At 58.2% G+C, this 57,557-nt stretch carries 51 protein-coding genes and 6 pseudogenes; 25 read left to right on the top strand and 32 right to left on the bottom strand.

Annotated elements, in window-relative coordinates:
* Nucleotides 1-147: 147 nt before the first annotated feature.
* The 4 genes from EV561_RS32010 to EV561_RS38130 all read left to right on the top strand — a co-directional run bounded on the left by EV561_RS32010 (nt 148) and on the right by EV561_RS38130 (nt 2,015).
* Nucleotides 148-528 (top strand): DUF6481 family protein, encoded by a 381-nt coding sequence (locus EV561_RS32010; protein ID WP_132527941.1) that lies wholly within the window; start codon nt 148-150, stop codon nt 526-528.
* Between the two features lie 122 nt (nt 529-650).
* Nucleotides 651-926 carry a hypothetical protein gene (locus EV561_RS32005; protein WP_132527940.1) on the top strand — a complete coding sequence of 92 codons (276 nt, stop codon included), beginning with the start codon at nt 651-653 and terminating at the stop codon, nt 924-926.
* A 228-nt stretch (nt 927-1,154) separates the two neighbouring features.
* Nucleotides 1,155-1,697 carry a DUF433 domain-containing protein gene (locus EV561_RS32000; protein WP_132527939.1) on the top strand — a complete coding sequence of 181 codons (543 nt, stop codon included), beginning with the start codon at nt 1,155-1,157 and terminating at the stop codon, nt 1,695-1,697.
* Nucleotides 1,698-1,754: 57 nt separating this feature from the next.
* Nucleotides 1,755-2,015, top strand: a complete 261-nt coding sequence (locus EV561_RS38130) for a hypothetical protein (RefSeq protein WP_245513126.1) — start codon at nt 1,755-1,757, stop codon at nt 2,013-2,015.
* A 488-nt stretch (nt 2,016-2,503) separates the two neighbouring features.
* Here EV561_RS38130 and EV561_RS31990 read toward each other — a convergent pair whose 3' ends face one another.
* The 3 genes from EV561_RS31990 to EV561_RS31980 form a co-directional block, all read right to left on the bottom strand.
* Entirely contained in the window at nt 2,504-3,214 is a 711-nt protein-coding gene (locus EV561_RS31990; protein ID WP_207910629.1) for a TetR/AcrR family transcriptional regulator, read from the bottom strand.
* Nucleotides 3,215-3,246: 32 nt separating this feature from the next.
* Nucleotides 3,247-4,146, bottom strand: a complete 900-nt coding sequence (locus EV561_RS31985; protein WP_132527938.1) for an SMP-30/gluconolactonase/LRE family protein — start codon at nt 4,144-4,146, stop codon at nt 3,247-3,249.
* Nucleotides 4,147-4,935: 789 nt separating this feature from the next.
* Nucleotides 4,936-5,988, bottom strand: a complete 1,053-nt coding sequence (locus tag EV561_RS31980; protein WP_132527937.1) for an aldo/keto reductase — start codon at nt 5,986-5,988, stop codon at nt 4,936-4,938.
* Nucleotides 5,989-6,123: 135 nt separating this feature from the next.
* Between EV561_RS31980 and EV561_RS31975 the strand changes: the two genes are divergently transcribed.
* Nucleotides 6,124-7,017 carry a LysR family transcriptional regulator gene (locus EV561_RS31975; RefSeq protein WP_165927993.1) on the top strand — a complete coding sequence of 298 codons (894 nt, stop codon included), beginning with the start codon at nt 6,124-6,126 and terminating at the stop codon, nt 7,015-7,017.
* A 15-nt stretch (nt 7,018-7,032) separates the two neighbouring features.
* Here the strand turns inward: EV561_RS31975 and EV561_RS31970 are convergent.
* Nucleotides 7,033-7,763: pseudogene (locus EV561_RS31970) on the bottom strand (SDR family oxidoreductase).
* A 182-nt stretch (nt 7,764-7,945) separates the two neighbouring features.
* Here EV561_RS31970 and EV561_RS31965 point away from each other — a divergent pair.
* Nucleotides 7,946-8,851: a LysR family transcriptional regulator gene (locus tag EV561_RS31965; protein WP_132527935.1), complete on the top strand. Its 906-nt coding sequence runs from the start codon at nt 7,946-7,948 to the stop codon at nt 8,849-8,851.
* A gap of 285 nt (nt 8,852-9,136) precedes the next feature.
* Here EV561_RS31965 and EV561_RS31960 read toward each other — a convergent pair whose 3' ends face one another.
* Entirely contained in the window at nt 9,137-10,057 is a 921-nt protein-coding gene (locus tag EV561_RS31960; RefSeq protein ID WP_132527934.1) for a LysR family transcriptional regulator, read from the bottom strand.
* A 93-nt stretch (nt 10,058-10,150) separates the two neighbouring features.
* On the opposite strand from EV561_RS31960, the gene EV561_RS31955 reads away from it, so the two are divergent.
* Nucleotides 10,151-11,158: a zinc-binding dehydrogenase gene (locus EV561_RS31955; protein WP_132527933.1), complete on the top strand. Its 1,008-nt coding sequence runs from the start codon at nt 10,151-10,153 to the stop codon at nt 11,156-11,158.
* Between the two features lie 153 nt (nt 11,159-11,311).
* Here EV561_RS31955 and EV561_RS37670 read toward each other — a convergent pair.
* The 3 genes and pseudogenes from EV561_RS37670 to EV561_RS31940 form a co-directional block, all read right to left on the bottom strand.
* Nucleotides 11,312-11,711, bottom strand: a pseudogene (locus EV561_RS37670) (type II toxin-antitoxin system VapC family toxin).
* A pseudogene (locus EV561_RS31945) lies at nt 11,708-11,827 on the bottom strand (type II toxin-antitoxin system VapB family antitoxin); the annotation flags it as partial. The pseudogenes EV561_RS37670 and EV561_RS31945, both read right to left, overlap by 4 nt.
* Nucleotides 11,828-11,839: 12 nt before the next feature.
* Nucleotides 11,840-12,844 (bottom strand): LacI family DNA-binding transcriptional regulator, encoded by a 1,005-nt coding sequence (locus EV561_RS31940; RefSeq protein WP_132527932.1) that lies wholly within the window; start codon nt 12,842-12,844, stop codon nt 11,840-11,842.
* A 226-nt stretch (nt 12,845-13,070) separates the two neighbouring features.
* On the opposite strand from EV561_RS31940, the gene EV561_RS31935 reads away from it, so the two are divergent.
* From EV561_RS31935 to EV561_RS31920, 4 genes are all read left to right on the top strand, one after another.
* Complete coding sequence (locus EV561_RS31935) at nt 13,071-14,210, top strand: sugar ABC transporter substrate-binding protein (RefSeq protein WP_132527931.1); 1,140 nt, start codon at nt 13,071-13,073, stop codon at nt 14,208-14,210.
* Nucleotides 14,211-14,287: 77 nt separating this feature from the next.
* Nucleotides 14,288-15,826 (top strand): sugar ABC transporter ATP-binding protein, encoded by a 1,539-nt coding sequence (locus EV561_RS31930; protein ID WP_132527930.1) that lies wholly within the window; start codon nt 14,288-14,290, stop codon nt 15,824-15,826.
* Nucleotides 15,823-16,818 carry an ABC transporter permease gene (locus EV561_RS31925; RefSeq protein WP_132527929.1) on the top strand — a complete coding sequence of 332 codons (996 nt, stop codon included), beginning with the start codon at nt 15,823-15,825 and terminating at the stop codon, nt 16,816-16,818. The genes EV561_RS31930 and EV561_RS31925 overlap by 4 nt, the downstream gene beginning before the upstream one ends.
* On the top strand, nt 16,815-17,798 hold the full coding sequence (locus EV561_RS31920; RefSeq protein ID WP_132527928.1) for an ABC transporter permease: 984 nt from the start codon (nt 16,815-16,817) through the stop codon (nt 17,796-17,798). Before EV561_RS31925 ends, EV561_RS31920 begins: the two co-directional genes overlap by 4 nt.
* Before the next feature lie 423 nt (nt 17,799-18,221).
* Here EV561_RS31920 and EV561_RS31910 read toward each other — a convergent pair whose 3' ends face one another.
* Nucleotides 18,222-18,689, bottom strand: coding sequence for an ATP-dependent Clp protease proteolytic subunit (locus EV561_RS31910; RefSeq protein WP_132527927.1), 468 nt, complete (start codon nt 18,687-18,689; stop codon nt 18,222-18,224).
* A 10-nt stretch (nt 18,690-18,699) separates the two neighbouring features.
* Between EV561_RS31910 and EV561_RS37410 the strand changes: the two genes are divergently transcribed.
* Nucleotides 18,700-18,882: a hypothetical protein gene (locus tag EV561_RS37410; RefSeq protein ID WP_165927991.1), complete on the top strand. Its 183-nt coding sequence runs from the start codon at nt 18,700-18,702 to the stop codon at nt 18,880-18,882.
* A gap of 28 nt (nt 18,883-18,910) precedes the next feature.
* A pseudogene (locus EV561_RS31905) lies at nt 18,911-19,030 on the top strand (IS5/IS1182 family transposase); the annotation flags it as partial.
* Nucleotides 19,031-19,127: 97 nt separating this feature from the next.
* Here the strand turns inward: EV561_RS31905 and EV561_RS31900 are convergent.
* The 11 genes from EV561_RS31900 to EV561_RS31850 form a co-directional block, all read right to left on the bottom strand.
* A complete protein-coding gene (locus tag EV561_RS31900) occupies nt 19,128-20,054 on the bottom strand; it encodes a M14 family metallopeptidase (RefSeq protein ID WP_132527926.1) in 927 nt (308 codons plus the stop codon).
* 35 nt (nt 20,055-20,089) lie between these two features.
* Nucleotides 20,090-21,103 (bottom strand): dipeptide ABC transporter ATP-binding protein, encoded by a 1,014-nt coding sequence (locus tag EV561_RS31895; RefSeq protein ID WP_132527925.1) that lies wholly within the window; start codon nt 21,101-21,103, stop codon nt 20,090-20,092.
* Nucleotides 21,104-21,125: 22 nt separating this feature from the next.
* Nucleotides 21,126-22,115, bottom strand: coding sequence for an ABC transporter ATP-binding protein (locus EV561_RS31890; RefSeq protein WP_132527924.1), 990 nt, complete (start codon nt 22,113-22,115; stop codon nt 21,126-21,128).
* Nucleotides 22,116-22,207: 92 nt separating this feature from the next.
* A complete protein-coding gene (locus EV561_RS31885; RefSeq protein WP_132527923.1) occupies nt 22,208-23,443 on the bottom strand; it encodes an amidohydrolase family protein in 1,236 nt (411 codons plus the stop codon).
* Between the two features lie 33 nt (nt 23,444-23,476).
* Nucleotides 23,477-25,054, bottom strand: a complete 1,578-nt coding sequence (locus EV561_RS31880; RefSeq protein ID WP_132527922.1) for an ABC transporter substrate-binding protein — start codon at nt 25,052-25,054, stop codon at nt 23,477-23,479.
* 65 nt (nt 25,055-25,119) lie between these two features.
* A complete protein-coding gene (locus tag EV561_RS31875) occupies nt 25,120-26,037 on the bottom strand; it encodes an ABC transporter permease (RefSeq protein ID WP_132527921.1) in 918 nt (305 codons plus the stop codon).
* A gap of 14 nt (nt 26,038-26,051) precedes the next feature.
* Nucleotides 26,052-26,975, bottom strand: coding sequence for an ABC transporter permease (locus EV561_RS31870; RefSeq protein ID WP_132527920.1), 924 nt, complete (start codon nt 26,973-26,975; stop codon nt 26,052-26,054).
* On the bottom strand, nt 26,972-28,432 hold the full coding sequence (locus EV561_RS31865) for an amidase (protein ID WP_132527919.1): 1,461 nt from the start codon (nt 28,430-28,432) through the stop codon (nt 26,972-26,974). The genes EV561_RS31870 and EV561_RS31865 overlap by 4 nt, the downstream gene beginning before the upstream one ends.
* A complete protein-coding gene (locus EV561_RS31860) occupies nt 28,422-28,697 on the bottom strand; it encodes a hypothetical protein (protein WP_132527918.1) in 276 nt (91 codons plus the stop codon). Before EV561_RS31860 ends, EV561_RS31865 begins: the two co-directional genes overlap by 11 nt.
* A 589-nt stretch (nt 28,698-29,286) precedes the next feature.
* On the bottom strand, nt 29,287-29,505 hold the full coding sequence (locus tag EV561_RS31855; RefSeq protein ID WP_132527917.1) for a hypothetical protein: 219 nt from the start codon (nt 29,503-29,505) through the stop codon (nt 29,287-29,289).
* A gap of 99 nt (nt 29,506-29,604) precedes the next feature.
* Nucleotides 29,605-29,844, bottom strand: coding sequence for a hypothetical protein (locus EV561_RS31850; protein WP_165927992.1), 240 nt, complete (start codon nt 29,842-29,844; stop codon nt 29,605-29,607).
* A 966-nt stretch (nt 29,845-30,810) separates the two neighbouring features.
* On the opposite strand from EV561_RS31850, the gene EV561_RS31845 reads away from it, so the two are divergent.
* Nucleotides 30,811-32,304 carry an ABC transporter substrate-binding protein gene (locus tag EV561_RS31845; protein ID WP_132527915.1) on the top strand — a complete coding sequence of 498 codons (1,494 nt, stop codon included), beginning with the start codon at nt 30,811-30,813 and terminating at the stop codon, nt 32,302-32,304.
* 53 nt (nt 32,305-32,357) lie between these two features.
* Here EV561_RS31845 and EV561_RS31840 read toward each other — a convergent pair whose 3' ends face one another.
* Nucleotides 32,358-33,299, bottom strand: a complete 942-nt coding sequence (locus EV561_RS31840) for an acetamidase/formamidase family protein (protein WP_165927994.1) — start codon at nt 33,297-33,299, stop codon at nt 32,358-32,360.
* Between the two features lie 563 nt (nt 33,300-33,862).
* On the opposite strand from EV561_RS31840, the gene EV561_RS31835 reads away from it, so the two are divergent.
* The 3 genes and pseudogenes from EV561_RS31835 to EV561_RS31825 form a co-directional block, all read left to right on the top strand.
* Nucleotides 33,863-34,273, top strand: coding sequence for a hypothetical protein (locus EV561_RS31835; RefSeq protein WP_245513124.1), 411 nt, complete (start codon nt 33,863-33,865; stop codon nt 34,271-34,273).
* Nucleotides 34,274-34,346: 73 nt separating this feature from the next.
* Nucleotides 34,347-34,955, top strand: a pseudogene (locus tag EV561_RS31830) (substrate-binding domain-containing protein).
* A gap of 72 nt (nt 34,956-35,027) precedes the next feature.
* Nucleotides 35,028-35,694, top strand: a pseudogene (locus tag EV561_RS31825) (sugar phosphate isomerase/epimerase); the annotation flags it as partial.
* 203 nt (nt 35,695-35,897) lie between these two features.
* Here the strand turns inward: EV561_RS31825 and EV561_RS31815 are convergent.
* Entirely contained in the window at nt 35,898-36,632 is a 735-nt protein-coding gene (locus EV561_RS31815; protein ID WP_132527913.1) for a GntR family transcriptional regulator, read from the bottom strand.
* A 128-nt stretch (nt 36,633-36,760) separates the two neighbouring features.
* Here EV561_RS31815 and EV561_RS31810 point away from each other — a divergent pair, with 128 nt between their 5' ends.
* The 4 genes from EV561_RS31810 (at nt 36,761) to EV561_RS31795 (ending at nt 42,017) form a co-directional block, all read left to right on the top strand.
* Nucleotides 36,761-37,948, top strand: coding sequence for a mandelate racemase/muconate lactonizing enzyme family protein (locus EV561_RS31810; protein WP_132527912.1), 1,188 nt, complete (start codon nt 36,761-36,763; stop codon nt 37,946-37,948).
* Nucleotides 37,949-38,130: 182 nt separating this feature from the next.
* A complete protein-coding gene (locus EV561_RS31805) occupies nt 38,131-39,411 on the top strand; it encodes an MFS transporter (RefSeq protein ID WP_132527911.1) in 1,281 nt (426 codons plus the stop codon).
* A 122-nt stretch (nt 39,412-39,533) separates the two neighbouring features.
* Nucleotides 39,534-40,685 carry a mandelate racemase/muconate lactonizing enzyme family protein gene (locus EV561_RS31800; protein ID WP_132527910.1) on the top strand — a complete coding sequence of 384 codons (1,152 nt, stop codon included), beginning with the start codon at nt 39,534-39,536 and terminating at the stop codon, nt 40,683-40,685.
* Between the two features lie 27 nt (nt 40,686-40,712).
* Entirely contained in the window at nt 40,713-42,017 is a 1,305-nt protein-coding gene (locus tag EV561_RS31795) for an MFS transporter (RefSeq protein ID WP_132527909.1), read from the top strand.
* 617 nt (nt 42,018-42,634) lie between these two features.
* Here EV561_RS31795 and EV561_RS31790 read toward each other — a convergent pair.
* From EV561_RS31790 to EV561_RS31760, 7 genes are all read right to left on the bottom strand, one after another.
* The gene (locus tag EV561_RS31790; protein WP_132527908.1) at nt 42,635-43,798 is read right to left on the bottom strand and encodes a M20 aminoacylase family protein; all 1,164 of its coding nucleotides are present in this window, start codon (nt 43,796-43,798) and stop codon (nt 42,635-42,637) included.
* Nucleotides 43,799-43,913: 115 nt separating this feature from the next.
* Nucleotides 43,914-45,287 (bottom strand): serine hydrolase domain-containing protein, encoded by a 1,374-nt coding sequence (locus EV561_RS31785; protein ID WP_132527907.1) that lies wholly within the window; start codon nt 45,285-45,287, stop codon nt 43,914-43,916.
* A gap of 26 nt (nt 45,288-45,313) precedes the next feature.
* Complete coding sequence (locus EV561_RS31780) at nt 45,314-46,333, bottom strand: oligopeptide/dipeptide ABC transporter ATP-binding protein (RefSeq protein ID WP_132527906.1); 1,020 nt, start codon at nt 46,331-46,333, stop codon at nt 45,314-45,316.
* Nucleotides 46,330-47,382 carry an ABC transporter ATP-binding protein gene (locus tag EV561_RS31775; protein ID WP_132527905.1) on the bottom strand — a complete coding sequence of 351 codons (1,053 nt, stop codon included), beginning with the start codon at nt 47,380-47,382 and terminating at the stop codon, nt 46,330-46,332. The genes EV561_RS31780 and EV561_RS31775 overlap by 4 nt, the downstream gene beginning before the upstream one ends.
* Before the next feature lie 3 nt (nt 47,383-47,385).
* Nucleotides 47,386-48,258 carry an ABC transporter permease gene (locus EV561_RS31770; protein WP_132527904.1) on the bottom strand — a complete coding sequence of 291 codons (873 nt, stop codon included), beginning with the start codon at nt 48,256-48,258 and terminating at the stop codon, nt 47,386-47,388.
* A complete protein-coding gene (locus EV561_RS31765; protein ID WP_132527903.1) occupies nt 48,255-49,187 on the bottom strand; it encodes an ABC transporter permease in 933 nt (310 codons plus the stop codon). The genes EV561_RS31770 and EV561_RS31765 overlap by 4 nt, the downstream gene beginning before the upstream one ends.
* Nucleotides 49,188-49,193: 6 nt before the next feature.
* On the bottom strand, nt 49,194-50,771 hold the full coding sequence (locus EV561_RS31760; RefSeq protein WP_132527902.1) for an ABC transporter substrate-binding protein: 1,578 nt from the start codon (nt 50,769-50,771) through the stop codon (nt 49,194-49,196).
* Between the two features lie 46 nt (nt 50,772-50,817).
* On the opposite strand from EV561_RS31760, the gene EV561_RS31755 reads away from it, so the two are divergent.
* On the top strand, nt 50,818-51,570 hold the full coding sequence (locus EV561_RS31755; RefSeq protein WP_245513123.1) for a TetR/AcrR family transcriptional regulator: 753 nt from the start codon (nt 50,818-50,820) through the stop codon (nt 51,568-51,570).
* Nucleotides 51,571-51,630: 60 nt separating this feature from the next.
* Here the strand turns inward: EV561_RS31755 and EV561_RS31750 are convergent, their stop codons facing one another.
* On the bottom strand, nt 51,631-52,053 hold the full coding sequence (locus EV561_RS31750; protein ID WP_132527901.1) for a pyridoxamine 5'-phosphate oxidase family protein: 423 nt from the start codon (nt 52,051-52,053) through the stop codon (nt 51,631-51,633).
* Between the two features lie 435 nt (nt 52,054-52,488).
* On the bottom strand, nt 52,489-52,716 hold the full coding sequence (locus tag EV561_RS31745; RefSeq protein WP_132527900.1) for a hypothetical protein: 228 nt from the start codon (nt 52,714-52,716) through the stop codon (nt 52,489-52,491).
* Between the two features lie 472 nt (nt 52,717-53,188).
* Here EV561_RS31745 and EV561_RS31740 point away from each other — a divergent pair, with 472 nt between their 5' ends.
* Nucleotides 53,189-54,022 carry a hypothetical protein gene (locus EV561_RS31740; protein ID WP_132527899.1) on the top strand — a complete coding sequence of 278 codons (834 nt, stop codon included), beginning with the start codon at nt 53,189-53,191 and terminating at the stop codon, nt 54,020-54,022.
* A gap of 939 nt (nt 54,023-54,961) precedes the next feature.
* Here the strand turns inward: EV561_RS31740 and EV561_RS31735 are convergent.
* Nucleotides 54,962-55,246, bottom strand: coding sequence for a hypothetical protein (locus EV561_RS31735; RefSeq protein WP_132527898.1), 285 nt, complete (start codon nt 55,244-55,246; stop codon nt 54,962-54,964).
* A gap of 142 nt (nt 55,247-55,388) precedes the next feature.
* Here EV561_RS31735 and EV561_RS31730 point away from each other — a divergent pair, with 142 nt between their 5' ends.
* Both EV561_RS31730 and EV561_RS31725 read left to right on the top strand, forming a co-directional pair.
* Nucleotides 55,389-55,721, top strand: coding sequence for a hypothetical protein (locus tag EV561_RS31730; protein WP_132527897.1), 333 nt, complete (start codon nt 55,389-55,391; stop codon nt 55,719-55,721).
* Between the two features lie 557 nt (nt 55,722-56,278).
* Nucleotides 56,279-57,319 carry an IS110 family transposase gene (locus tag EV561_RS31725; protein ID WP_132527896.1) on the top strand — a complete coding sequence of 347 codons (1,041 nt, stop codon included), beginning with the start codon at nt 56,279-56,281 and terminating at the stop codon, nt 57,317-57,319.
* Nucleotides 57,320-57,557 lie beyond the last annotated feature (238 nt).

Here is a 57,557-nt window from a genome sequence, read left to right as displayed (position 1 = left end):
CCGGTCCCGCGAGGAAAAGACCCTGCGGCTTCGCGAAGCACGGCTGGCAAAAGAAGTGCACGACCGTGCGACAGCGACAGCCTCGCTGCTCGCCCAACGAGCGAAAACCCGCTGACCTCTTCGGCAACACAATCCAAGGACAAACGTTTGAAGAACGCTAGAAACAATGAACTCTCCGATCGCCGCACGGCATCAGCGGATGCAAAGACTGCTCTCCTGAATGCCTATCGCACTGCAAAGACCGCGGCGGAGCTAACCAACTTGGCAAGGCAGGCGGAACGTATGGCCATCGCTGGCGCCAGGGAAGAGCGGCGCCTTGAGCGCGAACGGGTGAAGCTCGAGGAGTCGGAGCGCCTGGTGACCGAGGCAGCCGAACAGCAGGCCGCCATGGCGGCTGCAGCCCGAGCCGAGACTGAAGCGCGCGATGCTCGCGAGAAAAACCGCATCGCACGCGTGGTCGAGGACGAGGCGGCGCGAAAGGCTGAACGCGATCGGCGCTACGCCAATCGCAAAGCAAGACAGGCTTAGGTTCCTGGATCGGCGACACACGTGACCGATCAAACACTCCAGGCTGGTTGACGCGGAATTGCCGTATGAGCGACCAGGCCTTTCCGGGATGGCATATGCCATCTCGTCTCACAGGAGTTTCCATGACAGAAAATACGGGTGAGCTACAGGCAATCAATACGGCCTGGCAGATTGCGATGCAGGAAATCCTGAGGATGGTCATTCGGGACATGTATCATGCGGACGGGGAGCAGGCCTTTATGGACCACATCAAGCGCATTGAAGAGGGAGCGGTCGACAGCATTTATACAGACCTGCGGCTGCGCGGAACGGACGAATGGACTGAGGTGCTCGTTAAAGAAAAGGCGAGCAACTTCGTCACGACGCTGCTGACATCCTTCACATTTGACCGGGCCTGACGCGAAGTCATGGGCCATCTCAAGGCCCTGACGTCTCTCGTATTTCTAGCTCAGGATCATCCTAATGTCGGTACCGGCGCGGTCCCGGCCGTGACGCCTTTTCTGAAAGGGCGATCCATCTTCAGGGTAAGGCAAGCCGTCCTCGCTCAGTACCATCGGTTTGTCTGTCCGGTTGGCGTAGACGTTTGCCTCAGACGAATTTCCTAATTGTCGGGCCGGAGGTTCGATATGGTTCAAGCGCGACGAACCTCGATCCTTGCAAGCAGGCTGCTTGGCCCGGCTGAACTACGCTTTTTGCGGCTTGCCGATGAACTCAACAAGGATCTGACGCCAGCCGGACGGCGCCGGCTCTACGGTGCCCTGCGAAAATTGCCGAATGGTGCTCACAAGTTCCAACTCGGAAGGTTGGAACTGGATCTCGCACAAATTGACACCGATCTTAAAGACCGAATGGCGAGACTTGAGGCGGTGAGAGACGGGATTGACAGCAAGGGCGACCGAGGCGAGGCGGTTATCCGCGGTACGACGGTCGCGGCGCATCTGATCGCTGCTTTGGCACGCGACCAGGCTGTTGATGCGATTCTCACGGATTTTCCCTCCCTGACGCGCGACCAGATCGATGCGGCCGTCGAGTATGCCAAGGCTTATCCGAAGCGAGGGCGTCCGTACCCAACGAAGAGCCTGAAAACCACTTTGGCCGCTTTAGCCGACGTTGGTGCGTTCGATGACGACGGTGACTTAGGCGACGTCGAGCCAAGGCCCATTCCGTGACGTTCTATCTATTGGATGAAAATGTCCTCCGTGAATTGAAGCACGGTGGGCACGAAAATGTGCATCGGTGCGACTGAGTGTGGCGCCACGCTGTTCGAAAAACGTCGGGGAGCCGAGGCCCTGATGAAGCGGGAGCCAGAACGCGCGCACAGGATTCTTGATGGCATCGAAGCGCTCGAGAAATCATTCTCTGATCGCATCATTCCGATTGATGGGCCAATCGTGGCGAAATGGACACGCCTGCTCGGCACAAAAACAAAGACCGTTGGGACATTGCTCTGGTGGCGACGGCACGCGTCCACGGTCTCGTGGTTGTGACGCGAAACGTCTCCGATTTCGCGGGACGTGGGGTACGGATCCTCAATCCGTTCAAGTCGCCTCCCGAGATTCTGGATACTTAGGGGATGGCGGCCATACATTGGCAACACCTAGATCAATCGTTGCATAGATGCCAAGCGCTACTACCTCTTATGCGATCAAGCGATGAGAGCAGGAATGGATTCGCAACTCGATATGTTTTCGAAGGCCCCGCTTCCGAGTGAGGAAAAGGCGATCCCACGCGTGGCGCTGCGTCAACGCCCGCAATCCAGCGCGCTCTCCGATGAAGACATGGCGCGGAAGCGGAGCTGTCACGTTGTTCGTGGCTTAACGGTTGACGGATAATCGGACGTGATGAGCACGCCGATCATCAGCTACAAGAACCCCGTTTATTCCGGGCAAGGACTGACCGATAGCTTATGGCCGAGAGTTATTTCAAGTGCGACCCGCTTGACGTCCACAACGCGGGCTAAATCCGGACGGCCTCGTCAGCGTGTCATGTCTTTCCCATCCCGAACCCGTCCCTTGAAGCGGGGCGGGAACACCAATTCGGCCGCTTCCTCGGCATCTCTCAGAAGCGTCTTACGCGGCGCACCTAACTGCGTATGCATCGTCGGCCCACGGGTGGTGACAGAAAAGTTAGACGGGATCTCTCCCGTGCTGATCCCATTGCAGAAACGGCGTTCCACCAGCGCTACGGCCCCGACGGCGGCGTCCGTCGGGAACTGCCTGACCTCAGCGTCATCCACGAGGGGCGCGACGCACACCATCAGACATCCCGGCACGGACCCTTCCACGGCGTCCCTCAGGAAGCCGGCGATCGCGTCACGAAGAGCCGACGGCGAGAAGAGCGCCTTCGCCGCGCCGGCGCCCTTCCGCTCAGCATAGGCACGAAGGACGCGCAGGAAGAGCGTCCGCTTATCCCCGAAGACAGAATACAGGCCTTGCGTCCCACACCCATGCCCGCGATGAGATCGTCGATCGCGACCATCGTAGCTTTTCGACCAGGAGATCTGCGTCGCTTTGCCCAGCGCTTCGCCTTCGTCGAAGTTTCGCGGCCGCCCGCGCGATCTATTCGAATTATATAGCTGTTCGAAAAATATTTCTTTTTTCTTTATAGAAGTATATCCGAATTTGACACACAGCCCAGACGATCCGCTGCGGTAGTTGTCTTGGATGGTGGGACTGACCGTAGCCAATCCAGAGATCTCAACCACCGCAGCGTCAGCTTTTACCGGGTCGGAATCTCGTAGACCTTGCCGCGCCACGGCGCCTGATCAATCTGGTCGAGCGCCATCACGTAGAGGGTCTTTTCATCCGGCCCGAAGGCGAAGTTCGGCATCGACGGGGACGGAACGGAAAGCGTCCGCAGCAGCTTTGCGTTCGCGTCCACGACTATGATTTTGCCGGGTGCGTCGAGCGATCGGGGACTTTGTCCAATGTACATGTCACCCTTACTGTCGATCTTCACGCCATCAGGCCAAATATGCGGTGCGCCCGGAAACAGATCGTCGAGGCGAAGGAAAACTCGTCTGTTTTCCAACGATCCGTCCTCGCGAACATCGAATTCAATCAGACGATTGTCTTCGGTTTCGATGAGATACAGGATCTTGCCGTCGTTCGACAAAACGAGACCATTGGCGTTGTGCAGGTTGTCGGCGACCTTGGTCACCACGCCATCTGGCCCAATGTAATAGGCCGACGCATCGATCAAGGGACCGCCTTTTCCTGAACCGGTGAAATAGACACCGCCCTTTTTGTCCGGCGCGAAATCGTTCGGCCCGATGAAGGGGTGACCATCCCGATCCTGCGTATAGGGTTGTAGTGTTTTCCCGTCTGCCGAAATGTGCCCGATCGAATTGGAATCGTAGCAGGTGACCAGGAATTCGCCTTTGGTATTTGGTAGGACGGCCGAGGGGCCGCAACCATCTTGCTTCCAGAAGATGTCGTTCTTTTTCCCGTCCCAGGTCGTAACGGTTTGGCGGCCATATTCAACGTAGTAAAGTTTGTCATGATACCAGATCGGGCCCTCGGGGAACCAGGCGTCCGAATTGATGACCTTGACATCGTCTGCCGCAGCGCCGGTCGAAATCATCATGATCGCGAGCAGTCCAAAAACTATTGATCTCATTTTACCCTCTGAAGATGCTGCTTGTTTTCGATCCAGGGTTTGCCGGCTCACTATGGGAGACGCGAGGCGCAAAGCTTGTGGTCCGAAAGCTGCTTATGGCGATTATACGGGCAATGTACCCATAACCAGGGTTTCTGGCCAAGCAACGCTATCCCCGTAACACGAGGACGCAACGGCCTGCCTCGACGTACTTCATGCGTCATGCGACATTCTGTGAGATGAAAAAGAGGATGGTGGCAAGGATGCGCAGCTACTGCGTAACACATTGGCGGGTGGCAATTCGAATGGCTGTCATGGGCACGCCACTCTAAGCTGATGCGTCGCTCAGAGCGAACAACCGGTCAGAAATGCTTTTCCCGGCTTCGCCCTTCCGCGGGAGAATTTCATTGCCTCTCCCGTTGGATGAGATCCTCCAGCCGCGTCGCGATCTCAAGCAGGTTGCGGTCGGATCCCGAGATGGCTGACAATAGCATGCCCACCGATTTGTCGCCTCTCGCGGTGACACACGGAAGAGACTGAAGCTCTACAGCGGCGATATCGCCGCTTGCATGTCGCGATAGCGATGGTCTCGCGACGCTCGCGAGCTTCTCGTCTTTAAAAGCGGCGTAGCGCTAAGCGCAGGACGACTGCTTCGCGCCTTCATTTCGGCCATTTAGCTTGGCTGCACGAATTGCCAAGAGCAGAGATTGATGCCGGACAATCTATAAGCACAGCAACAAGCCTCTATCTTTCTCAATGGTCAACTGCTCCCTCTCGAGCATTGACCTCAATCTCCCGGTAGTTTCAGCCTTAATCCCTGCTGCGACCGGGATCGTTGGGGGCATAACGCTCTCCTGCAATGCGATCCGGCGCGAAAATGCGATTTAGATAGGCAATCTCGTCGCGGCTCAAGGCGACGTTTGTCGCAGCAAGGTTCTCGCGCACATATTCGACGCGCTTGGTACCTGGGATTGGCACGATGTCGAAGGGCTGGGCCAGGAGCCAGGCGAGCGCGAGTTGGCCAGGACAGCAGTGCTTGCTCTTGGCCAGCGCCGTGAGCACCTCGACGGGGGCAAGGTTGGCGGCGAGGTTTTCGGCCGAAAAGCGCGGATCGGTGATCCGGAAATCTCCTTTGGCGAAGCGCGTCTTGGCACTGACCGCGCCGGTCAACATGGATCGCCCGAGTGGGCTGAATGGCACGAAGGTGATGCCCAGCTCACGACAGGCGGGCAGGATTTCCGCCTCGACGCCACGCTCCCACAGCGAATATTCGGACTGTAGTGCCGTTATGGGGTGAACCCCATGGGCCTGGCGTAGCTGGGCCACGGTTACTTCGCTGAGGCCGATGGCGCGCACTTTGCCCTGATCGACAAGCCGGGCCATGGCCCCGACCGTATCCTCGACCGGCACGTTCGGATCCAGGCGATGGGCATAATAGAGGTCGATGACCTCGACATCGAGACGGCGCAGGCTCGCCTCGCAGGCGGAGATGACATAATCGGGGTGTCCGTCGATGCGCACGCTCTTGCCGTCATCGGTGAGCCTGACGGCGAATTTGGTGGCCAGCACCACCTGGTCGCGGCGCCCGGCGATGGCTCCGCCAATCAATTGCTCATTGTGTCCGAAGCCGCGGTTTTCGGCGCCCACCAGCATATTGGCGGCGCCATAGATATCCGAGGTGTCGATGAAGTCGACGCCCAAATCCAGGGCCTCGCGGATGGTTACGGCCGACTGCGCGTCATCGGCCTCACCATAAAATTGTGACATGCCCATGCAGCCCAGCCCGACTGGACGGACGACCAGATCGGAATGGCCCAGCAGGACACGGGCCGATCCGGCAATATCATCGGAAGTGAAGGTCATTTCGGTTGCTTCCTCGCAGATGCAGCACACAGCCAGTGCAAACCCGGCCGTTGGCCCTTACCATCTCATCTAGGAGAAATTGATCGTCGCAACAATTGCGATAAAACAGATTTCAGAGTAACGGAAACTGAGATAATGCGACCAGCCAAGCTCCTCGAACTCGAAGCCATACTGGCGATATCCCGCCGAGGCAGTTTTCGCGCCGCGGCTCGGGACCTGGGCATTTCTCCCACCGCCATCGGCAATGCTGTGGCCGGGCTCGAGGATGAACTGGGGGTCAGGCTTTTCGAAAGGACCACCCGGCGGGTAGGCCTGACGGCGGCCGGCCATGACCTCGTGCGCGCCATCGCTCCGGCCCTGTCCGATATCCACGCCGCTACCGAAGCCGCCCGTAGCCACCGCGGCAGTCCGAAAGGCACATTGCGGATCAACTGCTCGATCGCCGGCGGGCATCAGATTCTCGTTCCCTTCATCGTCGAATTCATCCGCCGCTATCCCGACGTGAAGGTCGATATCGTGACCGAGGGGCGCTTGGTGGATATCGTGCAGGCGGGCTTCGATGCCGGGGTGCGCATAGCGAGCGCTGTTCCGCCCAACATGACCATCGTTCCTCTGGGCCAGAGGCTGCGTTACCGGGTGGTTGGATCGCCGAACTATTTCAAAACCCGTCCGCGCCCGGTTCATCCCAATGAGCTAGGTGAGCATGATTGCATCCGCATCCGTTGGCCGAGCGGGGCACCCTATGAATGGGAGTTCGAGAAAGATGGGGAAGCCATGCAGGTCAATGCGCCCTGGTCGCTCAGTCTCGACAATCATGGCTTGATCGCCCGCGCGGCCTTGGCGGGGGTGGGCCTTGCCTATGTCGCCGAAGCCGAAATTGCCGACTATGTCGCCTCCGGGCGGCTTGTTCCGGTTCTGAGCGACTGGATGCCGCCCAGTCCGGGCTTCTGCCTCTACTTTCCCGAGCGCCGCCCGACTGTTGGATTTGCTAGCGTGCTGGCGCAGGTGATAGCGGAACTGGGCGGCTGAGGCGATTGATGCCGGTCAGACCTGGGTCAGCCCGCCATCGACACACAGGTCGATGCCGGTGATGAAGCTGGAATCCTCGGAGGCCAGAAACAACGCGGCCGTGGCGATTTCGCGCGGACGACCGAAGCGCCCGAGCGGTACCATGGCCGTCATCGCATCTTTCCAACCCTGCGGCGCGGGCTGGGTGAACGGGGTATCGATCGGGCCAGGACTGATGACATTGACGCGGATGGCGCGATCCTTAAGCTCCATCGTCCAGCCGCGGGCGAAGGCCCGGACGGCCGCCTTGCTGGCGCTATAGACGCTGGCGCCTGGCATGCCCTTCAAATGCGCGATGGAACTGTTGAGGATGATCGATCCACCGTCGCGAAACAGTGGCAGGGCCTTTTGCACCGTGAACAGCACGGCCTTTACGTTGACGTCGAAGGTGCGATCGACCAGTTCGGGCGATACGCTTGCCACGGGCTCGCCCATATGCCCGGCGCCGGCACTGGCAAACAGCACGTCGATATGGCCCTTCTCGGCCTTGACGGTGGCAAACAGGCGATCGAGATCGGCAGGGTCGGATACATCTGAATGCCGGTGACGTTTTCTCCAATATAGGCGACGGCTGCATCGACCACATCCTGGCGCCGGCCGGTCACGAAGACATAGGCTCCTTCCTCGACGAAGACTTTTGCCGTTTCCAATGCCATGCCGGAGGTTCCCCCGGTAATGACGGCGACTTTTCCACTCAATCTGGACAATTTGGCCTCTTTCGCTGGTTGCATGCCCGGCAATGGCCGGGAATGCCCTTACTTACGGGCTGGGTGGCGATTTCCAATTCAGCTAGAACGAATAGCTTGAATTCCATTCTGGAATATCAGTCTTCTTTTTTATTCCGATTCATGTTCTTTCTGGTTTGATATCGGCGAATGGAGACGGCAAATTGGACCAGCTCAAAAGGATGCGGCTGTTCGTGCGCACCGTGGAAACCGAAAGCTTTTCACGCGCCGGCAAGGCGGAGAGTGTGGCGCAGTCAACCGTCAGCAAAGAAGTCGCGGCATTGGAAGCCCACTTGGGCACATTGCTGATCCGGCGCAGTTCGCGCGGACTGAGCGTGACCGACAAGGGCCGGGAATTCTACGACTTCGCCATCGGTATGCTCAGCGATCTGGAAACGGCGGAGGCGAGCATACGCTCGGGGGAGGTCTCTGCCAGGGGTCGGCTGCGGGTGACGTGCTCGCCGGTGTTTTCCAATCGGCTGATAGCGCCACGCCTGCCGGCTCTGTTTGCCAGTTATCCGGACCTGACGATCGATCTGGAGGTTTCGGAGCGCTATGTTAGCCTGATCGAGGACGGTGTCGACGTTGCTATTCGCATTGGCGAGTTGCCCGATTCCGGCCTGCTCGCGCGTCAGATCGGCTGCGTGGAGGCCGCGGTGGTCGCTTCCCCTGCCTACCTTGCAGAGCATGGCACACCGGCCAACCTCGATGACCTGACAAACCATAGCTGCCTGCCGTTCACCTTCCAGGGCAATTCCAAGACCTGGAAATTCCAAGGTCCCGAAGGTCCGGTGGTCGTGCCACCTTTCGGTCCGCTCCGCACCAACGACCCTGAAAGCGTCCATGCGGCAGTGCTGGCAGGGATGGGCTTGGCCCAGGGGCCGAGTTGGATGTTTGCCGACGACATCGAGGCCGGCAGGCTGGTGTCAGTGTTGGAGGGCTATAGGCCGCGGCTCTATCCAATACAGGCCGTCAGTTCCACGACGCGCCGTATGACGGGGGCGATCAAGGTCTTCGTTGATTTCGTCGCCGGCCTGCTCAAAGACGAGCCGCACCTGCGCTTGCGATAGTCTACGCAAATCGCACATGGACCATTTGAGTTCTCCTTCGGCCACCAAAGTCAAAATCGGACCTTCGTCCGAGATCAAGAAATTCGATCTGCCTGCGATGGTGGTCCAGATGGCTCTGGTTTTGGTTGTTCAATTGAGCGGCTTTACGCCCGCATGCCCGTCATAAACGCCATTGTGGCATGCACCTCGAAACGGACATTGCTGTTGTCACACTGCCTCTGTGCCATAGGGCGGCGGTCGCCATTGCGCACGGCTTGAACATATTCAAGCCGTGTCCAGGCTATGTCAGCCCCATGTGTCGGTCATCGTCTCGACGAGATGATCTATCAAGGCGCGGACCCTTGTCGCCACCTGTTGCTGCGATGGGTAGACGATCTGAACTGGCAGACTTCCCGCGTCGCGCCCATCGAAGATCTGGATCAAGCTCCCGTCAGATAGCGCCCTGCGGGCATAAAGTGCCGGGGTCTGGGCAATGCCGATTCCAGCTATGGCGGCGTCAATCATGGCCTCGCCGTTGGTGAACGTGGCCACAGCGTTGCGGGTGTCCAGTTTGATCTCACGTCGTCCCGAACTATACGCGATAGGGCGCGTGCGACCATTACCGGTCACGAAGGCCAGAAGACGATGATCCTTTAGATCTTCGATCTGAGTAGGCATACCGGCTATCTCGGCATATCGAGGAGAAATGAAAGTGCCGAGACGGATCTGGCCGAGCGGCCTGACGATCATACCGGAATCGCTCAGTTGGCCGACACGGATCGCCATGTCGACGCCTTCGGCGATCAGGTTGATGTAGTTGTCGTGCATACGAAGCTCGACCTTCAGCTTCGGGTGCCTTTGCATGAAGGTCGCAAGATGAGTCATGAAGTGCGCGCGACCAAGTGTAGTCGGCATGTCTATGCGCACTACACCTGTCAGTCCGCCGGGCTCGCTCCGGACAATTGCTTGCATGTCATCCAGTTCGGCGAGCCAGTTTCTGGCCCGTCCATAGAACTCCGTACCTTCGTCCGTCAGAGACACGTTACGGGTGGTGCGATGCAGTAGGCGGCCCCCCAGTCTCTGCTCGAGTTTGCGCACCGATTTCGAAACAGCGGATGGCGCCTGTCCAAGGGTTTCGGCAGCGCGTACGAAGCTCAACGTTTCCGCAACGCGTAAGAATTCTTCAAGGCCAACGACTCTGCTCAGCAAGCGCTCATCATTCTTCATGGAGAAATAGTCTCTTCTTGTTTCTGATGTTTATAGCTGGTTTTGCCTGTAATAAAACAGGGAAATCGAACGTTAAAAACAAAGGATCTCATCATGAAGGCTGTCATCGCAACCGAGCAGGGCGGAACCGACGTCCTGAAGCTTACCGAGGTTCCAACCCCACAGGCCCAAGCTGGACAGGTCAGAGTGCGGATCATGGCCAGTGGCCTCAACCCTATCGACACGAAGGTGCGCAAAGCCCGCCTGCCGATGACGCCCCGCGAGTTCCCGGCCATCCTGCAGACCGACTTCGCCGGAGTTGTCGACCAGGTGGGGGCAGGGGTCAGCAAGTTCAACGTCGGGGATGAGGTCTTCGGCTTTGCTGGTGGCTTCAGCGGCCCGAATGGAGACGTGCCCGGAAGCCTAGCCGAATATGCTGTGTATGATGCGGCCTTCTTAGCCCGAAAGCCCGCCAATCTCGATTTCCGAGCCGCAGCGGCAATTCCGCTCGTGGCGAGTACCGCTTGGAAGGCGTTGTTCGACAAGGCCCGTGTCACCCCGGAAAGCAGGGTCCTGATCACGGGCGGAGCGGGGGGCGTGGGACACATGGCTGTTCAAATGGCTGCGGCCGCAGGTGCCCACGTCGTTGCCGTTACCCGCTCGGCTGAAAGTGCGGAGGTCGCCATGGCGTCGGGCGCGCGGGCATGCGTCGATCTTTCGAGGGCAGCGGCTGCTGACATCGTTTCGACGCACACGCAGGGGCGCGGCTTCGATGTGATCTTCGATACTGTGGGTGGAGCGGCCCTAGATGCGGCATTCCAGATGATCAAGCCTGCCGGAGATATTGTCACCGTCGTCGGAGCCGCATCACACAATCTGGCGCCGCTCTATCTCAAGGGCGCCAATCTGCACATGGTCCTGGTGTTGTTGCCGATTATGTACGGCGTGGGCATAGAGCGGCACGCCGAGATTATGGAGATCATCACCGCCATGGCCGAGCAGGGGAGATTGACGCCGCGCCTGGACAGCGAGCCGTTCGGCCTTGCCGACGTCGCCGCTGCGCACGCGAAGTATGAGGCAGGTCAGGCAAAGGGCAAGATCGTGATTGACATTTCTAGTTGAGATTCGGCGCGGCCATATGGCCGCCAAATGCTCCCGGTCCTCTACGCTAGCATCATTTCGTCGGCACGCACCGAACTGGACTGGCTGAGCGCTTCGAAACTTGCCGCAGCTAGGCCACCGTCGGTGCCTGAAAGGCGCCTGCTGGAAGCGTCCTCATGCCGGACATTCGAGAGCAAGTAGCTGCCCGGGCACGCAGATTCGGCGCGAACATATTGGCCTGACGACGGGGTCGGCGGTTGCGGCTGCCTGAAGCCGCTTGTCTCTTGTCCACAAGGCTGCGCGGTGGTCAAGCAGGACCGATGCCAGCAGATGGACAACCGTATAGCCGATACCCATGCTGAAAATGCTATGGCGGTCGATCACCATCATGACTTCGTCGTGCGTGGCTGCCAAAAAAAGCGATGATCCTGCCGCGATTTCTGAAGCTGCCGAGGGCCAGTTCGCCGATTACGGCTGGGTGGCAAAGCAGACGGTCCTCCTCGATAATCGTGCGCCACTCGGTATCGCCTTGACGAAAATAATCAATCCAGATGGAGGTGTCCGCTAATATCACTTCGCCGCCGCGTTCCGGCGGCGTGGGACTGCCTCGGCATCGGGCATGGTTCCTCCAAGCGCAATGAGACGCCTTCCCGACTCAACGTGAACAAGAGTTTGCAGCGCTTGACGAATCCCGCTGTTGCCTCAACCACCCGTGCTCTCTCGCACCTTCACTTCGAAACCGAGATCGATCCGCTCTCCCCCCGGGCGGCTGCTAGCTTGGATTGCGGAAAGCACCTTTTCGGCGGCGAGCCTGCCTGTCTCGTAGCGTCGGGAGGCGATCGACGACAGCGAAGGAGAGGCACAGGCGGCAAACTCCAGATCGTGAAAGCCGATGACAGATATATCGCTTGGTATGCCGATGCCGCGTTTGCGGCATTCCTGCATGGCGCCGAGCGCGAGATTGTCATCGGTGCAAAAGATCGCTTCCGGGATGTTGCCGCGTTTCAGCATTTCAGCGCAAAGCGTCGAGCCGAGCGCTATGGCGCTGTGGCGTGGCTTCTGCTTTACCAGTTCGAAACCCTCGAAGCCGGCCTCGCGCATCGCCCGGTGATAACCTTCGAGGCGTGATTGGGATCGATGATCGAGATTGCCGGTCAGAAAGGCAATCCGTTTGAAACCGCGCTTGATCAGATGCTGCGTCGCTGCCTGTCCGGCGCTCTCCTGCGACATGCCGATATTGATATCGATCGGATCCTGCGAAAGTTCGAAAGTTTCGACGACAGGGAGGTTCGCATGCTCAAGCAATTGGCGGGCATGGGCGGTGTGGTGAATGCCGGCGATGATGATTGCTTCGACCCGCTGGCCGAGCAGAGCCTTGATGGCGTTTTCCTCCTCGATCTCGGAATAGCGGCTGTTGACGACGACGACCTGAAAGCCGGCATCGACCAGCACCTCATGCAGCGCCAGCAGATATTCGGCAAAGATGACATTGTAGAGTGTCGGAACGATCACGCCGATTGTATGTGTGCGAGCCGAAGCCAGCCTGCTTGCGGCGACATTCGGAACATAGCCGAGCTCCTTGACAGCGGCGTTGACGCGCTGCCGAAGCGGCTCGGAGACAGCATCGGGTTTACGCAACACCCGGGACACCGTGATCGGGCTGACACCGGCGAAACTTGCAACATCGTCCAATGTTACACGGCGCATGGAATAATTTTCCCCAAAATTCTATATTGCTGCAGTAGCGAATAGAATAAATATAGTTATGCCATAGTTGACAGCGCTAGCAAATAGAAATTGACAGCGCTGTCTACTATGATACATTTTTATTGTTCCGGATGTGGATGGGAATGGAGCCGTCCGGACCAAGCAAGCATGCCAATCAATTCATATTGGAGGGGCGGACTTGGTCCGCTCGAGGAGGAGGACATCCATGCTTAAGAGATTGAAGGCAAAGCCCATCGGGCGCGCGTGCCTTTCCGTGACCATGCTCGCTCTGCTCTGCACCGCAGCCAATGCCGCGCCGAAGGTCGTTTCCGGTCCGGCGGCCGACCCGAAATGCATGACGCCCTGGGCATCCGACACGCAGTTCCTGCAGTTTCCGAAGAAGGAAGGACCCTACCGGATCGCGCTTGCCAACGGCTACATCGCCAATACCTGGCGCATCCAGATGGTGCAGACGGCCAAGGCCTATGCTGCACAGCCTGATGTCAAAGCGAAGTTGAAGGAATTCAAGGTCGTCTCGACGGGTGAGGACGTTCCGGCCCAGATCTCCGCTATCAACAACTTCATCGACGCTGGCTACGACGCCGTCGTCGTCGATGCGCAGAATCCGACAGCCTTCGGCCCGGTCATCAAGCGCGCCAAGGAAGCCGGCGTCGTGCTCGTCGCCTTCGACAACACGCTCGACACCAAGGAGGCGATCAATGTCAACGTCGATCAGAAGGGCCTCGGCGTGATCTGGGGCGACTGGCTGGTCAAGCATATGCCGAATGGCGGCAAGGTACTGGAAGTGCGGGGCGTTGCCGGCACCTCGGTCGATACCGACCGCCACGACGGCATCAAGGAGACACTGGCTGCATCCGGCAAGAAGTTCAGCGTGACCGAAGTTGTCGGCAAATGGGATGACGGCGTTGCCCAGAAGGCAACGGCTGATGCGATCGCGACGAACCGTCCGTTCGACGGCGTCACTGCACAGGGTGGCGACACAGGCGTCGTCCAGGCCATGATCGATGCCAAGCATCCCTTCGTTCCCTTTGGCGGCGAGACGGAGAACGGCTTCCGCAAGTTCTGCGCCGCACATGCCGGTGACGGCTTGAAGTGCACCTCGGCCGGCACCGGCCCGGCTCAGGTCGCCGTTGCGATCAAGACCGCGATTGCAGCACTTGAAGGCCAGGTGATCCCACAGGCGATCAAGCTTCCGACGGCGCTGGTTTCCGATCCGGACTTCAAGGAAGGTCAGGATTATTATCCGAAGCAATCCGACAACTTCTTCGTCGGCAACTCCTTCCCGACCTGCGGCATCAACTTCACCGCCCAAGAGATCATGGGGCAGAGCAAGGAAAATCAGTAGTCCATTTCATCTGCCATGGTGGCTGCGGGCGTTTTCGCCCGCCGCACTGTCTTCATATGACTGCGGGAGATGGACGCTTGAACCTATCTGAACCCCTTTTCCGGATGGACGGCATATCCAAGCGATATGGCGGTGTTGTCGCCTTGAAGGACGCCAGCATCTCGATCCGGTCAGGTGCCATTCATGCCGTTCTGGGAGAAAACGGCGCCGGCAAGTCGACACTGATCAAGATCATGGCTGGCGTGGTTGCGCCCGACGAGGGGCGAATGCTGCTCGATGGCCGGGAGGTCTCTTTCCCAACGCCTGCTGCAGCGATGGCATCAGGCATCGTCTGCGTTTTCCAGGAACTATCGCTGATCCCGGATCTTTCGGTCGCCGACAATATCGTCATCAGCAATCCGCCGCTGCGTTTCGGCATGATCAACAGGCGCAGGCAGCGTGCCATCGCGCAGGAAGCGCTAGCGCGCGCTGGAGCGTCGGACATCCACCCGTCGTCGCTCGTGAAGGACCTACCGCTATCGCGCCGCCAGATGGTCGAGATCGCCAAGGCGCTTGCTCGCAGGCCACGTCTCTTGATCCTCGACGAGGCAACCTCCGCGTTGACTCAGTCCGATGTCGAGAAGGTGTTTGGCGTGCTGAAGCGGCTGCGTGCCGAAGGCATGGCGCTCATCTATATCTCGCATCGGATGCATGAGATCGCCGCGCTGGCGGATGATTGTACGGTGTTCCGCAATGGCCGCAGCATTGAATCCTATCCGGCCGCAACCAAGACCGATCAGCAGGTGGTCGAGCTGATGATTGGCCGCGAATATACCAACGTGTTCCCGCCTAAACCCTCTGACATGGCCAACCGCGCGCCCGTGCTGTCCTGCAAGAATCTGTCTTGGGCCGATCGCCTTTCCAATATCAGCTTCGATATCCGCCCGGGCGAGATTATCGGCATCGGCGGGCTGGACGGGCAAGGTCAGCGCGAATTGCTGCTGGCACTCTTCGGCGTGCTTCGAGATCTCAACGGGACGATCAATGTCGCCGGCCAACCGGCCATGTTCAAGAGCCCCAAGGAAGCGAAATCGGGAGAAACCTCGGTCGCGCTGATCCCGGAGGATCGCAAGACAGAGGGGCTGATGCTGCCGATGACGGTGCGCGAAAATCTTTCCATTGCAGCACTTGGCAGCGTCTCGAAGAGCGGGATCATCGACCGCGCGGCCGAAGAGGAGCGGATCGACGAACTCGTGAAACTGCTAGCGATCAAGGCGACAACAATTGACATGCCCGTCGGCGCGCTCTCGGGCGGCAACCAGCAGAAGGTCGTTATCGCAAAATGGCTGATGAACCGGCCGAAGATCATTCTCCTCAACGATCCGACCCGTGGCATCGACGTCGGCACCAAGCAGGAGATCTACGCCTTGTTGCGCAGGCTCGCGGATGCCGGCGCAGCGATCCTCTTCTATTCCACGGATTACGACGAGCTGATCGGCTGCTGCGACCGGGTGCTGGTTATGTATGACGGCAGCATCGTGCGCACACTCCAGGGCAGCGAGATCAACGAACGCGAACTGATCGGCAGTGCGCTCAACGTCAATGCGCATGCAGAGGAACAAAGGATCGGACAATGAACAAGACGTCTCCCGGCGACTGGCGGTTCTGGTATGCGCAGCACAAGGGCACGCTTCTGGCCGCTGTGCTCTTCGTGGTGATGTTCATCGTCTATGTCAGCAACCATCCGGCAGGCTTTACACCGAACGTCGTGCAGACCGCTGCCAACAAGGCGACGCTTCTCGCCTTCGTCGCCATGGCGCAATGTTTCGTCGTCATCACCGCGGGCATCGATCTTTCGGCAGGCATGATCCTGGTCCTGTGCAATTGCCTTGCGTCCTGGCTTGTCGTCGGCTCGCCGCTGCAGACGGGAATCGGCGTCATCGCAGTTCTTCTGGCTGGCCTTGCCTGCGGCTTGCTGAACGGTCTGATCATCATCTTCGGCCGGCTTCAGCCGATCGTGACGACGATCGCGACCAGCGCCATCTTCTTCGGCCTGGCGCTTCTGCTACGGCCGTCACCCGGTGGGTCGGTCAACGAGGATCTGGCGGACGCCTTTACCTCGAAGCTTTTTGGTGTGATCCCGGCGAGCCTCGTCGTCCTGGCACTGACGATCCTGATTATCTGGGTGCCGTTCAGCCGGTCGGTCCTGGGTCGCGCGGCATATGCGGCGGGGTCGTCCGAAACGGCCGCGTTCATGTCCGGCGTGCCGATCAAACGGGCAAAACTTGCCGCCTATGCGCTGGGCGGCCTGCTATCGGCGATTGGCGGGCTCTATCTCACCTTCTTTTCGTATACGGGGGAGGCTGCCTTCGCGAGCGGCAATGCCTATACGCTTTATTCGATCGCGGCTGTCGTGCTCGGCGGCGTGTCGTTGGCCGGCGGTAGGGGGAACGCGATCGGCGCCGTCTTCGGGGCGCTCGCCTTCCGCACGATCGGCGATCTGCTTTTCGTCTTCGATCTCGATCCGCTCTGGCAGCCGCTCTTCCAGGGCATCGTGCTGTTGGTGGCAATCAGCATCGGCTCCATCGGATTGGCGCGCGTGCGCAACAGGCTGGAATGGTTTCAATGAGTGAGGATGCATCCGCCATGCGGCAATCCCTGATCCCCGCCCGCCTGCGCGGTATCGATCCGGCCGTCGCGATCGCCTTCGGCTGCATCATCCTGCTGCTGCTCGGCGGTTCGCTTTATTCGCGCAATTTCCTATCTCCAGACTATCTGCTGCAGCAGCTGAAGGTCGCCTCCTTCCTCGGCGTCATCGCGACGGGCATGATGATGGTGATCTTGCTCGGGCAGATCGATCTTTCCGTGCCGTGGGTCGTGACGGCAGGCGCGATGATGGCCTGTGCGGCGACGGCCTACGGGACAGCGGGGTCGGCTTTCGCCATTCCCTTCGGTATTCTCTGCGGTGCCGTGATCGGCGCCTTCAACGGCGCAGCCGTCGCCTATCTGCGCATTCCATCGATGATTATCACGCTCGCAACAAATGCCGTCGTTCAGGGCCTAATGGTCGTCTATACTGGCGGTTTCTCGCCACAGGATTCCGCTTCTCCGGCCATGCGCTTCATCTCGACGGGCTATGTCATCCCCTCGGTGCCGAACGGCGTGATCGTCTGGCTCATCATCGGCATTTCGGCAATCTTTCTCTTAACGCGGACGACCTTCGGTCGCTCCCTCTATGCGATCGGCAATCGCGAGCGCGCCGCCTATATGTCTGGAATCGATACCCGCCGCGTCACCATGCTCGCCTTTGTGATATCGGGCGCACTCAGCGCGCTTGGCGGCGTCCTACTTGCCGGCTATGCGTCCAAAGCCTCACAGTCGATGGGAGACGCCTATCTGTTGCCGTCGATCGCGGCGGTCGTTCTCGGGGGCACCCATGTGCTGGGCGGCAAGGGCTCCTACCTCGGAACAATCGCCGGCGTCGTCCTGATCACACTGCTGCAATCGATCCTGTCGGTCATGCAGATCGAGGAGGCTGGGCGACAGCTGATCTACGGCGTAGTGATCATCTGCATGCTGCTGCTCTACGGCCGGCAGAAGCTGGCATGATCCCCCCGATCGGGGTCTCGATTGGGCCGGGAGAAATGCGTCCACTCGTATTGAAGACAGCTCGAGTGCAAGACCGCGGGCCAGCGCCTCAAAGGCTGGATCGATGGGGATCCGCAGCACTGAGGACGTCGACGGTCGCTCGCTGAGGAAGCCAGAGGTCAAGGTCCTGCGTTCGCAGATCCGGGCCGCATTGGCGATACACACTCGGGTTTCGGATCGCATACCACACTTAAGTGATTGCAAACTCTTAGTGATCTCATAATAGTTCCTACGATTGAATCAAATAATAGCTATGTGTTAGTCATGGGGAATGAAGTGCCACCAGCTCGGCTCTCCTCAAGAAGCAGCTGAAGGCTCGGCCGAAACCCGCGCATGAGGTGCGTTCGCGAAATAGCGGTCGTGTCGAATCCCGCCGGGCCTGTTTCACGTCGTGCCGAGGTGGTTGGTGGCATCTTCCCGAACCCGCAGAATGCGGTCGATCAGGCCCCATTCCAATGCCTCTTCTGCCGTCATGAAGCGATCGCGGTCCATGGCCTGCCCGAATTCTTCGTAGGTGCGACCGCAATGCTCGGCGTAAAGCCGTGTCATGCGATGCTTGGTCTTCTGCATTTCCTCTGCATGGATCAGCATGTCAGATGCCTGTCCCCGGAACCCGCCCAGCCGCTGATGAACATGGATGCTGGCGTTGGGAAGCGCAGTGCGTTCGCCCGGATGGCCGGACATCAGCAGCAACGAGTTCATCGAGCGGGCGGTTCCCATGCACAGTGTATGCACCGGGGCGTGAATGTAACGCATCGTATCGTACATCGCGAGACGGCTGGTTACGACGCCACCTGGGGAATTGATGTAGAGATGGATCGGCCTTTTGCGATCGAACTGTTGGACGGCTATTGGGGATCAATTGAAGCGAAGCACGGCCGGCCCGCTGCTGTTCGACTGGGAGCATGCTCCTCTCGATCGCATCGCCCGGCACTTCCACCCGCTCGGGCAGGACCACAAGCAACAGAAATATGCTCTTGGCTATTTGATCGGCAATCTCGGCATTGAGATTGCGGGGCCGGCGAGGATGCCAAGGAAAAGCTGAACCAGATCGTGAAGCGCCGGGATCGCCACTGAGAGCGCGATCCTTCAAAGCGCAACGGACCGACGTCGCCATCGGCTGCGCCGTCCTTCGTCGCATGCTCGCGTGCACACGACCGAAATCCGTTCGTTGCATGACAACCAGCGCCTAAACGACGGCATCAAAGATCAGAGTCCGAAAATACCACGATCCCCGCACCAACGCTCTCACGGATCATTCCGTTGACAGAACCCGAGTTTGAAAACCCGTCAGGCCTGCACGCCAACCCCGAGCAAGGCTTCTCCCTCGTTTACGGACAGGCTTGACATGCGGTAAAGAATGAAACCATCATTTTCCGATGTGATCCGCGCCAGCGTCTCACCGAAAACGTTTCTGATCTCGCCGAGCAAATCGCCGTTCGAAATTGTCTCCGAAAGCTCCTTGTTGGAATACCAGAGCCCCGAAACCGGAGCGGTCGGAACCCACATGGTGCATACCTTCATCGGTTCGTCCGTCGCCGGCTTTGGCGCCTCATTGATCATGCCGATGTGCTTCATGACACGTCGAATGCCGTCCAACATCATGCCGACTGTGGTCTCGTTCCATAGACCATTTCCGCTGATCTCTGGCAAGATACTGGGAACGCCGACGCCATAGGCGCCGTTGATGCTGTTACCGGGTCGCGCAGATGCGACAGCGACCGGCAGACCAAAGGCTTCGGCCATCGCCTTCGACTTTTCGCAGGCGCCGGGGAAGATGGTGAACGGCGCCAGGCTTTCGTCGAGGTCGCCGCCGTGCAGATCCATATAGGCATCGACTTTCGGATAGACCTCGCTCACCAGCCAATGCGCTAGGCGCTCGCCGAGCGTACCGTCTGGATTGCCGGGGAACATACGATTCAGGTTCTTTCCGTCCTGCGGCATGATGTAGATGCTGCGCTTGCTGAAGCCCTCGACATTCAGGATAGGCAGGATGACGAGCGTGCCCTTGATCTCCTCAGGCTTCGTCTGGATCATCCGGACCGCAGCCTCGATGGAGCAGAATTCCGATGCGTGAACGCCGGCGGTTATCAGCAGGGTTGGCCCGCTCTGTGCCCCCTCGATAATGGCAAACGGGATTTCAAGGTCTTGGACGGGCTTGATATAACCGAATTTGGTCCTCGATTGACCCGTTTTGAAGACTGGTAAACTTGCCATGGAAAAATCCTCTGCTTGAATATTGGCGGCCTGAGCTAGCCTGCAAAATGGCAGGCAGCCCAGTGATTGGGACGAACTTCCCGAAGCTTCGGCACGTCTTTCGAGCAGACAGCCGTGGCCATCCAGCAACGGGTACGGAAGGGGCAGCCGGAAGGTGGGTTAAGGGGGCTGGGGACATCGCCGTGAAGTACAATGCGATCCTTGCCGCTTGTCTCCTTCGTTCCGGGTATCGCCGACAGCAATGCCTGCGTGTAGGGCATCCTGGGGTCAGCATAGAGGTCTTCGGCGGATCCGACTTCGACCAGCTTGCCGAGATACATGACGCCGACACGATCGCTGAAATACTCGATCACCGACAGATCGTGAGCGATGAACAGGTATGTCAGGCCGAATTCCTTCTGCAAATCGGCCAGCAGGTTCAGGACTTGCGCCTGTACGGAGACATCGAGCGCCGAGACCGGCTCGTCGGCCAGGACGAATTTCGGCCGCAACGCCAGGGCGCGGGCGATGCCGATGCGTTGGCGCTGGCCGCCGCTGAATTCATGCGGATAGCGGTCGAGATGCTCCTTGCGCAGGCCGACTACCTCGATCAGGGATTCGACCCGCTCATTGCGTTCGTCGCGGCCCATGCCCTGGATTGTCAGACCCTCGGCGATGATACTGCGGATGGTCATCCGCGGATCCAGGCTTCCATGGGGATCCTGGAAGATCATCTGCATATTCCGCCGCAGCGCCTTGAGCCGGGAGGGAGAGGCTGCGAGCACATTCTCTCCCTCGAACAGAACCTCGCCGGATTGCGACCGTTCAAGCCGCATGATCGAGCGGCCGAGCGTCGATTTTCCGCAGCCGGATTCACCGACGAGACCGAAGGTCTCACCCCGGCGGATACTGAAGGAAACGTCGTCCAGTGCCTTCACCCAATCGGTCTTCTGGCTGAGCACGCCGCTCCGACTGGGATAATGTGTCTTCAGGTTCCGCACTTCGAGTAGGACATCGTCGGAGACGCTTCTCTGGATCGGGGGGGCCTGGTCTTGCGCCGGTACGGTCATGGCATCCTCATTTCTCGGCACATCAATAAAGCCAGCAGGCGACCAGCCGGCCGTCGCCGCAATCCTTCATATCCGGCATTTGCGAACAGGCAGGCATTGCCCGGGAGCATCGCGGTTGGAAGGGGCAGCCCGACGGCATATGGAGCGGACTGGGTACCGCCCCGCCGATCGCACTGAGCCGATGCCCGCGCATCCTGGGGTCGGGAATGGATGAGAGAAGACCGACGGTATAGGGATGCTTCGGATCATCGGTCACCTGGCCAACCGTTCCCTTCTCCATGACCTTGCCGGCATACATCACCACGACATCCTCGCACATTTCCCGGACGACGCCGATATCGTGGGTGATCAACAGAACTGCGGTATTGATGCGCTGACGCAGGTCCTTGATAAGGTCTAGGATTTGCGCCTGAATGGTAACATCGAGCGCCGTAGTCGGCTCATCGAGGATGAGCAGATCCGGCTCGTTTGCGAGCGCGATGGCGATAGTCACGCGCTGTCGCATGCCGCCGCTCAGGCGATGCGGATATTCGTGGACCCGGCGTTCCGGCGCGGGAATTCCGACGAGCCGGAATAGCTCGATCGCACGCTCCATGGCCTCCCGCTGGCTGATTGGCCGATGCGCCTGCAATGCCTCGACCATCTGCGCGCCGACGGTATAGACGGGATTGAGCGCAGTCATCGGATCCTGAAAGACCAGACAGATCTCGCGTCCGCGCATGCTGCGGATTTCGCGTTCGCGAAAGGTGACGATATCTCTTCCCTTGAAGAGGATCTGCCCGCCGGCAACGAAACCCGGCGGCTCGATCAGCCGCATGATCGACAGCGACGTGACGCTCTTGCCCGAACCCGACTCGCCGACGATTCCCAGGCTGGCGCCGACGGCAAGACCGAAGCTTACACCGTTCACGGCCTTCACTGTGCCTCGCGACGTCCTGAAATGCGTCTGCAAGTCCCGAACCTTGAGGAGTGGAGCGGTATCAGCATTCCGCTCGGCATTGGCGCTCAACATCATACTCTCCGAAATAATGACACGGTTCCATCCGTGCCGGCTGGTCGAAATAAGAGGCTTGCGGGCGCCAGGATCGCGCCCGCGCCTTTCTCCTATTGCGCCCGGCTGCGGACCTTTCCGCCCTGAATGACGAGCTTGAGATCGCGAAGCGCGCCGAGATTGTCGAGCGGGTTGCCGCCAACGACAATGACATCGGCCGCCAGTCCCTTCGTCAGGGTTCCGACCTTGTCGTCGATGCCGATGACCTTGGCCGCAAAACCGGTTCCAGAGACGATCGCTTCCATTGTCGTCATGCCGCCTCGATGCATGAGCTCAAGCTCGAGCGGCAGTCCCTCGAAAGGAGTGAAGCGCCAGCCGGCATCCGTGCCTGCCACGAAGGACACGCCGGCGTCCCGCAGCTTGCGGAACTGAGAGAGGTTGTCGTCCAGCATCCTGATCCAGCGTTCGAGGAAAGCGTCCTCCGTCGGCGTGCGATCCTTCTTCGCCGTCATGATCTCGACGACGGAGCCGCCAACCGCTAGCGTGCTCGTAACCGGAATGCCTGATTTGCCAAGCTTTTCCGCGACTTCAGGGACGTATTTCTGGTTACCCTTGGAGTCGGTGATGAAGCCGGCATGCTCGATCTGGTCGACGCCGGCGTCGATCGCATAGTCGATGGAGTCCGCGCACAGGCAATGCACGGCGATCTTGCGGTCGAGCGCATGTGCCTCATCCGCCAGAGCGCGCATCTCCTCACGGTTATAGGCCGGCCGCCACGAGAGCGTGTTGACAGTCCCGCCGCCGCTTCCCATGACCTTGATGAAATTGGCGCCGATCTTCGCCATTTGGCGAACCTTCAGTCGCAGCCCGTCGATGCCGTCGGCCTCACCGCCAAAATACCAGGTGTGGCCACCGGTGATGGTAATCGGCTGGCCACAGGAGAGGATGCGTGGGCCTACGCCATGACCAAGTTCCAGCGCGCGCTGGAGATTGATGACGGTGGTGCCCGAGGCGCCGAGATCGCGCACCGTGGTTATGCCAGCGGCAAGCGCGCGTTGTGCCGTAAACGCGGAGGTGGCCACAAGGACCCCCTCCGGTTCGCGAACAACTGTCTCCAGCAACGTGCCGTCACCGGGCATGTTGAGGTGCACATGGGTGTCGATCATCCCCGGCATGATGGTGCAGCCGGGAAAATCGAGAATTTCGGCATCAGGCGAGACGACTGAATCGGGCGCTTGACTGGGATAGACACCGACAACCTTGCCCTCTTCGATAACGAGGACGGCATTCTCAACGACCGCGGAGCCGGTTCCGTCGATCAGCCTGTCTGCACGGATAAGAGTAGTCATCTCAAGAACTCCTTGCGTTTACGCAACAATCACTCAGTCGGCGAGCGAGGCCGGCAAGAGGTATTCAAAGCCGCCGCCCGAATAGGTGACGCCCGTCAGTTTCTTGGAGGTCATGACAAGATCGATGTTCTGGCGGATCGGCATGATCACGGCCTGATCCATCAGTGTCTTCTGCACCTGATGATAGATATCGACGCGCTTCGCCGGATCCGCTTCCTGCTGTCCCTGGCTAATCAGCTGCGACAGCGCCGGATCGGAATATTTGCTCCAGTTGAAATACTGCCCCGGCAGGAACCAGAAATGCAGCGCATCCGGGTCGACCGCGATATATTGCAGCGGCGTGATCGACATGTCGCCGTTGATATTGGCGTTCAACCATGCCGGAACCGCAAGCTGTTGAACCTGGACATCCATCCCGACCTTGCGCAGATAGCCCTGCATCGCCTGGGCGAGCAGAGGATAGGAAGGAACGGTCGAGATCGCATTGATGGTGAAGGCGAGCCGCTTGCCGTCCTTTTCCCAGAAATCGCCGTTCTTCGTCCAGCCGCCGTCCTTCAGCGTCGCCTCGGCCTTGGCCGGATCGTAGGGATAGGCATTTTCAAGAGATGCATCGTAGGCGGTCATGCCCTGCTGCAGCGGCGTGTTGCTCGGCGGGAAGACGCCGGCCTCGGCGAGCTGGATGACACCCTTCTTGTCGATGGCGTACATGATCGCCTTGCGCACGGCGATATCGCTGGTGGGGAATTTCGAGGCGTTGATTGGCGCGAAAATGCCCATGCCGCTGATCGGCACTGGCAGCGCACCATAAGTTCCCGCCTTCTTAAAAGCGTTCCAATAAACGCCGGGCGTCTCCTGCATCAGCTGCGACTGGCCGCTCTGGAACTGGCTGACGCGCGCCTGCGAATTCGGAACGATCTGGAAGGTCACCTCGGCGATATCGGCCGGGCCGGCGTGCTTCACCGCTTCCGGTCCCCAATTATAGGCATCGTAGCGCTTCAGGACGACGCGCTGATCCGGTTGGTAGCTGACGAATTCGAAGGGGCCGGTGCCGGTCGGATGAAGGCCGAGATCCTTGCCATACTGCGCAATGGCTTTCGGCGACTGGATACCCATGTAGGGTTCGCCAAGCTGCGCCAGGAAGGGAGCATAGGGGGTCGTGCAGGTGAACTGCACGGTATATTTGTCGACGGCCGTTGCTGTCGTGCAGGGACCGAGGAGACCGATCGATATTTTCGACTGCGTATCCTTGCTGGTAATGTATTTTACGTTGGCGACGACGGCGTCGGCATCAAACTGCGTGCCGTCATGGAAGGTCACGCCCTGTCGAAGGGTAAACGTATAGGTCTTGCCGTCATTGGAGACGGCCCATTTCGTCGCGAGATGCGGGGTGATCTGAAAATCGGGTGTCAGCCAGACGAGCGTGTCGAAGATGTTGGCATCGATCGGACCGACGTCGCGGGCGCCGGTCGTTGCCGGGTTGAGTGAATCGACCGGCTCCGCCCAGCCGATGGTCAATTTGGCGTTCTTGTTGGGCGCCGCGGTTTGCGCATTCGCGGTGACGGCGAAAGCAAGGCTCCCGGCTGCAACGAAGGTCGTCATCAGTTTTTTCATTTGCTCACACCTCTTTATAATTGTCGAATAATTGCTGGTTGATCGAAAGCTGTGGTTCTGTGCGCTCACCTCCTGGCAAGCGTCGGATCGAGTTCGTCACGCAAGCCGTCGCCGATCAGGTTGACGCCAATGACGAAGAGACAGAGGAAGATGCCGGGGAAGACGGTGATCCACCATGCGAGCGTGATGTAGGTCTGGCCGTCATTGAGGATGGCGCCCCATTCCGGCGTCGGCGGCTGCACGCCGAGACCGATGAAGCCAAGGGCGGTGATCCACAGGGCCGCGATGCCGAGCCAGGTCGTGGTCAGCACGATGATGCCAGACATGACGTTCGGAAGGATATGCCGCATGATGATCCAGCCGTGACCGGATCCGAGCGTGGTCGCTGCGTCGACGAAGGGCAGATGTCGCACCTCTGCCGAGGCACCTTCGACCAGTCGCGCATAGATCGGCACCAGTACCACCGCGATGGCGATCACGCCGTTTATCAGGCCCGGCCCCAGGATGGCGGTGACCGCGAGCGCGAGTAGAATGCCGGGAAATGCCAGGAACAGGTCCACGATACGCATGATCGTGAAGCCGACAACGCCGCCGAAATAGCCGGCGACCAGGCCGATGGCGGTGCCGGCAACGCCGCAAATAGTCACCACCAGCAGGCTCGACAGCATGGTGACGCGACCGCCATAGAGGACGCGAGAGAGCATGTCTCGGCCAAACGCGTCTGCGCCCATCAGATGGTCCATCGACGGTGGGGAGAAGGTCGCCATCGGATCCTGGGCATTGGGATCGATCGAGGTCAGCAGAGGAGCGCCAGCCACCAGAAAGATAAGGACGATGCAGATAATCGACCCGATCAGCAGGCTCGGATGGCTGAAGGCCTTTGCGATCGTCCTAATTCGGGAGAGCTTTGGAGAGATTGCTTCCGCTGCGTTGCTGGTGGCTGGCGGCTGGCTCTGATGGGACATGTTCGCGTCTATGCTCATCGTCGTTTCTCCGCCTATCGGTTCGCTATTCGAGGGTCGAGGACCGGGTAGAGAAGGTCGACGATGAAATTCGTCAGCGCATAGATGATGGCGATGATCAGAACGACGGCCTGGACCGTCAGATAGTCCTTGGCGAGAATGGACTGTACGAGGAGCCGGCCGATCCCGGGGCGGGAAAATACCGTCTCGATGATCACCGTGCCCGAGAGAAGCTGGCCAACCTGTATCCCGACAATGGTCAGGATCGGCAGCAGTGCGTTGCGAAGGATATGGCGAAAAAAGACCCGCAACCGCGTCAAGCCCTTCGCGCGAGCGGTTATGACGTGGCGCTGGACCTGTGCGGCGATGATGCTGGATCGGACGAAACGGGCATTGAAGCCGATCGAGCCCAGGGCCAGCGTGATAGACGGCAATACCAGCCCCTTGAGCGACGTTCCGCCGACGACGTCGAACCACGGAATGGTGACGGCGAAGGCGAGGATGAGAAGCAGCCCGAGCCAGAAGCTCGGGATCGACATGAAGGTCAATGCAATACCCATTACGGCGGTATCGGCGGCGCGATTGCGCCTTAGTGCGGCAATGACACCGAAGATGAGGCCGAAGATCACTGAGAGGCCGAGGCCGGCGATGGTCAGCTGGATGGTGGCGGGGAAATTATCGGCTAGCAGAGAGCTCACCGACTGCTGGTAGCCATAGGAATAGCCGAAATCGCCCTGGAAGACGTTGGATATCCAAAGCCAATATTGGACGATCAGCGGCTTATCGAGGCCGAGCTGTGTACGCAACCGCTCCACGACCGTCGGATCGCTGGCATTGGTCCCGAGCAAAGTTATGACCGGATCACCAGGAATGAGGCGGATGATCATGAAGACAACGACACTGATGCCGAAGGCCAGTGCCACGATCGCAATAACGCGTCTCAGGACATAGCTCGTCATGATTTTGAGCCCTTCGATGCGGATTGGCCCGCAAGCTCCCGACCGGCCGCAAGCGTTGCGATCTTCGGCCGCAAATTCCGGTGCGGCGTCCTTTCCTCCAGAGCATGGGCTGCGTCCAAAATGGTATTCTCCTGAAGGGCAGAACCGGCAAACTGAATGCCGGTCGGCAGACAACCCTCTCCAAGGCCGTTGATGATCGATACCGTGGGCGTGCCCGCCAGAACGCCGGCCAGATTGAGCGGCCGCCGACCCGAGGCACGGGGAAGGCCGTATTCGAAATCCTTGTCGATATCGGACGCAAGTGCTCCGAGCGAAGGGGCGAGAAGCGCATCGTACTGGCCGGCGATCTTTGCAAAGCTCTCGGCAATCACACGCCTGATCCGCTGCGCCCGGATGTAATCGTGAGCAGGGAGAACGGCGGCGGCCATTCTGAGTCCGGCGGCCTTAAGGGCAGTTAATTCCACCGTGCGGCCCGCGGCAACGAAATCGTCGAACGCCGCATAGGCTTCGGCTGCTGTCACCACCTGCGCGACTTCGGCGTAGGGGAAATCCGGCAGACTGACTTCTTCAACCGTGCCGATGTCCGCAAGCGTATGCAACGAATTGCGGAAATTGGCCTCGACGTCCGGATGAGCGCCTTCGCAGCATCCTTCCACGACACCGAAGCGGAAGCCACGCTTGCGCCTTTGGCGATCGTGATACCGATAGCTGCGCTTAAGGCTGGAAGGATCGTTGACGTCATGCCCGGCGATGGCCTCGAGCACGAGCCCGCAATCTTCTGCGCTCCGGCACATGGGGCCGAGGCGATCGAGCGTCCAGCAAAGCGTCATCGCACCAAGGCGGCTGACACGGCCATAGGTCGCCCGCAATCCGGCCGTGCCGGTGACAGCGGACGGGAAAAGGATGGAGCCGCTCGTATCGCTGCCGATCGCGAATGGGACCACGCCGGATGCGACAGCGGCGGCTGGACCGCTGGAAGAGCCGCTGGTCCAGCGGCTGGGATTCCAGGGGTTTGCCGTAGCGCCGGTCAGCGAGGCGTTCGGGTTGTTATATCCCATGCCGCCGGCGATCTCGACCGTCGCAAGCTTGGCCACGAGGATCGCGCCGGCGTCGCGAAGCTTTCGTGTAACGGTCGCCTCCTGCGCGAAGGTCTGATCCCGAAAAGGTTCGGCTCCCCAGGTGGTCGGCGCACCGACTGCGGCGATAATATCCTTCAAGCCATAGGGAATGCCATGCAGCGGACCGCGGTCGAGACCGCCTTTCAATTCGGCTTCCGCGAGCATTGCCTCACGGAGCGCTGTTTCTTCCATGATAGTGACGACCGCTCGCAAGGGTTGCGCGATGTGTTCAAGGCGAGAGAGACAAAGCTTCGCGAGTTCAACGGGTGAAAGCTCTCCGGCCCTCAATAGTCGTCCCAATTCACTGATCGAGAGAAACGCAATCTCGTCATCGGTCATCGTTCAGGCCCGGATATAGCTGAATGGAAAACGCCGGTTCCATCGCGTTGGTCAGCGCAAAACGGTGAAGCTTTTCAGTGTTCGCAATCTGCGCCTCGAGATTTGCAGCAATTTCGCGCAATTGGCCGTCATCGAGACCTTCCGGATGCAGCAGAGAGACCGCCTTGGCCAGTGTCTCGGCAATCCGCGTTCGGTCGCCTTCATGCATCTGGGGGTAATGGCTGGCCGCCTCCGGCAAGGGAGGTTCGGTGAGAACAGGAGACATGGGAGTTCCTATAAGCCACACGGACTGTATTAATCTGCTGTTACAATTTCATGGGTAAGAAAGTGTGTCAACGCCGATTAAGCCATAAATTGATTCTGAAGACGACAGAATCCAATCTATACGCGACCTCAAAAACCTTCAGTCCGTTATAGTTGAGAGAACGGTTTGGAGGGCTGCTCGATTATATTAGTACAGTTCATGGGGATGCCGGAAAACGACCGAAACCCTGCGGGTCTTTGCCCGCAGCTTGGTGAACTGCGATAGCGGCCAAAAGCGCTTCTTCAGTCCAAGATTGTCCCGCAAGGTGCCCCTTGAAATTCCTGGAAGGAGTGAACCAATTTTGATTGGTTCAATTGATTGCATATCCTGATCGCCCGTCAAACGCTTTTTTGTGCAATTTTGCATTCGCACAATTATTATGCGTTGCGATTAAATCCTCGCCTTGGTTTGCCTTCAGGAGGCGCATCGTCGTTCTGATGCGTTGAGGAAATCGTCAGCCCGAGGTCGTTTGTTCACGCCCTGCAGACGGATCAGCCCGTCGGGGACGGGGACGACGCCGTCGACATTTTTCTTGGCTGACCATAGCGACTTATAGTAGTAAAGGAGGATAATCGGCGTGTCCGCAAGTAGATGGTGGTCGCCGCGAATAGAGCTTGGCCCGTTCGCTGGCATCGGTCGTCTGCCATGCCTGCATCAGGATCTTGTCGAGATCGGCGTTGCAATAATGCCCCCAGTTCAGGTATCCGTCGCAGGTGATCCAGGGGCTGATATTGCCATCGGGATCCGGTCGTCCGCTCCAGATCGCCATGGAGGCCTGATATTTCCGGCGTCCGAGTTTACGGCGAGCGTCGAGGATTCCAGCGTCTGAATTTTGCCGTTGAAGCCGCCTCCGATGCCATCGACTGAATCATCTGGCCGATCTGCTCCAGCGTCGGGCTATTGGCGACGGAAGCGTGAAGGACGGGCTCGGCGTCCCTGTCTGCGCCAGCAGCGCCTTCTGCTTTTCGACGTCTCGCCGCATGAGGTGCGCCTTGTCATAGAACTGCATTCCGACAGGTTCTGTCTGGCTTGCCGGCACGAACAGGCCCTCATAGGTCACCTGGTTGAGGGCGTCGAGGTCCAGCGAAAGCTCGAATGCCTGGCCCACCCGGGATCCATGCCCAGAGGATTTCTGCGCCGTGTCGCCCTGATTGACGTTAATGGAAATTAGGTCGAAAGCCGTCGAAGGCCTCTTGGATGACCCTCAGACGGGCATCGCCAGCGACGGTCGCCATATCGCTCGGCGAAAGCCGCTGGATCAAGTCTGGATTCGCCCGAGCGTAGACGGATGAGCCGGACGCTATCGTCCGGGATCATGCGGTAGGCCACGGAATGCGGCGAGATGGGGGCGGCGTTCCAATAGCGATCGAACCGCTTCAACGTGAGTGATCCTGCGAAACGCGATCGGCGAATTCGAAGGGACCGCCGCGGTTGGGAGCACGCTGACGAGCGGCGCGTACGCCTGGTTCAGCTTGATGGGACAGTCGAGGGATCGACGGCATTGCGACGGGCTTCAGCTCGAATTTCCGCCAGGAGATAGGATCATTGCGCTACCGATCGAGGTTGATCCCGCCGCGTTCATCGACGCGCCGTCCCGAAAAAAACGTGGTCTCGAAACTTAGGCGTGAGCGTCAGATTGTCGGGCGACCAGCTCCAGTGGTCGAGAACCGCGGCTGAAGCTTTCCATCCGGGGTGATGTCGACCAGCTTGTCACATAAGCCGCAAGGACCAAGAAATTCACGTCAGGGCTACTAGCATGCGCGTTCGGATTTGCACAGACCAGGGCGCGGCCTGGTTTTTAGGAATAACGGAGAAATGAATTTTGGAATTTCCTTATTAAAGGCTTGGATATCTGGCACGCCATTTGCGTGACCCACGGGCACGTCCCGAAATTTGGCTTTTGACACGCCGTTCCGTTTTACTTGGCAGGACGGTTTGTCGACCAATGCGCGGACGTATGACGTGCATATCTTGCGTACGACGATGGGGCAGGGCAGCCGCTGTTATTGCCCGCGGCAAAACCAAGCGCCGGCTCCTGTCAAGACCATATTCAGCCAGCAATTAGGAGAGCGTAATGAGATTTTCTTATCTGCTTCCAATCATGGGAGCGATGCTGCTTGCGAGCGGCGCCTCGGCCAGCGAATTGAAGATCGGCCTTCAGGACGATCTCGACGGCCTCGACCCCGCGCGCTCGCGCACCTTCGTCGGCGAAGTCGTTTTTGAATCGCTGTGCGACAGCTTGGTCGCGGTCGGCGCGGATCTGGAAGCGAAGCCCGAGCTTGTGGAAAAATGGTCGTGGAGTGCCGACAAAACCGAACTGACGATGACGCTGCTGCCCAATCTCAAGTTTCACGACGAAAAGCCGATCGATGCCGCAGCCGTCAAAGCCAATCTAGACCGAGCGCGAACCATGCCGGACAGCATGCGCAAATCGGAGCTGCAATCGGTCGTCAGCGTTGATGTTCTCGATAATCTGAGCTTTAAAATCAAGCTGAAGCAGCCCGATCCCACCTTGCTGCCGCAGCTGTCGAACCGCGCCGGGATGATGCTTTCGCCAGCCAGCTTCGACAGCGCCGTCACCGCGCCGGTGTGCTCCGGCCCCTATAAGTTCGTGACGCGCCAGCAGAACTACAGCATCACGCTGGAGAAATTCGCGGACTATCGCAATGCCGCCGACTACCATTTCGACAAGGTGACCTTCATGATCATGCCCGATACGACGGTGCGCCTCGCGAACCTGAAATCGGGCGGGCTCGACATGCTAGAACGGCTGGCGCCGACGGATATTCCCTCGGTGAAGAGCGATCCGACACTGCAGCTCGCGCAGATCACCAGCGTCGGCTATCAGGGCATCACCATCAATGTCGGCAATGGCAACCGCGCCAGCGGGCCGCTGGCAAAGGACAAGCGCGTGCGCCAGGCGCTGGAGCTGGCGATCGACCGCAACGTCATCAACGATGTCGTCGGCGCGGGCACGTTCGAACCGGCGCAGCAGCCATTCACACCGATCAGCCCCTATCACGACACGGCGTTTCCCGTCACCACACGCGATGTCGCGAAAGCCAAGGCACTGCTGAAGGAGGCTGGGGTCGACCGCGTCTCGTTCGAACTGATGTTTGCCAATTCGACGACCAGCGAGCAGATCGCCGAGATGATCCAGGCGATGGCCGCGGAGGCAGGCTTCGATATCAAGCTCCACGCGGTCGAGTTCACGACGATGCTGCAGCAGGCGCAGCAGGGCAATTTCGATGCGTTGCTCACCGGTTGGTCGGGCCGCTACGATCCAGACGGCAATATCCACGACTTCGTCGTCTGCAAGGCCGGGCTCAATTATGCAGGGCTTTGCAACGATCAGGTCGACAAGGATCTGAACCAGGCTAAGGTGACGCCTGATTTCGATGCGCGCAAGAAGCTCTATGATGATGCTCAATCCGTCCTGCAGGACGAATTGCCGATCATCTATCTCTACCATCAGCCGTGGCCCTTCGTACTCTCGAAGGATATCAAGGGCTTCACGCCTCTGCCGACCGGATTGATCAGCCTCAAGGGCGTCACCAAGGGGGCGTGAAAGCCGGTCTCAAGATGGAGAAAAAGGAGCCGGGAATCCTCCGGCTCCAGCGGTCAGCCGCGATCCACGAGGTTCTTCGCCATCATCATATGGACGCCCTTGCAGCCGTTGACGGTCTGGGTGATCCTGAGATCGCCGGCGAGGCTGCAGAGCGTATAGGCATCCTCGCGCGACAGGCCGCCCTTGTGTCCCAGCAACGTGATCATATCGCGCAGCGCCATCACCGCGCACTGGTCGAGATCGGGGTCCATGCCCATGGTAATGTAGTGGGTCGGCGTTTCCGCCTGCGGATAGGTGAGTTCCAGATCGTCGCGGACGATCATCTCGAAGGTGCCGCTGAGGGCGGTCTCGATCGCCGTGATGCAGACCTCGCCATCGCCCTGCGCGCCATGTCCGTCGCCGCAGGAAAATAGCGCGCCCTCGTTGAAGACAGGAAGGTAAAGCGTTGTTCCTGCGACCAATTCCTTGTTGTCGATATTGCCGGCATGCGCGCGTGGCATAATTGAGGAAATGCGGCCCCAATTGGCGGGCGGCGCGACGCCCATCACGCCGAAGAAGGGCGCGAGCGGCAGATCAAGGCCCCAGGGCAGGCGGGCGACGCCCGCTTCGGCATCGAGGGGAATGTTCAACAGCCGTGCCGTCTCGAAGTCGTAGGGTAGCGTTCCGGCGAGCGGCCGGATCACGTTATATCCCCAGTCCTGTCGAAGCCGGACATCCTTGATCCGTACTTCCAGTACATGGCCGGGCTTCGCGCCGAGTACCGCAATCGGACCGGTCAGAATATGCCCCGGCATTTCCTGTCTGCTCCTCGCGTGAATATCAAGAAGCTCCGGCGGGATATGAAAATCACCCTTCGGCAGCACATCGGGGCCACCCGAGACGGTCTCGATGGTGACGGTATCGCCGCTGTCGATGGTCAGGGCTGGCGGCTGGGCGGGGTCGAAAAAGCCCCAGGCGCAGTTTTCGGGCGAAGCATGCAAGGTATGAAACATAATAATAAATCCTCGATTTTCGCGCAGGCCGGTGAGCCTGCCGGCCTGAGCGGCCAAGATCCTTAAGGTGCGGCAGACGACCGCTGATGTAGTCATGCAATCGCGATGCCATTCGCCGGCTTAAGCGCCATTTTAGTCTGCCGGGAGGGGAAGCTTGTCGCGCAGTCGATCAAAAGCAGGTATCGCCTGCAGCGGCGTCATTCAGGACTTACAAACGTCTGGATGCAGAAGCGAGCGGCGTTGGTGCGCTGCGGCCGCGATAGCTTCGGCGATTCCAGCATCCGGGCAGGGGTCATTGTACATCAGAACGTGATCCAAAAGCCGTCCTGACATCGTGTCGGGCGATCCGATCCGCGCCAAGGCGAGCGGCATCTCCGGCATATACCAGGCTTTCGCTCGCGCCGAATCTCACTGCCGCCCAGAACATGTTTTTGGGTGCTAAGCCTTCACGTACGGAGTGCTAGACAAGGCGACGACCCGCGCCCGCGCCCGGCCAATCCTGACGCCTGGGAATCGAATTCGGTCCCAATGAGTTGGTCGCCGCACTGTCCCCCGGTGAGCGGCAGATGGTCGAAATCGCAAGAGCGCTGACGACCAACGCCCGTATCATCGTCATGGACGAGCCGACGACGTCACCGACGTCTCGCGAGACGGATCGCCTGTTCGAAGTCATCGCCGGGTTGAAGGCGCAGGGTGCCATCATCTACATCAACCATCGCATGGAGGAGATCTATCAGCTTGCCGACCGTGTCAGCGTCCTGCGCGACAGCAGCTACGTCGGTACTCTCGATCGCCAGGATCTCTCCGCGTCCAAACTGGTCTCGATGATGGTCGGTCGCGGCCTTTCCTCCGTGCTCTCAAACGGCCTCATTCTCGTCGGCGTCTCCGACATCTGGCAGTACATCATCAAAGGGCTCGTCATCATCGTCGCCGTGACGCTCGACCGTTACAGGCTAAAAGGACTTAGCCGTACATGACATACGGCTCAGGGGACCGGAATCTGCCGGAAAACTGGGTGCGCCGGGAGCGTCACCAACATGGAGGAATAATATGCGTGCACTTTCGAAACTGCTTGTCGGCACCGCACTCGCGGCCGCCATCGCGATGCCTGCTGCCGCCAAGGGCTTGAACAAGATCGGCATCTCTGTCGGCCCGTTCGGCAACCCGTTCTTCGTCGCGACCATCAAGGGCATCGGGGACAGCGCCAAGAAGATCAATCCGAATGTTCAGGTCACATCCGTATCGGCCGACTATGACCTCAACAAGCAGGTCTCGCAGATCGACAGCTTCATCGCAGCAGGCGTCGACATCATCATGCTGAGGGCCTTCTGACTCGCTTCGACAAGATTGACGCGGTCTTCGCGATCGACGACCCGACGGGCATTGGTGCGGAGCTCGCCGCAAAGCAAGTGCCGAAACGAGTTCTTCATCACATCGGTCGACGGCGCGCCCGACATCGAGAAGTCGCTGGCAAGCGGCAAGTCGATGATCAAGGCGTCCGCTTCACAGGACCCATACACAATGGCCGGCGACTCCCTGAAGATGGCCGTCGACGTTCTGAACGGCAAGAAGCTGTCCGAGCCGACCGTTCTGCTCGATCCGAAGCTGATCACTGCGGACAACATCAAGGACTACAAGGGCCGGACTGCTGCTCGATAAGGGCGCCGCACGGAAAGGACCCGCTTGGTCGCGGGCCCCGATCTCTATCTGAACGAAAGGATTGGTCGTCACATGTCGAAAATCGGTGCTCACTCGTTTGTCTGGAGCGCAGGCTCGTCCAAGAGCTGGGCCACAAACTGATCGAGTTCTCGTATCTCGATCCAAAGCAGGTCGACGTGAAATGGCTCGCAGAACGCATCAAGGAGCTCAATCTCGATGTGGCGATCAGCATGGGACTACCTCCGGAAGGCGACATCTCGAGTGCGGACGCGCCTATCATAGCCAATGGCCAGGACATCCTCGACCGGGCAGTGGCCCTGGTGCGCGACCTTGGCGGCACTAAATTGGCCGGGATCCTGAGCTCGGCCCACGGCAAACAGGAACAGGCGTTGACGAGGCAGGCGTGGGATATCAGTGTCTCCGCCCTGTCGAAGGTAGCGGACCGGGCAAGGGCGTCCGGCGTCACGCTTTAATCTTGAGATCGTCAATCGCTTCGAAAGTAACGTGCTGAACATGGCCGCACAGGGTATGCAATATATGACGGACACGGGCGCTTCTAATGTCTTTCTTCGCCCTTATACGTTCTATATGAATATCGAGGAGGCGGACGTCGGGCTTGTTCCGTCATGCAGCCGACAAGATTGGCTATGTTCATATCGGCGAAAGCCACCGTGGCTATCTCGGGACTGACAACATCAATTTCGCAGCAATTTTTGATGCGCCCGTCGCCATCGGCTGGCAAGCATTATTAGGGCAGGAAGCCCGAGCTTTGAGAAACCTGCCAGCGCCGCCGGAAGGTTTGCGGCAAGCGACGGGCCTTCAGGCAGGAAGATCAGAGACAGCAATAGTCTGCGCCAGAGGCAGAACGAAATGGCGTCTTCATGGCGAAGTCGAGCGGGCGCGGTGGGTTTCCGTGTGTGCGACAGGTGAAATCGGGTGGGGTCATCCAAGCCGATTTCCCTTGATCTGCCGCATGGCCTCGAGGAAATCATCGCCAGCAGCGCGAACGTGACGCCTAGCAGCGTCTGCTGCAACCGTTGGGTCACCAGCCTCAAATGCTGCGAGAATGGCGCGGTGTTCCTCGATCCTGGCCCGCATTCGATATGGAATCGAGGGCAGGCGCCGACGGAAGGACTCCAGCAAATCTGCATATCGTTCCAGGACTTCAATGGCCTCTGTATTGGGATCGGAGCGGAAGATCAGATCGTGGAACTTCGAATTGGCAGATTCAACTATGTCTGCATTTTCGTCGCGTACGGCAATCTCGAAGTCCAGTTGCACCCCCTTCAGCTCTTCGATCATCGCAGATGTGCAATATCTGCAAAATCTTTCGACCAGAAGCGGCTCCAAGAGCGCGCGGATCTCAAAAATATTGCGCACAAAGCTTTCATCAAGGATGCGGACGCTGGCCCCTCGATTGGGGCTGATAAGTATGAAGCCTTCACCCTGGAGTTGGTTCAGCGCGTCGCGGACCGGTTGGGGGCTGGTATTGTACCGTTTGATGAGCTCGCCGACGACAAGCCGTTGTCCTGGCTTGAAAAAGGATGACGTAATGTCAGCGCGAATGAGATCGCGCAACGTATCATAATGCGTCGCGGACTTTTCTTTGGCCATGCCCTCGAACGGCGGAGCGGGTTCGTCGCGATTTGTCCTAAGCGTGTTCTCTTCAATGTCCATCTGCGTTCTCTGCTTTCTGCCGATATTCGCACAATCATCAACTCCGATCTACCGCATACAATATCGAAAATCGTCTGTTGATTTTATAAAATAGTCGGATAATTTTGGATAAAGACGCACGTTGAGGTATGGCCGTGAAAAATCGAACACCGAAGGCGATCAGGATAGAAACATTCCTGGTGGGAAGGCCCTGGAACAATCTTCTAATTGTCAGAATCACGGCGGACAACGGCCTGACCGGCCTGGGTGAAGGCACCATGCAATGGCAGGCGAAGACTGTCGAAACGGCGGCGGTCACTCTCTTCCGCCGCTACGTCATTGGCAATTCTGTTTTTGAGATCGAGCGTCTCGTCCAGGCGATGTATCGCAACGAATATGCTCGCGGGGGACCTGTTCTGAACAGTGCCATCGCAGCAATTGAAATGGCCCTGTGGGACATCTGCGGAAAGCATTTGGGGCGGCCGGTCCACGATCTGCTTGGCGGAAGGGTGCGCGACTCGATGCCGGCATACGCCAACGGATGGACGGGAGCGGGAAAGGATCCTGACGACCTACACGGCGCAGCCCGCGAAGTTGTCGCCCAGGGGTTTACAGCACTTAAATTCGATCCCTTCTGGGCCCTCGGCCGAGATCCTGCGACGGCGGATATCCGACGTGGCATGGAGAAGGTCGCGATTGTACGTGACGCTGTTGGTCCGGACGTAGATATCCTCGTCGACGGGCACGGGCGCTTTAGCGTCGGCACCGCAATCGACGTCGGTCGCAGGCTGGCGGACTACGATGTCTATTGGTTCGAAGAGCCTGTCGACCCCGAAAACGCCCAGGCACTTGCGAAGGTCGGCCGGTCCATACCCGTCCGCCTTGCCACCGGCGAAAGATGCTATTCCCGTTACCACGTGCCGCAATTACTCGCGGCGTCCGAGGTTGCTATCCTACAGCCAGATCCAATCCAGGTCGGTGGGATACTCGAATCGCGCAAGATTGCGGCCATAGCAGATTCGGCATACGTCACTGTCTCTTTTCATTCCCCATTCGGGCCTGTCGCGACGGCCGCCGCGCTGCAGATCGACGCATGCACGACAAATGTTTGGAAGCAGGAATCGTTTAGCGCTTTCGATGTGCCCTGGCGACAGCAGCTGGTGAGAAATTGTCCGATGCCCAACGACGGGTCCTATGCGATCTCATCTGAACCGGGGCTAGGTGGGATCGAACTCAACGATGAAGTCGCACGCGAACATCCTTATCGGGAAGAGGGGCTCGAATCGATGTGGCAAGAGAATGGCGGCATGACCGCGTGGTTGGACACGTTGATGTGACGCAAAAAGCAGCTGCGAAAATCGGCTTCCGCCGTCGTTAGGAGGCAGAAGGGCGTTTCCGCGACGACCTTCGCGATCGAACAGCAATGCTGACGTTCTTGCAAGCTGTGGAGGAGGATCGCCGTTGGCGGCCTGTCGCAGTTCCGGGCCTTTGGAGAACACTGGAAAGGGGAGGAGTTTAAATGGAGAACGTCAACCTTGCGCCATCGCGATGGCTCAGAATCGCACCGGTCGTGTTCGTCGTCTACAGCGTCGCGATCGTAGATCGGGCCAATTATGGCTTTGGATCCGCCGCGGGCATGGCGAAGGACCTGGGCATTACGGATAACGCAAATTCGTTTCTGGGGGCGTTGTTTTTCCTAGGCAATTTCCTCTTTCAGATACCAGCCGCGCACTATGCCACGCGCTACAGCGCTAGAAAACTGATCTTCTGGAGCATGGTTCTGTGGGGGCTACTTGCTGCTGGCACCGGCCTCATCACCAATTTGTCGTTGTTGTTTGCCGATCGATTCCTGCTGGGCGTCGTTGAGAGTGCTGTTTTCCCAGGCACGCTGATTTTTTTGAGCCATTGGTTCACCAAAAAAGAGCGGTCACGCGCAAATAGCATCATGATCCTTGGCAATCCGATTACTCTTCTTTGGATGTCGATTTTATCGGGTTATCTCGTCGATCAATTCGGGTGGCGGGCGATGTTCGTGATCGAGGGTGTGCCAGCAGTTATTCTGGCGGCCGTTTGGCTCTATGCTGTCAACGATCATCCTGCCCAGGCGAGTTGGCTCTCACCCAAGGAGCGCGAGGATCTGGAGAATGCCTTTGCTGAAGAGCAAGGCGAAATCGAGCCCGTCCGCAACTACCGTGAAGCGCTTGCCAAGCCAACGGTATGGGTCCTCGCCTTCCAGTACATGTTCTGGAGCGTCGGCGCGAACGGGTTGGTCATTTGGTTGCCCGCCATTTTGAAAGGCGGTTCCAACTACGGCATGACCGAGATTGGTTGGCTTAGTTCCGTGCCTTATGTGCTTGGTGCAATCCTGATGTTCTCTGGCTCGACATGGTCAGACAAGGTCCAGAAACGGCGCCCCTTCATTTGGCCGTTTCAAATGTTGGCAGCAGCCGGTTTTCTTGTCTCCTATTTGTCTGGAAACTCGCATTTTTGGCTTGCCTATATTGCGATCGTTCTCGCGGCAGGAGCGCTCTATGTCCCGTATGGACCGTTCTTCGCCACTATTCCCGAAATCCTGCCTCGGAATGTCGCGGGAGGAGCGTTGGCACTGATCAACAGTGTCGGGATACTGGGCGCTTTTGTGGGCGCGTATTTCATCGGTTATCTCAACGCGATAACAGGGGGGCCTGATGCATCGTTTCTCCTTTTATCCGGATCGCTTCTCGTTGCCTCCTTGCTCGGTGTGATGACGAAAAGCTTTGAAGCCGGCTGGCAGAGTGGCAATCGAGCGAGAGCATACTGATGCGCAATGAACAATGCCGAGCGTTTTTGGGAAGGCATTCTCCATGGCCCTTGCCATTCGGGACCCAATGCGCCGATCACCCCGAGCCGTCTAATCTTAAACCATTCCAAAAGTAGATACCGATGAAAATTGCTAAGATTGAATGCTTCACCCCGAGGGTAGGCCACCGCAACCAGCTTCTCGTCAAGGTTACCGTTGAAAATGGCATCTATGGCTGGGGCGAATCCGGATTAACGGGTCGCGAGCATGCGGTTGTCGGTGCGATCAGACACTACAGTGAATTTCTTCTGGGCCGCGACGTCAGGCGAGCTGGTGCGCTATGGCAGGAGATGTACCGCAGCCAGTATTTCGAAGGCGGACGCGTTTTGTCAGCGGCAATCGGCGCGCTGGATATCGCCTTCCACGATGTTCGCGCGAAGGCATTGAGTGTCCCGGTGTTCGACCTGCTGGGTGGAAAGCAGCGTGACCTTGTTCCCGCTTTCGCAACGGCGCCCGCCGATCCTGGTCCCGAAATGGTCGAGCAGGCCAAAATACTCATGAACGCCGGCTGGACCTGCATTCGGTTTGTGCCATGGGGACAACATTCGACGGACATCTTCGAGCCACGGGAATCAATCGCGCGCACAGCTCCGTGGATGGTCAAGGTGAGAGAGGAACTTGGGCCGGCAGCGGTATTGGGGATAGATTATCACCACCGACTGAGCGTTGCGGAAGCTGCATCCTTCTGTCAGAAAATGCCAAGCGGGACGCTGGACTTCATCGAGGAGCCGATACGGGATGAGACGCCGGAGGCCTATGAGGCATTGCGGCGAATGACGGATATCCCCTTCGCGATTGGCGAAGAGTTTTCATCCAAATGGCAATTTCTTCCTTACATCGAGCGGGACATCCATCAATTCAATCGACTGGATATTTGCAACGTCGGAGGCTTCACCGAAGCGATGAAGGTCGCGGGATGGAGCGAAGCCCATTATGTCGACCTCATGCCGCACAATCCCCTTGGCCCAATCTGTACAGCTGCGACCGTCCATCTTGCTGCCGCTGTCTCAAATTTCTCCTGGCTCGAATGCCGCTCTTCGCCGGTCGAGCAGCTGGGATTCGACGCAACGGAGCTCTTTCCCGAACAGGTTCGTCTCCAGGGCAGCAATTATAAGGTTCCGGACCGCCCGGGGCTTGGCATTGAGGTCAATGAAGATGCCCTGAGAAAACTGGACTTTCAGTTTTTCGAGCCGCCGCACCTTCGGCGCCGGGATGGAAGCTTTACAAACTGGTAATCACAATAAACTTTGGGAGGAGGATATATGTCCATATCGGCTACGCTCGCGGCCCCGAGCCGAACACGCTTTGTCATAACCGCGCTATTATTTCTGACGGGGGTCATTAATTATCTGGATCGGACGAATCTATCCATCACAGCCCCAAATCTTTCAGGAGAATTAAAGATTGATCCTGTGACCATGGGCTGGCTCTTTTCGGCTTTTGGCTGGACATACACGGCGATGCAAATTCCAGGGGGATGGATAGCGGACCGGGTTCATCCGAGAGTGGTCTACCCACTGACCATTCTGGTCTGGTCGATCGCGACGCTGAGCCTTGGTTTCGTCGCAGGCATCGTCAGTCTCTTTATTCTCCGGTTGCTCGTCGGCGTTTTCGAGGCTCCAAGCTACATCGTCAACAACAGAATCGTCACCACCTGGTTCCCGGAGCGGGAGCGCGCTAGCACAATTGGCATTTACATCTCAGCGCAGTATGTCGGACTTGGGTTTCTGACACCTGTGCTAATTTGGATAGAAGCCGCCTATGGTTGGCGTTCCGTCTTCGTTCTAACTGGTATTCTTGGCATCATAGCAGCCGTGCTCTGGGCTACGATCTACCGCGACCCACACCAATTCCGCGGAACGAATGACGCCGAGCTTGATCTGATTAAATCCGGCGGCGGCGTTCCAGAGCTAAGCTCCCGTCTTCAATCCGAGCAGGCGCACCGAAAGACATTCTCGTGGACCGATCTGAAGATCGTTTTGAGCAAGAAAAAGCTTTGGGGAATTTATATTGGCCAATTTAGCTACCTTGCTTCAGCGAATTTTTTCCTGACGTGGTTTCCCACCTATTTGGTTCAATACCGACACCTCGATTTCATCAAAGCAGGTTTCTACGCTTCGGTGCCATTTCTCGCCGGATTTGCAGGCGTTCTTGTTTCAGGATTCATTTCTGATGCGCTCTTGCGTGGCGGCTTTACCCTCAGTTCTTCTCGCAAAATCCCAGTTCTTACCGGAATTGCTCTTTCGGTTCTGATCGTCGGCGCGCAGTTCGTCGAGAGCCCAGCTCTGATCATTCTTTTTCTAGCAGTGGCTTTTTTTGGTACCGGAATGGCCTCGATCACCTGGTCATACGTGTCAGCTCTCGCACCGGAGCGGTTAATCGGATTGACTGGCGGGGTCTTCAATCTGTTCGGGGGCCTTTCGAGTATCGTTATTCCGATCGCGATCGGCTATCTGGTTCAGGGCGGCAGCTTTGCGCCGGCATTGGCACTTTGTTCGATTCTGGCGATCATTGCGGCATTGTCCTACATTTTCCTTGTGGGACGCATGGACAGGGTTGTCGAGTAAGCTCGGCGGGCGCCAATCAGGTTTTTAACGAAAGTCCGTGATCCAGCTACAGGCGCGGTCCCCGATAATGAAGCCAGATACCTGCTATCGGACGCCGAGCGTTCAACAAGGCGCTTAAGGCGATCTTGAATGGCCGTCGGAGGCGATGAGGAGCCAGGTTGCAATAAAAGGTCAGTCATCGATCCGTGGCAACATTCTGAGCCTGCTGCCGGAAAACCTCGTCGCCGATTTGGCCTGACAGGACCAACCGCTGATGTCACACGGGGGTGGTAACCCGACCTCCGTGCCATAGCGTGTTGGTAGCAATTTAGCCGTGGGCTGGATCGCGCGATGGGATGGTCCTCGCAGCCAAGATTGTGCGCCTACAAGTCTGTGCAACTAGTGGCGAGCGTTGCGTCGGCGCGCGTGCGGCATGGCAACCGCAAACTGTTCACCGAGAGTGGGTAGGCCAAGTCCGTTGCTGAACAGGCCTCTTCGAGGTGATCGCGCGTGCACGACGCAAGCTTGGCCGGCGTGCTGACGCTCGACGGCCGCAAAACCGATCCGGCCATTGGCACAGCCGCGATCTCGATGGCGCGAGAGAGACCGGCATCGCTATGAGGCCTTCGCATCAGTGATCAAAAGTGTTGGAGCCTCCTCTCCACGATCCGGGCAAGCAAGCTTGCTCCGATAGGCAGAATGCCGTCATCGAGCATGAAGCCCGGATTGTGTACGGGAACCTCGCCGGCGTGGCCGATGGTGCAGTAGACACCCGGAACAGCGTGAAGCATGTCAGCAAAGTCTTCGCTGCCCATGACGGGCTTCGTTTTCAGATACACTTGACTGTCTCCCACGACATCGCGCGCGGCTTCCATATAGGCCTCAACAAGGCTTTCCGTGTTTATCAACACATCGAAGACATTCCGAATATCGACCTCGATTTCGACCTCGAACGATGCCGCGAGACCTTCTGCGATCGATCGAATGCGGCTGCGGATGAGTTCATTCACCGCGTTGTCCAGAAATCGCACGGTGCCAGAAACTACCGCTTCCTCCGGTACCACATTATAGGCGCTGCCCGAGTGGATCTGAGTGACCGATACGACAGCCTGCTTGAGCGGGCTGATATTGCGACTGACCACCGTCTGCAGCGCCTGAACCAGAGCCGTAGCGACGATGATCGGATCGCGCGAGTGCTCGGGCATGGCGCCATGGCTGCCGCGACCGCGAATGCGTAAATCGAAGAAATCCGCGCCGGCCATCGCCGGGCCTGGTTTGATACCAACGCGATAGGGGTCATCATTCGGCGCATTGTGCAGGCCATAGATTTCATCACAGGGAAAACGCTCGAACAAGCCATCGGCGAGCATGGCACGAGCTCCACCACACCCCTCCTCGCCTGGCTGGAAAATAAAAACTGCGGTACCAGCGAAATTGCGTGTTTCCGCGAGGTAGCGTGCAGCACCAAGCAGCATCGTCGTGTGGCCGTCATGCCCGCATCCATGGAACCGACCCGGGTATCTCGACGCATAGGCCAGGTTGGTGCGTTCCTCCATCGGCAGGGCGTCCATGTCGGCCCGCAGGCCAATGCGGCGACCGCCGCCGAGATCGCCCTTCAGGATGCCGACCACACCGGTCCGGCCGATGCCACGATGCACTTCGATACCCCATTCTTCAAGCCGTTTGGCAACGATCCCGGAGGTACGCACTTCTTCAAAGCCGATTTCCGGATGTTGGTGGATATCACGGCGGATAGCAGTCAAGTCTTCGGCGTAAGCGCCGATGCGTTCGATGACGGGCATGTGGGAAACCTCGGTAAGCAAAAAAAGTATCGATCTTGCGCAGTCGGTGCCAGCCGATGGACGGCACCGATGCGACCACTAGGGACAAGGAGGGTTGTTCAGAGCGACCCGGAGCTTATTTCGGCCCGGAGGGAAGACCCGCGTAGGAAATCGCCAAACGAGCCGGATCGGGGGACCAATCACTGCCGCCCAAGAGCAAGCGTTCTGGCTTTCCACTGACGTCGAAGCTGCGCCGGACGGGCTCGCCGTGGCTTGCGAAGCCATTCGCAAGGACGATCTTTCCTTCGTTTGAACTTAATATTTCCAGTTCGGCCTCATCCGTGAACGGCTTCAGTCCTCCAGGATTGCCGACGAAGACCTTGTCGCCCATGGGCACAAGGTCTATGGCCGTCCACAGCGTCCACCAACGGCTGGCCCAGTCGGCAAGCCTTTCGATAGGGGAGCCGTGGATGCTGAAGCGGTCCATGATGGATACGATGCCTTCCAGCCAGGCATTGGCGGGTCCGTCGACTGAATTCGTAACCACCGATAAGGTGACGCCCCATTCAGGTATAGTGGCCGTCCGGCTGATGAAGCCCGGGAAAGACCCCGCGTGGCCAATGAGCGCATGGCCTCCCGCATCCATCAGCATCGTACCGAGGCCGTAGTAACGCGGCTCGGAACTGTGTGGCACCTGCCAATGGCGGCGACCCATTTCGCGCCTGCTTGCTTTCGAAAGCAGGCTTGTCTCCGTGGCCGGATCAAGGCTTGAAAAGAAACGGGCAAGATCGGCAGCAGTGCTTACGAAACCGGTTGCAGCGGCCAGCGCAAAGGTTGGTTGATGCCCGTCGATCGCACCGCGGCCAAACGGCAGGCGACCACTATGACCAAAGGCAAGTGGCGTCCCATCTGCTAGAGGCATATCCGGCGTGGTGTGTTTAAGGCCTGACGCTATAACGACCTCGCGCATGATCCAATCGATGTAGGCTTCGTCGGTGATTGCCTCGATAAGGAAACCCAGGAGGCCAAAACCGAGATTGGAATATTTGAAGCGAGTGTTGGCGTCGATCGTCAGCGGGAGTGCCAGTTCCTCCCGTAGGGCTGCGGCGTCGAAGAACGGCGCAGTCACCTGCCAATGGGATGATAGGCGTCCGTCGCGCATGATGCCGCCGGAATGGGAAAGCAGCTGGCTTATTGTCGTGTCCGCAACCGTCGGATCGAGATCCTTGATATAGAGGCCTATGCGATCGTCCAGATGTAGACGGCCGGCCTCCTGCAGCATCATGATGCCGACAGCGGTAAAGGTCTTGGAGTGAGAGGCGACACGGAAACGATGCTCTGTTCCTAGCGCTTCGCCGGTCCTTAGATCAGCTACGCCAAAAGCTTTGTCGAAGATGACTTCGCCCTTCTTTGCCACCGCAACCGCGCAGCCAGGCTGCTCGGCCTGCTGCATTTGAAAGTCAATCCACCTGCCTGCGTAGGCGAGGGCGGCATCGAGCCATTCTGTCATGGGGTTACTCCCTGTCTTTCAGTGTTTCATTTCTTGGATGCTTCGGTGGCTGCTGGTACCGCGCTCATCGCTGTTTCTCCAGTCGCCCAGCAGGCGACCCTGTGCCCACCTTCCCCCATAGCCATAGGCGGTTCGGCCTCCACGCAACGGGCGAAGGCCAGTGGGCAGCGGGTGCGGAAGCGGCAACCGGTCGGAAGATGGGCCGGATCCGGTGGGTCGGCGAGGCGCAGTACGGGATCGTCGCGGCGGCCAATATCGATCGAAGGGACAGCAGCCAGAAGCGCGCGCGTATAGGGGTGACGCGGATCGGAGAACAACTGGCGAGTGGGGGCAATCTCGACGATCCGACCGTAGTACATGACGGCGACGCGGTCGGCGATATACTCGACAACCGCAAGATTATGCGACACGAACAAGAGGGCCAGCTGGAATTCGGCTTTCAGATCGCTGAGGAGATTGAGGATCTGTGCCTGTACCGATACGTCGAGCGCAGAGACCGGTTCGTCACAAACAATCAGGCTGGGCTTGAGGATAAGGGCGCGGGCAATCCCGATGCGTTGCAATTGACCGCCTGAAAGCTCATGGGGATAGCGAAAGCGATGCTCCGGCCGAAGACCCACCTTACGGAAGATGTCAGCGACCGCATCGTCCCGTTCGGAAGGGTCGAGCATTTCCTGGATATCCAGTGCCATGCGCACGGAGGAGCCGACCGTGCGGCGCGGATCAAAACAGCTGCGCGGGTTCTGGAAGATCAGCTGGGCAAAGCGCCGTTGCTGCTTCAATTCCTCGGGCCGAAGTGCGAAGAGATCCTGATTTCGGAACAGTACCTGGCCTTCACTTGGTTTCTGGAGCGCGATGACCGTGCGACCGAGCGTGCTCTTGCCGCAACCGGATTCACCAACGAGGCCCAGCGTCTCGCCGCGGTCGAGTGTCAGGCTGACGCCATCGACGGCGTTGATATGGCCGGCGATACCACCGAACAGACCCTTGCGCACGGGATAGCGGACATGGAGCCCGTCGACCCTAAGAAGCGGAGGGATACTCATACGCGGTCCTCCACTACGGTCGCGATGGGAAGGGCCTCCTCCGCTTGAGGCAGCGCCCAGCAACGGGCAGAATGGCGCTCGCCAATCGATGTGAAGGGAGGCGGAGCGGTCATGCATGCATCAAGTTCGAGTTTTGCGCGCCGTTCGCAGCGCGGGGCGAAGGCGCAGCCGGGCATGGGACGGCTCAAGTCAGGAATGCTGCCGGGAATGTCTTTGAGCCTCTGGCCAGCAAGCTGGCCGAGCCGCGGGGCAGCATCGAGAAGACCACGCGCATAGGGGTGCTCAGGCCTGGTCAGCATCACGGACACGGGACCTTCTTCTACGATCCGACCGGCATACATGACGGCGACACGATCGGCGAGACGAGCAACCACGCCCAGATCATGTGTGACGAGCAGCAACGACGTCCCGAAATCGCGGCAGCTGTCACGCAGGAGTTCAAGAATCTGCGCCTGGATCGTCACATCCAGCGCCGTGGTCGGCTCATCTGCTATCAGGAGCCTGGGCCTCAGCGCCAGGGCGATAGCGATCATGACGCGCTGCGCCTGTCCGCCAGATAGTTGATGCGGATAGGCAAGAGCCTTTTCTTCGGGCGCCGGGATGCCGACGGAACGAAGGAGTGTCACGGCCTTATCCCATGCGGCTTTGCGACTAATTCTCTCCTGTCGTCGAAGCGGCTCGGCCACCTGCCAGCCAATGCGGCGAACCGGGTTGAGGCTACCTTGCGGCTGTTGGAAGATCATCCCGATATCGCGGCCGCGCCATGTTGAGAGCTCGCGTTTCGACATCGTCAGAACATCTCTGCCAGCGAAGAAGACTTGCCCCTGGGTTATTCGGCCCGGAGACTGGATGAGCCGGAGGATCGAAAGCGCAAGCACGGATTTCCCGGAACCTGACTCTCCGACCAAACCGATGATCTCGCCGGCCGCTATCGTCAGGTCGACACTCTGGACGGCCTTGATCGCACCTCGAGCTGAAGTGAATTGGGTTTGCAGTCCTCTGATAGTGAGCAGGGGAGGCGAGGTAGTTTGCAATTGATGTTGCTCCATGCGTCAATTCCTCGGATCAAGCACGTCGCGCAACCCGTTGCCCAGAATGTTCATCCCAAAAATGGAAACGAACAGAGCCAGACCGGGAGCTGCAACTGCCCACCAAGCAGAGAACAGATAGGTTCGCGAATTGACGAGCATCGCCCCCCATTCGGGCGCCGGTGGCTGGGTGCCGAGTCCTGCAAAGGAGAGTGCCGATGCGATGAGCGCCGACAGTGGCGTTGCAAATGCGAAATAGACGATCAGTGGCGACAATACGTTCGGCAGGACGGTGCCGAACAGGATCTCCATCTCGTTTGCGCCCAGCGCGCGGACGCTGGTCACATAATCTTCGCGCTTGACCGTCAGCACGGTACTGCGCACGAGACGAGCATATCCTGGGATACCGGCTATGCCGACCGCTACCATGCCGGTCCATAGACTGGGCCCGAGGATAGCGACTACGACCAGGACCATGAGGATATATGGAAAGGCGAGCAATATATCGATCGTGCGCATGATGATACCGTCGGTCATCGGCGAGCCTGCTCCGGCAAGGAGGCCGAGGAATGTGCCAGCCGTTGCCGAAATCGACGACGTCACCGCGCAAATCAGTAGAAAATACCGTGTTCCATAGATGATGCGGCTGAGCAGGTCGCGCCCGACCTCGTCAGTGCCGATCCAATGGTCGAAACCTGGCGGCTTCAAGCGATGGACAGGGTCGATCTTGAAGGGATCATGGGGGGCGATCCACGGAGCGAAGATCGCAAGCAGTACGACAAGCAAGACGATCGAGCCGCCGACAACCGTCGCCCGGCTGTGGAGAAGACGACCTGTGATTATGCGCCAGCGCGGAACAACCACAACCAAGGGCTCTTCGAAGGAGAGGGCCGTCATGACACAAGCTCCACACGCGGATCGAGCCAGGCATAGAGAATGTCTGCCACAAGGTTGATGATGAGATAGGTCGCGGCACTGATCAGGATGATCGCCTGCGTCAGGGCGAAATCCCTCCACTGGATGGCGTTGACCGCCAGTTCTCCTATGCCGTGCCAGGAGAAAATCGTTTCCACGATGAAGGCGCCGCCGAGCAGATTACCGATTTGCAAGCCGACGACCGTCAACACGACAATGAGCGCGTTCGGCAGCGCATGACGGAAAATCAGTGCCATTTCGCTTTGACCGCGCGCCCGCGCCGCCTGAATGTAATCGCGTCGCAAGACGTCGATCATACTGCTGCGCGCCACCTGTGAAAGGGGGGCCGCCTCAATGATGCCAAGCGCGAAGGCCGGAAGCAGAATAGCGATCGGTCCGTGCGGAACTACGGGCAACACCCTCAGCCATACCGAAAAGACGAGAATCAACAGCAGACCGAAGAAGAATGCCGGCATCGAGATGCCAAACAAGCCGATCGTCGTCGCAGTCACATCCAACCAGGTGTTGCGGCGGGCGGCCGCAAGGATACCCGTCGTAAGACCAAGGATGAGTGCAATCGCCAGCGCAAATCCGGTAAGCAGAATCGTGTTGACATAGCGATAACCGATCTCGTCGATCACTGGTCGGCGCAATCGGATCGACTGGCCGAGATCGCCGTGCAACAGATCCTTCACGTAGAAGAAGAATTGCTGGTACCAGGGCAAATCCAGGTGATACTTCGCTCTGAGCGTTGCGATTGCCTGCGCAGCGTCCTTTCCGGATAATTGGCCCTGATACATGGCGGTGACGGCGTCCGTCGGGATCAGGGCCTTCATCAGGAAGGTGATCAGCAAAATCGCGGTGATCACCGGGACCAGCAGCAGCAGACGTTTGAGAACGTACTGCATCATGGCTGACTATCCTGCGATCTGGAGATCGGATGCATAGAGCCGTCCAAGGAAATCGAGGCGATAGCCTTGAAGCTCGCTGCGCACGACGGTGATCGGCCAGTCCGTCAGGAGCGGGATGATCAGGCGATCCTCAAGAATGGCCTTTTGCGCATCGCTGACGAATTGCATGCGTTTGACGGGATCGAGTGCGGTGTCGGACGCATCCAATGCATTGTCGATTGCGGCATTGGCCGGCAGCAACTGCCTGTGTCCTGGAGAGCGGAACAGCTGGGACATGACGTTGGGATCTGACCAGGTCCAGCGATTGAGATCCATGTCCCAATCCGGTTTGAGAAGCCCGGGATAGAATGTTCCCCAATCTGCGGTGCCGACATCGACTTGAATACCGACATCGGCGAGATTTGCCTGGATGACAGCCAGTGCCCGTTCAGTGGTACTGTCGGCATAGCTGCGCACGGTGAACTTGGCGATCGTGCCTCCCTTTGCACGGATCCCACCATTTTCCTTCCAACCGGCAGCATCGAGAAGCTCCTTGGCCTTTTCGGCGTCGTAAGGCGTCCCGTATTTCTGCGCGACGACGTCATCGTAGCCGGGAATACCTCTCGACAGTGGCCCCAGAGCAACCTTGCCGTTGCCGCCGAACGCAGCGGCTAGGACCGCCTGACGGTCGATCGCATAGCTGATTGCTTCCCGGACGGCCTTGTCGTCGAATGGAGGCTTCTTGTAGTCGAACTCCATGAACATCAGGTTCTTGGCGTTCTGATCGTTGATGATGTGATATTGAGAATCGCCTTGAAGGGGCTGCACGGCATCCGCCGTCAGCTGCCCGGCCTGCAGTTCACCGGTCTGCAGCGCGGAGGCGACGACGCCTTCCTCAGCCAGCACGTTCAATATGACACGGTCCAGATAGGCCGGGCCCTGGTTCTTGGCATCGGGGCGATATTGCTTGAAGTCGGGGTACCGAACGAGTTCGATGCTGGTCCCAGGCACCCAATTGCTGAACATGAACGGTCCCGTGCCGACGGGATGACGCGCGTAAGCCGATCCAGCCGCCTTGACGGCCGCCGGAGAATTGAAGCCGAAGTAGGACATGCCAAGCAAATTGACGAACGGCGCGAAAGGCCTTGAGAAGGAGAAGACGACGGTCATGTCGTCGGGGGTCTCCACGCTTTCAAGCGCGCTGATCATTGCCTTCGATGGTGAAGCACTGTTCGGATCGAGGACGGTGTCGAAGTGGAATTTTACCGCCGCAGCGTCGAAGGGTGTGCCGTCGTGAAATGTCTTTCCGCTTTTGAGCTTGAAGGTGATGACCTTTCCATCCGCACTCGGCTCCCAGGATTGCGCAAGCCACGGCTGAGCTTGCCCCTTCTCATCGAGATACACGAGTGATTCAAGCAGGTAGTTTCCGAGAACATCGCTCACGACCAGCGAGATGCTCTGCACATTATAAAGGCCCTCCGGATCGATCGGCAGGCGCATGCGGCCTACTTTTTCATCTTTTGCAAAGGAGCGGCCCGAATTGGCCAGCGCAAGCGCGGCGAGCGCCGTTGCTGATGCAAGCGTGAATTGACGACGGTTCAGCATGGAAGTTCCCCTTTTTTATTGAGGGAATGTTTTTCCGCAACGCTCTTTGTTCGAAAAGAGCACCACGCCCTCTAATCCGAATGATTACTCGGATTTGCGCGCACTGCAAGAGAATATTTTTGCAGTGCAAATTTCTTGCCAAAATGGCATTACGACCAATCAGAAGAGTTCACAGCACGGAGAGACCAGCGTGGGGGACAAGCGCACTCCTGTTCAGGTGCGATCGCGCAAGATCAAGGCGACGATTATGGAAGCAGCGCATGAGGTGATGCGCGAGCGGGGCATCCGCGCGATCACCACCAATGCGATTGCGGAACGGGCCGGCATCAAAGTCGGCTCCATCTATGACTATTTTCCAAACAAGGAGGCAGTCATCGCCGAGATCTATGAGGAAAAACTGACCCAGGTGCGCAGCTTTCTGGAAGCCGGATCCGAGAGAATCGAACGCGAGAATTGGCGCAACCAGCTTGGCGAGCTGTTGCGCGAGACCTGGGCATATCAACTGGGAATCGGGCTTGACCGCACGATCGTTGACGCCTCGTATTATTATGAGGACCTGTTGCGTATCGCCCGCGCTCATTCGCAGCTTTTCGCCACGAATTACGTTCGACTTCTCAAACGCCTTGGGTCGTCATGGTCGGACGACCAGCTCTTTGATCTCGGCATAAGTCTTTATACGTTGGTCAATGCCACCTGGAGTTACTGGCGGCTGACCGAAACGCAGTGCGATATCGCCATCGAGCGGCAAGTCCTATTGACCATCACGCTTATGGAGCCGGCAGTTGGAGGCCATCGGTAGACCTGTGCGGCGTGATAGTTTGCTTGAATGCGGCAACCAGCGCGCATCGCTCTCGACCAATCAATAAAGCGTCCTCTCATACTCTCTTTCGAGATCGTTATCTATTTTGAGCATCTCATTCTCGTCGCTGGGCGCGCCGGTTGTTTCGTCCAAAATGATCTTCATCAGTGATGGCATATCGGTGCGATCGTGGAAACGGTTGGGGCTCCACAGGCGAGAGCGCCGAAATGCCTTGGCGCAATGCATGAAGACCTCACGCACTTCCGCCACAATGGTGAGCTTGGGCGCGCGATCATTTGCAATCATGCTCTTCAAAAGCTCAGGGTCATTCATCAGCGTCGCGCGTCCGTTCACGCGCAGTGTGCCGTCGAATCCTGGAATGATAAACAATAATCCAACGGTCGGATTGGCGAGAATATTGACGAGCGTGTCGAGGCGATTATTGCCGGGACGGATGACGCAAGAACCGAAAGGCTTTTGCATGCGATTGCGAAGCCACCTGAAGGCCTTGTCGTGATGAAGGTGACTTCGAAGACAGCTATGCGTTCGAACCCTTCTTCACTGAAGCAGTGGAGGGAAAGCTGATCGGCTATACACCGGCCTCGGCGTAGTCCACCTTCTATCGAATCTACCTGAGGCCAGAAGGCTGGCGCGCTTGGTATGGAAAGAAAGCCCTCTTTGGCGGAGCGCATCGCCGCCTTCTTCCATTTTTGAATCTACATCGTGTGATTGCCCCATTGTAACCAAGGCAATAATGGGGCTCGCCTTACTTTTTCGAGCAGGGGGATAAGCGAGCCCCGTGTCCCTTGTTGGGAGGACCACATAGGTTTGGACGGAGGGGAGCGATATTGCAACCCTGAAACAATAGGGTTTTCTATTGTCGTGCCTACCCGCCTGATAAAGGCGAGGCCAATCAACTTACGATTCCAGATGGGCCTCAATAACTTCCCTTGCCAGCTCAACGGCTCCGGTGTCGTCATTGGCCTCGGACTCTTCAAGCAGAAGGAGAGCCGTTTCATAAACGTTTGTCTCGTCCGCGTCCGAGAAAATGCCTTTGGCTTTCAGTACCCCGATAAGGGCCAACAGCAATGCCGACGATGAAAGCGCCATCGCGGAGGTGCTCAGCAGCTTTGGTGTGTCGGACAACTTCAGTCTCCATTTTGATGCACGGGAGACGAGTATTCCTCGCAAAGCTAGATGCCAAGCGAATGAAAGATTCATAATTAAGCGTTAAGGTTTACGATGGATCAGCCGCAAGCTGCCCTAAACAAGCTATACTGCGCCAAGGAAAGGGCGAAAGCGCTTCTGCGGCTTTCGGCGGCGGGCATAAGTTGCGATAGTGGTCAACCGAGTCGTCGCTTCTCATTTCCATGCCGTGTCTCCCCCGTTGCGGAACATGGCACGTGGAGATGCCGCAGCCTAACAACGATCACCCCCGCCCTTACCCAAGGGTGGGGTCGGGCAATTCCCCGGCGTATATCTACAATTTGAAAGCTTCGAACACCTCGAAAACCAAGGCGGCGATGCAAGCCGTTCAGGCCGGAACCCGGAATGCCCCTTTATCCATGACCTTGGTCATAGCGTCACGGCCGGCCAGTCAGCTGAAGGCACGAGCCAGATGGCAATGAAAGGGCCGATCCCGCGCCTGTCTGCGAAGCTTAACCTTGGCGGCTTCGTCGCCGCAGCCAATAACGCCTTCAACTTCCACAACGGTTTCTCCGGGGCGGCTGGCGGGGCCGGCATTACGCAGCTTACGAACGCTGATGGTCGGCTAGTGGCGGCTGGCTCAATGGCTATTCAGGGCGTTGAGGCTTCCGGTGGCGTTGCGCTGGGTGCGCCTGACGCGACAGGAACGCTGGATATCACCTTCACCGACCAGATCACCGAATTTGATATCTACTCGACGCAGAATACCGGTCACGCCAGTTATTATTACAGCGTGGATGGAGGCGCTCTGACGAAGATCGATGGAGTGACAGCCAACGCCACGCCGACACGCATCTTTGGCGTTGAGGCTCGAGATGGAAGCCGCAAGGAAATCTCCTGCCGAAACCTCGCCATCTCCGGCATCCAGTCAGCCAGCATGTTGACGGATAGCCAGGCCTGTACCCACCGATCGATGGATAAGGCACTTGCTGGCGACCTGTCGTTTATCATGCGCATCATTGACGATGTGCGGGCAGCGACGGCAATCGCCACCACGAAGGCCAACATCAAGGCCAAGGCTCAAGACGCTTTGCTTTCGGGTGACTGCATCCTCGTTATGGAGCACTTCGTCAACGATAGCTCTGGAAACATGGCGCAATGGCTGGATTATCGGACCCCGCTCTACCAGATCGCTGACGAGCTCGAAATTCCTCTGATCGACATGGGCACGAAGTGGGGTTCATTCGCGGTCGCCAATGCTGCCGGCAAGATGAGCGATACGCTCCATCCGAGTTTCCTCGGCTAGGATGACTATGGCGCCACCTTTGCTGCCGTTGTCCGTTGGGCCTTCTCTGGCGTCTACAGCGAGGTGTTTTCGTAACCAAGCCGACCAGCACTGACAAAAATCGAGCTCTTATCGACTAGCTTAGAATCGCCCTGTATTCATACCGTCCGCTTCGAAGAAGTCTGCGCTCGGCATCCGTGAAAATCAGCCAGACGCCATTTACATCTCTGACCGGCCACCTGACATACACGTGCTCCCAATCTGTCACTGCAGGATCGAACATCGCGACAGCGCCAATCGACAATCTGCGAGCAAGTCTCATAGGAGAACTCTTTCTTAATTTACGAATTCGCTAATAAAATCGCAGAAGCGCTCGAAAGTCACCTTAACGGTGGGTAACCATTCTCAAATGGTCAACGGCCGATTAATGACGCCCCGAGACGCACCCCTTCAATGCTATTGGTAAGTTTTCGGGGAAGCCTTACTCACCCAAACGGGGGTAAGTTGAGCCATGTCAACGCGCCTCCGCTATCTCTTGCTTGCTTTTACGTTTTCGATTGCCGTTTGGGCCGGAATAATCGCGATCGGTGTTAGGCTGGTCGGGAGTTTTGCGCCGGGCATTGATAGCGGGAATGTCGCGAGCACTCGGCCAGTAAACTCATCCCATCCTAACCATGGGAGACAGCAAACTACTCTGCCAAGTGGGCTCGAAAGTAGGCCCGGCAGCTAAACGCGCAAGCTAAAAAATAAATTATGTAAGCAGAAATCATTCCCACAAACACCATCGGGTGCTCTGGCTTCCCCGGCCTCTGAACTGGAATTGTTGCCATCACGATGCCCCACATTGCGACATTGCTGCGTATCAGCACGAAACGTGTTCTGCAATGCGTTGGTGGTAGATCTTGTGCTGCTGGTTAACCCCCCTCCTAACCAAGGCCTCCTGATCGCCATGCCGTTAGTTCAATTCGCCGGACTAAACATCTTGTCTTGTAGCCAGTTCAGCGCATCACGCCAGTTAGGCTTGGCGCGCATCCCAGCGCGAGCGCGCCCAAGCGCCGTAAGTTCGAGGATCTCGGCCGCGCTGCCTAGACCACCTGACGGGATCTCGATCAAAAGGCCGAGAGCCTGCGCTTTGTCGATAAGGGTTCGTGGGAAAGGTTCACCACCTTCGTAACGCATATCGCCTCCCATCGACGCGATCTCCGTCAGCATTTTGTGAATGTCGATATCTAGTGGATTGGGCACTAAAATACGCTCCAGTTCTTATTCGTCTTCACCGTGCACGCTTATAGCCTAAATGGCAAACACTCACCCCGCCCTCCTAAAAACTGCCTTTGACGCTCGGGTCGAAGTTGCGATAATCGTGGCGACAGGATAGCAGATATCCATGAACTTCCTTCGTGTCGTCGCCTTTGCGCTCATACTGCTAACACTGCTTGGTGCGGCCTTGGTACGCATCCACATTGATCCCGTGCTCGGTTACTGGGCAATCGGCTTTCGCTTTGTCGTGTTTGCTGCAATTAGCGCGGTCATTGCCAAGATTGTGCCGGGGAAGGCGACAGTTGCCATTGTTGCAAGCATTTTTCTTGCGGGTGGCGCAGTCGGACTACGTGATTTCTTCATGGGATCGCAGGTTGCCGGACTGAATTTGATCGCAGCAGTAACTGGATCGGTTTGGGGCGCGGCAATGGCCCATGGAGTGAGAAAGAACTTTCTCTAATCCCCCTAACCAAGGGTGGGGGTGAGCGCTGCCCGAAAAGAGAGCCCCAAGGAAGCGAGGGGCTCAATAGGAAAGGCATATGACGATCGTATTTTAGCATCGCCATATTCTACTTCAAGAGCTGGGATAGGCTATAAGCGTTGGCGCTCAATTGAGACTCAGCTGATCGCCGCAGTCCGCGCCAGAATGAGCAACTGCGTCTCGTCGCGTGCACCTGGTTTATAGAAATGTATGATTGAGGTGGCGATAACCTCTTCCTTTTCGCTTCCTCGCGCGATGCTCAACGCTTCGCGGACAATGTCAAATACCTTCTGACAGTGATCGAGATCCTCCGAGAAGAGCGGAAGATCAGATGAACGAATATATCGCCTCAACATGTCGGCCCCGCGCCGAGCGTGTATCGGGGCCGATGGCTTCTGAAGCTCTAACAGATAGGATATTCGGCTTGAGTCCCTGCCTCGACATCACAGGTTTGATGAAGAGGCGCTGCGCTTCGAGTTGATGATAAACGTGGTCATGTGAGAACAGCCACAAGCATCAATGAAAGGAAGCGCAGCATGAAGTATTTTGCAGGCCTTGACGTCTCGTTGCAAGAGACATCGGTATGTGTCGTTGATGAGACCGGTCGGATTTGCCGGGAGATGAAAGTCGTCACGCACCCGGACGATCTGGTCCTGGCGTTAAAGAACCTGGGCTGGGAATTTGTCCGCATCGGGCTGGAAGCCGGCCCGATGTCGCAGTGGCTATATAGTGGCCTGGTTGAGGCGGAGCTGCCGACAGTCTGCATCGAAACCCGTCATGCGAAAGCCTTTCTCAAAGCGCAGGTCAACAAGACGGACCGCAACGATGCTCGCGGTATTGCCCAGATGATGCGAGTGAACCTCTTTCGTCCCGTGCACGTCAAGACGCTGACCAGTCAAAAACCCCGCGCTCTTCTGACAGCTCGTAAGCTGCTCCAGGAGAAGGCGCTCGCGTTTGAGAACGATATTCGTGGGCTGCTGCGTAACTTCGGCCTTAAGGTGGGCATTGCCAGGGTGGGTAAATTCGAAAACGGCATTACCGAACTCGTGGAGGCTATTCCCGATCTCAAGGAGATCATCGCTCCCCTGCTTGACGCCCGCCAAAAACTCCGGGAGGAGTTCTCGCGGTTGCACCGGAAGGTCCTCGACATCGCCCGGGATGATGTCACCTGCAAGCGGTTGATGACGATACCCGGAATAGGTCCGGTGATCTCACTCGCTTACATCTGCACCATCGACAGTCCCGCTCGGTTTGTGCACTCACGAGCGGTGGGACCTGCTTTGGGGCTGACACCGGCTGTCAATCAATCGGGAGAAAGCAAGAGGATCGGCCGGGTCTCAGCCGCCGGCGATGCGATCATGCGCGGGCTACTTTACGAGGCGGCACAGGTCCTGCTGACACGGGGGAAGAAATGGTCCTGGCTGAAGGCTTGGGCGATGAATGTTGCCAAACGCCGCGGTCTTCGAAAGGCCATTGTCGCTCTTGCTCGGAGACTTGCGGTGATCATGCATCGGATGTGGGGCGATGGCGCCGAGTTCCGGTGGACCCGCGACAACGACGTGGCGAAAGCCGCATGATCGGAAACAACGGGAGACAATAAAGTTCTGCCAGCCGGTGGAAAGATGTCCTTCGTGGACGGTGGACAAGGTGAGTTCGGCCGCAGCCTTGCTTCAACTGCAGCATATCGCAGGAAGAGCGCTTAACAGATTGAACCGCCTTGGTGTCAGTACCGGAGCAATACTCCCCAATAGTGCCGTTTGAATCTTCCCCAGGTGCTGCGGCCGCTGGTCTTCCGGGGCGCGCCCCGGAAGACCA

Source organism: Rhizobium sp. BK376 (assembly GCF_004341625.1).
Taxonomy (GTDB): domain Bacteria; phylum Pseudomonadota; class Alphaproteobacteria; order Rhizobiales; family Rhizobiaceae; genus Rhizobium.
The sequence above is the reverse complement of the archived record's forward strand: the minus strand, read 5'-3'. Positions and strand labels throughout refer to the sequence as shown.

Excerpts from the sequence above, each read along its gene's own strand:
- EV561_RS31875 (WP_132527921.1), bottom strand. The coding sequence starts at position 26,037 with ATGAGCATAGACGCGAACATGTCCCATCAGAGCCAGCCGCCAGCCACC.
- EV561_RS31790 (WP_132527908.1), bottom strand. The coding sequence starts at position 43,798 with ATGCCCGTCATCGAACGCATCGGCGCTTACGCCGAAGACTTGACTGCT.
- EV561_RS31815 (WP_132527913.1), bottom strand. The coding sequence starts at position 36,632 with ATGGACATTGAAGAGAACACGCTTAGGACAAATCGCGACGAACCCGCT.
- EV561_RS31985 (WP_132527938.1), bottom strand. The coding sequence starts at position 4,146 with ATGAGATCAATAGTTTTTGGACTGCTCGCGATCATGATGATTTCGACC.
- EV561_RS31760 (WP_132527902.1), bottom strand. The coding sequence starts at position 50,771 with ATGCTGAACCGTCGTCAATTCACGCTTGCATCAGCAACGGCGCTCGCC.
- EV561_RS31900 (WP_132527926.1), bottom strand. The coding sequence starts at position 20,054 with ATGGCAAGTTTACCAGTCTTCAAAACGGGTCAATCGAGGACCAAATTC.
- EV561_RS31795 (WP_132527909.1), top strand. The coding sequence starts at position 40,713 with ATGTCCATATCGGCTACGCTCGCGGCCCCGAGCCGAACACGCTTTGTC.
- EV561_RS32000 (WP_132527939.1), top strand. The coding sequence starts at position 1,155 with ATGGTTCAAGCGCGACGAACCTCGATCCTTGCAAGCAGGCTGCTTGGC.
- EV561_RS31925 (WP_132527929.1), top strand. The coding sequence starts at position 15,823 with ATGAACAAGACGTCTCCCGGCGACTGGCGGTTCTGGTATGCGCAGCAC.
- EV561_RS38130 (WP_245513126.1), top strand. The coding sequence starts at position 1,755 with ATGTGCATCGGTGCGACTGAGTGTGGCGCCACGCTGTTCGAAAAACGT.
- EV561_RS31810 (WP_132527912.1), top strand. The coding sequence starts at position 36,761 with ATGGCCGTGAAAAATCGAACACCGAAGGCGATCAGGATAGAAACATTC.
- EV561_RS31870 (WP_132527920.1), bottom strand. The coding sequence starts at position 26,975 with ATGACGAGCTATGTCCTGAGACGCGTTATTGCGATCGTGGCACTGGCC.
- EV561_RS31980 (WP_132527937.1), bottom strand. The coding sequence starts at position 5,988 with ATGACCTTCACTTCCGATGATATTGCCGGATCGGCCCGTGTCCTGCTG.
- EV561_RS31940 (WP_132527932.1), bottom strand. The coding sequence starts at position 12,844 with ATGCGCCGTGTAACATTGGACGATGTTGCAAGTTTCGCCGGTGTCAGC.
- EV561_RS31785 (WP_132527907.1), bottom strand. The coding sequence starts at position 45,287 with ATGACAGAATGGCTCGATGCCGCCCTCGCCTACGCAGGCAGGTGGATT.
- EV561_RS31845 (WP_132527915.1), top strand. The coding sequence starts at position 30,811 with ATGAGATTTTCTTATCTGCTTCCAATCATGGGAGCGATGCTGCTTGCG.
- EV561_RS31955 (WP_132527933.1), top strand. The coding sequence starts at position 10,151 with ATGAAGGCTGTCATCGCAACCGAGCAGGGCGGAACCGACGTCCTGAAG.
- EV561_RS31750 (WP_132527901.1), bottom strand. The coding sequence starts at position 52,053 with ATGCAAAAGCCTTTCGGTTCTTGCGTCATCCGTCCCGGCAATAATCGC.
- EV561_RS31920 (WP_132527928.1), top strand. The coding sequence starts at position 16,815 with ATGAGTGAGGATGCATCCGCCATGCGGCAATCCCTGATCCCCGCCCGC.
- EV561_RS31860 (WP_132527918.1), bottom strand. The coding sequence starts at position 28,697 with ATGTCTCCTGTTCTCACCGAACCTCCCTTGCCGGAGGCGGCCAGCCAT.
- EV561_RS31780 (WP_132527906.1), bottom strand. The coding sequence starts at position 46,333 with ATGAGTATCCCTCCGCTTCTTAGGGTCGACGGGCTCCATGTCCGCTAT.
- EV561_RS31960 (WP_132527934.1), bottom strand. The coding sequence starts at position 10,057 with ATGAAGAATGATGAGCGCTTGCTGAGCAGAGTCGTTGGCCTTGAAGAA.
- EV561_RS31770 (WP_132527904.1), bottom strand. The coding sequence starts at position 48,258 with ATGACGGCCCTCTCCTTCGAAGAGCCCTTGGTTGTGGTTGTTCCGCGC.
- EV561_RS31765 (WP_132527903.1), bottom strand. The coding sequence starts at position 49,187 with ATGATGCAGTACGTTCTCAAACGTCTGCTGCTGCTGGTCCCGGTGATC.
- EV561_RS31890 (WP_132527924.1), bottom strand. The coding sequence starts at position 22,115 with ATGTTGAGCGCCAATGCCGAGCGGAATGCTGATACCGCTCCACTCCTC.
- EV561_RS31775 (WP_132527905.1), bottom strand. The coding sequence starts at position 47,382 with ATGGAGCAACATCAATTGCAAACTACCTCGCCTCCCCTGCTCACTATC.
- EV561_RS31805 (WP_132527911.1), top strand. The coding sequence starts at position 38,131 with ATGGAGAACGTCAACCTTGCGCCATCGCGATGGCTCAGAATCGCACCG.
- EV561_RS32005 (WP_132527940.1), top strand. The coding sequence starts at position 651 with ATGACAGAAAATACGGGTGAGCTACAGGCAATCAATACGGCCTGGCAG.
- EV561_RS31865 (WP_132527919.1), bottom strand. The coding sequence starts at position 28,432 with ATGACCGATGACGAGATTGCGTTTCTCTCGATCAGTGAATTGGGACGA.
- EV561_RS31880 (WP_132527922.1), bottom strand. The coding sequence starts at position 25,054 with ATGAAAAAACTGATGACGACCTTCGTTGCAGCCGGGAGCCTTGCTTTC.
- EV561_RS31885 (WP_132527923.1), bottom strand. The coding sequence starts at position 23,443 with ATGACTACTCTTATCCGTGCAGACAGGCTGATCGACGGAACCGGCTCC.
- EV561_RS31855 (WP_132527917.1), bottom strand. The coding sequence starts at position 29,505 with ATGGCGATCTGGAGCGGACGACCGGATCCCGATGGCAATATCAGCCCC.
- EV561_RS31730 (WP_132527897.1), top strand. The coding sequence starts at position 55,389 with ATGAACTTCCTTCGTGTCGTCGCCTTTGCGCTCATACTGCTAACACTG.
- EV561_RS31895 (WP_132527925.1), bottom strand. The coding sequence starts at position 21,103 with ATGACCGTACCGGCGCAAGACCAGGCCCCCCCGATCCAGAGAAGCGTC.
- EV561_RS31975 (WP_165927993.1), top strand. The coding sequence starts at position 6,124 with ATGCGACCAGCCAAGCTCCTCGAACTCGAAGCCATACTGGCGATATCC.
- EV561_RS31740 (WP_132527899.1), top strand. The coding sequence starts at position 53,189 with ATGGCAATGAAAGGGCCGATCCCGCGCCTGTCTGCGAAGCTTAACCTT.
- EV561_RS31935 (WP_132527931.1), top strand. The coding sequence starts at position 13,071 with ATGCTTAAGAGATTGAAGGCAAAGCCCATCGGGCGCGCGTGCCTTTCC.
- EV561_RS31835 (WP_245513124.1), top strand. The coding sequence starts at position 33,863 with ATGGTCGAAATCGCAAGAGCGCTGACGACCAACGCCCGTATCATCGTC.
- EV561_RS31725 (WP_132527896.1), top strand. The coding sequence starts at position 56,279 with ATGAAGTATTTTGCAGGCCTTGACGTCTCGTTGCAAGAGACATCGGTA.
- EV561_RS31800 (WP_132527910.1), top strand. The coding sequence starts at position 39,534 with ATGAAAATTGCTAAGATTGAATGCTTCACCCCGAGGGTAGGCCACCGC.